Origin of the sequence: Halobacillus sp. B29 (assembly GCF_052246755.1) — a bacterium.
Taxonomy (GTDB): domain Bacteria; phylum Bacillota; class Bacilli; order Bacillales; family Halobacillaceae; genus Halobacillus; species Halobacillus halophilus.
Map to the genome: position 1 here is coordinate 57,672 of NZ_JBQQCM010000011.1, position 57,671 is coordinate 115,342.

Annotated in this window: 51 protein-coding genes (2 of these 51 cut by a window edge); 36 read left to right on the plus strand and 15 right to left on the minus strand. The window is 42.0% G+C overall.

Annotated features, from left to right (window positions below):
• The 6 genes from ACTWP7_RS14405 to ACTWP7_RS14430 form a co-directional block, all read left to right on the plus strand.
• Positions 1-887 carry the 3' portion of a spore germination protein gene (locus ACTWP7_RS14405; RefSeq protein WP_443123782.1) on the plus strand. Its footprint begins 649 nt before the window's first position, so only the last 887 of its 1,536 coding nucleotides appear in the window; the start codon falls outside the window, past its left edge; the stop codon is at positions 885-887.
• Entirely contained in the window at positions 862-1,968 is a 1,107-nt protein-coding gene (locus ACTWP7_RS14410) for a GerAB/ArcD/ProY family transporter (protein WP_443123783.1), read from the plus strand. Before ACTWP7_RS14405 ends, ACTWP7_RS14410 begins: the two co-directional genes overlap by 26 nt.
• Positions 1,965-3,083, plus strand: coding sequence for a Ger(x)C family spore germination protein (locus tag ACTWP7_RS14415; protein WP_443123784.1), 1,119 nt, complete (start codon positions 1,965-1,967; stop codon positions 3,081-3,083). The genes ACTWP7_RS14410 and ACTWP7_RS14415 overlap by 4 nt, the downstream gene beginning before the upstream one ends.
• A 194-nt stretch (positions 3,084-3,277) precedes the next feature.
• Positions 3,278-3,901, plus strand: coding sequence for a SafA/ExsA family spore coat assembly protein (gene safA, locus ACTWP7_RS14420; RefSeq protein WP_443123785.1), 624 nt, complete (start codon positions 3,278-3,280; stop codon positions 3,899-3,901).
• A 251-nt stretch (positions 3,902-4,152) separates the two neighbouring features.
• A complete protein-coding gene (locus ACTWP7_RS14425) occupies positions 4,153-5,340 on the plus strand; it encodes a NupC/NupG family nucleoside CNT transporter (protein WP_443123862.1) in 1,188 nt (395 codons plus the stop codon).
• Between the two features lie 195 nt (positions 5,341-5,535).
• Positions 5,536-6,966, plus strand: coding sequence for an aldehyde dehydrogenase family protein (locus tag ACTWP7_RS14430; protein WP_443123786.1), 1,431 nt, complete (start codon positions 5,536-5,538; stop codon positions 6,964-6,966).
• A gap of 927 nt (positions 6,967-7,893) precedes the next feature.
• Here the strand turns inward: ACTWP7_RS14430 and ACTWP7_RS14435 are convergent.
• A complete protein-coding gene (locus ACTWP7_RS14435) occupies positions 7,894-9,255 on the minus strand; it encodes an MATE family efflux transporter (protein ID WP_443123787.1) in 1,362 nt (453 codons plus the stop codon).
• Between the two features lie 220 nt (positions 9,256-9,475).
• Here ACTWP7_RS14435 and ACTWP7_RS14440 point away from each other — a divergent pair, with 220 nt between their 5' ends.
• From ACTWP7_RS14440 to ACTWP7_RS14460, 5 genes are all read left to right on the plus strand, one after another.
• Entirely contained in the window at positions 9,476-10,549 is a 1,074-nt protein-coding gene (locus ACTWP7_RS14440; RefSeq protein WP_443123788.1) for an undecaprenyldiphospho-muramoylpentapeptide beta-N-acetylglucosaminyltransferase, read from the plus strand.
• A 204-nt stretch (positions 10,550-10,753) separates the two neighbouring features.
• Positions 10,754-11,176: an ATP-binding protein gene (locus ACTWP7_RS14445; RefSeq protein WP_443123789.1), complete on the plus strand. Its 423-nt coding sequence runs from the start codon at positions 10,754-10,756 to the stop codon at positions 11,174-11,176.
• Between the two features lie 4 nt (positions 11,177-11,180).
• On the plus strand, positions 11,181-11,534 hold the full coding sequence (locus ACTWP7_RS14450) for a hypothetical protein (RefSeq protein WP_014642376.1): 354 nt from the start codon (positions 11,181-11,183) through the stop codon (positions 11,532-11,534).
• A 656-nt stretch (positions 11,535-12,190) separates the two neighbouring features.
• Positions 12,191-14,458 (plus strand): RNA polymerase recycling motor HelD, encoded by a 2,268-nt coding sequence (helD, locus tag ACTWP7_RS14455; RefSeq protein ID WP_443123790.1) that lies wholly within the window; start codon positions 12,191-12,193, stop codon positions 14,456-14,458.
• 60 nt (positions 14,459-14,518) lie between these two features.
• Complete coding sequence (locus ACTWP7_RS14460) at positions 14,519-15,349, plus strand: aldo/keto reductase (protein ID WP_443123791.1); 831 nt, start codon at positions 14,519-14,521, stop codon at positions 15,347-15,349.
• A 25-nt stretch (positions 15,350-15,374) separates the two neighbouring features.
• Here ACTWP7_RS14460 and ACTWP7_RS14465 read toward each other — a convergent pair whose 3' ends face one another.
• Genes ACTWP7_RS14465 through ACTWP7_RS14475 form a run of 3 tightly spaced genes read right to left on the minus strand, consistent with a single transcriptional unit; the run spans position 15,375 to position 19,098 of the window.
• The gene (locus tag ACTWP7_RS14465; RefSeq protein ID WP_443123792.1) at positions 15,375-16,514 is read right to left on the minus strand and encodes a Ger(x)C family spore germination protein; all 1,140 of its coding nucleotides are present in this window, start codon (positions 16,512-16,514) and stop codon (positions 15,375-15,377) included.
• Complete coding sequence (locus tag ACTWP7_RS14470; RefSeq protein ID WP_443123793.1) at positions 16,511-17,617, minus strand: GerAB/ArcD/ProY family transporter; 1,107 nt, start codon at positions 17,615-17,617, stop codon at positions 16,511-16,513. Before ACTWP7_RS14470 ends, ACTWP7_RS14465 begins: the two co-directional genes overlap by 4 nt.
• The gene (locus ACTWP7_RS14475) at positions 17,614-19,098 is read right to left on the minus strand and encodes a spore germination protein (RefSeq protein ID WP_443123794.1); all 1,485 of its coding nucleotides are present in this window, start codon (positions 19,096-19,098) and stop codon (positions 17,614-17,616) included. The genes ACTWP7_RS14470 and ACTWP7_RS14475 overlap by 4 nt, the downstream gene beginning before the upstream one ends.
• A gap of 94 nt (positions 19,099-19,192) precedes the next feature.
• On the opposite strand from ACTWP7_RS14475, the gene ACTWP7_RS14480 reads away from it, so the two are divergent.
• The 4 genes from ACTWP7_RS14480 to ACTWP7_RS14495 all read left to right on the plus strand — a co-directional run bounded on the left by ACTWP7_RS14480 (position 19,193) and on the right by ACTWP7_RS14495 (position 25,287).
• On the plus strand, positions 19,193-20,218 hold the full coding sequence (locus ACTWP7_RS14480) for a TIGR00341 family protein (RefSeq protein ID WP_443123795.1): 1,026 nt from the start codon (positions 19,193-19,195) through the stop codon (positions 20,216-20,218).
• 430 nt (positions 20,219-20,648) lie between these two features.
• Positions 20,649-22,394 carry an ABC transporter ATP-binding protein gene (locus tag ACTWP7_RS14485; protein WP_443123863.1) on the plus strand — a complete coding sequence of 582 codons (1,746 nt, stop codon included), beginning with the start codon at positions 20,649-20,651 and terminating at the stop codon, positions 22,392-22,394.
• The gene (locus ACTWP7_RS14490; protein ID WP_443123796.1) at positions 22,391-24,427 is read left to right on the plus strand and encodes an ABC transporter ATP-binding protein; all 2,037 of its coding nucleotides are present in this window, start codon (positions 22,391-22,393) and stop codon (positions 24,425-24,427) included. Before ACTWP7_RS14485 ends, ACTWP7_RS14490 begins: the two co-directional genes overlap by 4 nt.
• A gap of 32 nt (positions 24,428-24,459) precedes the next feature.
• Complete coding sequence (locus ACTWP7_RS14495; protein ID WP_443123797.1) at positions 24,460-25,287, plus strand: S1C family serine protease; 828 nt, start codon at positions 24,460-24,462, stop codon at positions 25,285-25,287.
• On the opposite strand, the gene ACTWP7_RS14500 is transcribed toward ACTWP7_RS14495, so the two are convergent.
• Positions 25,284-25,910: a flavodoxin family protein gene (locus ACTWP7_RS14500; RefSeq protein ID WP_443123798.1), complete on the minus strand. Its 627-nt coding sequence runs from the start codon at positions 25,908-25,910 to the stop codon at positions 25,284-25,286. The genes ACTWP7_RS14495 and ACTWP7_RS14500 overlap by 4 nt on opposite strands.
• 411 nt (positions 25,911-26,321) lie before the next feature.
• On the opposite strand from ACTWP7_RS14500, the gene sigI reads away from it, so the two are divergent.
• The 6 genes from sigI to ACTWP7_RS14530 all read left to right on the plus strand — a co-directional run bounded on the left by sigI (position 26,322) and on the right by ACTWP7_RS14530 (position 33,320).
• Positions 26,322-27,059 carry an RNA polymerase sigma-I factor gene (gene sigI / locus ACTWP7_RS14505; protein ID WP_443123799.1) on the plus strand — a complete coding sequence of 246 codons (738 nt, stop codon included), beginning with the start codon at positions 26,322-26,324 and terminating at the stop codon, positions 27,057-27,059.
• Positions 27,056-28,654 (plus strand): anti-sigma-I factor RsgI family protein, encoded by a 1,599-nt coding sequence (locus tag ACTWP7_RS14510; RefSeq protein WP_443123800.1) that lies wholly within the window; start codon positions 27,056-27,058, stop codon positions 28,652-28,654. Before sigI ends, ACTWP7_RS14510 begins: the two co-directional genes overlap by 4 nt.
• Positions 28,655-28,728: 74 nt before the next feature.
• Positions 28,729-29,130 (plus strand): DUF1499 domain-containing protein, encoded by a 402-nt coding sequence (locus tag ACTWP7_RS14515; RefSeq protein WP_443123801.1) that lies wholly within the window; start codon positions 28,729-28,731, stop codon positions 29,128-29,130.
• Positions 29,127-30,548, plus strand: a complete 1,422-nt coding sequence (locus ACTWP7_RS14520) for a dihydrolipoyl dehydrogenase family protein (RefSeq protein ID WP_443123802.1) — start codon at positions 29,127-29,129, stop codon at positions 30,546-30,548. The genes ACTWP7_RS14515 and ACTWP7_RS14520 overlap by 4 nt, the downstream gene beginning before the upstream one ends.
• A gap of 564 nt (positions 30,549-31,112) precedes the next feature.
• Positions 31,113-32,675 (plus strand): bifunctional GNAT family N-acetyltransferase/carbon-nitrogen hydrolase family protein, encoded by a 1,563-nt coding sequence (locus ACTWP7_RS14525; protein ID WP_014642392.1) that lies wholly within the window; start codon positions 31,113-31,115, stop codon positions 32,673-32,675.
• A 15-nt stretch (positions 32,676-32,690) separates the two neighbouring features.
• Positions 32,691-33,320, plus strand: a complete 630-nt coding sequence (locus ACTWP7_RS14530) for an SDR family oxidoreductase (protein WP_443123803.1) — start codon at positions 32,691-32,693, stop codon at positions 33,318-33,320.
• Positions 33,321-33,526: 206 nt separating this feature from the next.
• Here ACTWP7_RS14530 and ACTWP7_RS14535 read toward each other — a convergent pair whose 3' ends face one another.
• Positions 33,527-33,760: a YhdB family protein gene (locus tag ACTWP7_RS14535; RefSeq protein ID WP_443123804.1), complete on the minus strand. Its 234-nt coding sequence runs from the start codon at positions 33,758-33,760 to the stop codon at positions 33,527-33,529.
• 195 nt (positions 33,761-33,955) lie between these two features.
• Here ACTWP7_RS14535 and ACTWP7_RS14540 point away from each other — a divergent pair, with 195 nt between their 5' ends.
• The 8 genes from ACTWP7_RS14540 to ACTWP7_RS14575 all read left to right on the plus strand — a co-directional run bounded on the left by ACTWP7_RS14540 (position 33,956) and on the right by ACTWP7_RS14575 (position 40,969).
• The gene (locus ACTWP7_RS14540) at positions 33,956-34,423 is read left to right on the plus strand and encodes a hypothetical protein (RefSeq protein WP_443123805.1); all 468 of its coding nucleotides are present in this window, start codon (positions 33,956-33,958) and stop codon (positions 34,421-34,423) included.
• A 125-nt stretch (positions 34,424-34,548) separates the two neighbouring features.
• Positions 34,549-35,088 carry a YhcN/YlaJ family sporulation lipoprotein gene (locus ACTWP7_RS14545; protein WP_014642396.1) on the plus strand — a complete coding sequence of 180 codons (540 nt, stop codon included), beginning with the start codon at positions 34,549-34,551 and terminating at the stop codon, positions 35,086-35,088.
• A 733-nt stretch (positions 35,089-35,821) separates the two neighbouring features.
• On the plus strand, positions 35,822-36,319 hold the full coding sequence (locus ACTWP7_RS14550; protein WP_443123806.1) for a GNAT family N-acetyltransferase: 498 nt from the start codon (positions 35,822-35,824) through the stop codon (positions 36,317-36,319).
• A 92-nt stretch (positions 36,320-36,411) separates the two neighbouring features.
• On the plus strand, positions 36,412-37,824 hold the full coding sequence (locus ACTWP7_RS14555; protein ID WP_443123807.1) for a SpoVR family protein: 1,413 nt from the start codon (positions 36,412-36,414) through the stop codon (positions 37,822-37,824).
• 144 nt (positions 37,825-37,968) lie between these two features.
• Positions 37,969-38,502, plus strand: coding sequence for a hypothetical protein (locus tag ACTWP7_RS14560; RefSeq protein ID WP_443123808.1), 534 nt, complete (start codon positions 37,969-37,971; stop codon positions 38,500-38,502).
• A 187-nt stretch (positions 38,503-38,689) separates the two neighbouring features.
• Positions 38,690-39,430, plus strand: a complete 741-nt coding sequence (pyrH, locus tag ACTWP7_RS14565) for a UMP kinase (RefSeq protein WP_014642401.1) — start codon at positions 38,690-38,692, stop codon at positions 39,428-39,430.
• A gap of 94 nt (positions 39,431-39,524) precedes the next feature.
• Entirely contained in the window at positions 39,525-40,412 is an 888-nt protein-coding gene (gene dat, locus ACTWP7_RS14570) for a D-amino-acid transaminase (RefSeq protein WP_443123809.1), read from the plus strand.
• A gap of 116 nt (positions 40,413-40,528) precedes the next feature.
• A complete protein-coding gene (locus ACTWP7_RS14575) occupies positions 40,529-40,969 on the plus strand; it encodes a hypothetical protein (protein WP_443123810.1) in 441 nt (146 codons plus the stop codon).
• A 59-nt stretch (positions 40,970-41,028) separates the two neighbouring features.
• On the opposite strand, the gene ACTWP7_RS14580 is transcribed toward ACTWP7_RS14575, so the two are convergent.
• On the minus strand, positions 41,029-41,664 hold the full coding sequence (locus tag ACTWP7_RS14580) for a YczE/YyaS/YitT family protein (RefSeq protein WP_443123811.1): 636 nt from the start codon (positions 41,662-41,664) through the stop codon (positions 41,029-41,031).
• 150 nt (positions 41,665-41,814) lie between these two features.
• Between ACTWP7_RS14580 and ACTWP7_RS14585 the strand changes: the two genes are divergently transcribed.
• Positions 41,815-42,573, plus strand: a complete 759-nt coding sequence (locus ACTWP7_RS14585; RefSeq protein WP_443123812.1) for a (S)-benzoin forming benzil reductase — start codon at positions 41,815-41,817, stop codon at positions 42,571-42,573.
• A 54-nt stretch (positions 42,574-42,627) separates the two neighbouring features.
• Here the strand turns inward: ACTWP7_RS14585 and ACTWP7_RS14590 are convergent, their stop codons facing one another.
• Together ACTWP7_RS14590 and ACTWP7_RS14595 are read right to left on the minus strand one after the other, a co-directional pair.
• The gene (locus ACTWP7_RS14590) at positions 42,628-43,608 is read right to left on the minus strand and encodes a S66 family peptidase (protein WP_443123813.1); all 981 of its coding nucleotides are present in this window, start codon (positions 43,606-43,608) and stop codon (positions 42,628-42,630) included.
• A gap of 692 nt (positions 43,609-44,300) precedes the next feature.
• Complete coding sequence (locus tag ACTWP7_RS14595; RefSeq protein ID WP_443123814.1) at positions 44,301-44,822, minus strand: dihydrofolate reductase family protein; 522 nt, start codon at positions 44,820-44,822, stop codon at positions 44,301-44,303.
• Between the two features lie 269 nt (positions 44,823-45,091).
• Here ACTWP7_RS14595 and abc-f point away from each other — a divergent pair, with 269 nt between their 5' ends.
• Positions 45,092-46,678: a ribosomal protection-like ABC-F family protein gene (gene abc-f, locus ACTWP7_RS14600; RefSeq protein ID WP_443123815.1), complete on the plus strand. Its 1,587-nt coding sequence runs from the start codon at positions 45,092-45,094 to the stop codon at positions 46,676-46,678.
• 923 nt (positions 46,679-47,601) lie between these two features.
• On the opposite strand, the gene ACTWP7_RS14605 is transcribed toward abc-f, so the two are convergent.
• Both ACTWP7_RS14605 and ACTWP7_RS14610 read right to left on the minus strand, forming a co-directional pair.
• Positions 47,602-48,789, minus strand: coding sequence for a cation:proton antiporter (locus ACTWP7_RS14605; RefSeq protein ID WP_443123816.1), 1,188 nt, complete (start codon positions 48,787-48,789; stop codon positions 47,602-47,604).
• 253 nt (positions 48,790-49,042) lie between these two features.
• On the minus strand, positions 49,043-49,915 hold the full coding sequence (locus ACTWP7_RS14610) for a DMT family transporter (protein ID WP_443123817.1): 873 nt from the start codon (positions 49,913-49,915) through the stop codon (positions 49,043-49,045).
• A 186-nt stretch (positions 49,916-50,101) separates the two neighbouring features.
• Here ACTWP7_RS14610 and ACTWP7_RS14615 point away from each other — a divergent pair, with 186 nt between their 5' ends.
• Together ACTWP7_RS14615 and ACTWP7_RS14620 are read left to right on the plus strand one after the other, a co-directional pair.
• Positions 50,102-50,374 (plus strand): hypothetical protein, encoded by a 273-nt coding sequence (locus ACTWP7_RS14615; protein ID WP_014642413.1) that lies wholly within the window; start codon positions 50,102-50,104, stop codon positions 50,372-50,374.
• 41 nt (positions 50,375-50,415) lie between these two features.
• The gene (locus tag ACTWP7_RS14620) at positions 50,416-50,973 is read left to right on the plus strand and encodes a GNAT family N-acetyltransferase (RefSeq protein WP_443123818.1); all 558 of its coding nucleotides are present in this window, start codon (positions 50,416-50,418) and stop codon (positions 50,971-50,973) included.
• 36 nt (positions 50,974-51,009) lie between these two features.
• Here the strand turns inward: ACTWP7_RS14620 and ACTWP7_RS14625 are convergent, their stop codons facing one another.
• A complete protein-coding gene (locus ACTWP7_RS14625; RefSeq protein ID WP_443123819.1) occupies positions 51,010-52,482 on the minus strand; it encodes a SulP family inorganic anion transporter in 1,473 nt (490 codons plus the stop codon).
• A 1,034-nt stretch (positions 52,483-53,516) separates the two neighbouring features.
• Between ACTWP7_RS14625 and ACTWP7_RS14630 the strand changes: the two genes are divergently transcribed.
• Together ACTWP7_RS14630 and ACTWP7_RS14635 are read left to right on the plus strand one after the other, a co-directional pair.
• Complete coding sequence (locus ACTWP7_RS14630; protein ID WP_443123820.1) at positions 53,517-53,936, plus strand: universal stress protein; 420 nt, start codon at positions 53,517-53,519, stop codon at positions 53,934-53,936.
• 85 nt (positions 53,937-54,021) lie between these two features.
• Entirely contained in the window at positions 54,022-54,228 is a 207-nt protein-coding gene (locus tag ACTWP7_RS14635; RefSeq protein WP_443123821.1) for a zinc ribbon domain-containing protein, read from the plus strand.
• Between the two features lie 60 nt (positions 54,229-54,288).
• Here ACTWP7_RS14635 and ACTWP7_RS14640 read toward each other — a convergent pair whose 3' ends face one another.
• The 3 genes from ACTWP7_RS14640 to ACTWP7_RS14650 form a co-directional block, all read right to left on the minus strand.
• On the minus strand, positions 54,289-55,932 hold the full coding sequence (locus ACTWP7_RS14640) for a putative ABC transporter permease subunit (protein ID WP_443123822.1): 1,644 nt from the start codon (positions 55,930-55,932) through the stop codon (positions 54,289-54,291).
• Positions 55,925-56,647: an ABC transporter ATP-binding protein gene (locus tag ACTWP7_RS14645; protein ID WP_443123823.1), complete on the minus strand. Its 723-nt coding sequence runs from the start codon at positions 56,645-56,647 to the stop codon at positions 55,925-55,927. The genes ACTWP7_RS14640 and ACTWP7_RS14645 overlap by 8 nt, the downstream gene beginning before the upstream one ends.
• A 64-nt stretch (positions 56,648-56,711) precedes the next feature.
• Positions 56,712-57,215: a GNAT family N-acetyltransferase gene (locus ACTWP7_RS14650; protein ID WP_443123824.1), complete on the minus strand. Its 504-nt coding sequence runs from the start codon at positions 57,213-57,215 to the stop codon at positions 56,712-56,714.
• A gap of 90 nt (positions 57,216-57,305) precedes the next feature.
• Between ACTWP7_RS14650 and ACTWP7_RS14655 the strand changes: the two genes are divergently transcribed.
• Positions 57,306-57,671, plus strand: partial view of a sugar O-acetyltransferase gene (locus tag ACTWP7_RS14655; protein ID WP_443123825.1) — the 5' portion only. It continues 189 nt past the right edge of the window; the window shows 366 of its 555 coding nt (coding positions 1-366); it begins with the start codon at positions 57,306-57,308; its stop codon lies off the right edge, out of view.

The following is a 57,671-nucleotide window of genomic DNA, read 5'->3' on the forward strand; positions in this document are numbered from 1 at the left end:
TGATTCAGAGTCCTGGGTATATTGAAGAATTCATTGAGGATAACCCTTATTCTCCATTTCCACAGATGCTGAATACGGAACGTCCTGATCGGGTAACGGCAAATATTCTGGAAGGCCGCATCGCTCTAATGGCTGAAGGCAGCCCGACGGCATTAATTGCGCCTTCGACTTTTTTTATGTTTTATCAGGCTTCGGATGATTATAATGCCAGATGGTACACAGGTACATTTGTACGGCTTGTCAGGCTTGCAAGTTTTATAATAGCCATTGGATTACCGGCCTTTTATATTGCTGTTATCAGCTTTCATTATGAAGTGCTCCCAGATGAGCTGCTGCTGCCTGTGAAAAGTTCTATAAATGAAATAGCTTATCCTCCTTTGCTGGAGGCATTAATAATGGTCGTCATTATAGAATTAATACGAGAATCAGGGATCCGGCTTCCATCACCGGTAGGACAGACCATAGGAATTGTGGGAGGTCTTGTAATCGGGGATGCTGTTGTGCGGGCAGGTCTTGTGTCGAACTTAATGGTTATCGTGGTTGCTCTGACGGCGATTGCCTCGTATGTTGTTCCTTCGAATGAATTAAGTACAACCCTCAGATTGATGACCTTTCCGTTGATTTTCCTGGCCGGGACGTTTGGTTTTATAGGAATTGTTTTTGGTTTCCTTTTTTTAGTAGTTCATTTAATAAGACTGGAGTCTTTTGGAGTACCCTACTTTGCTCCAGTAGCACCGCTTAATATTAGCGACTTGAAAGACACGTTTGTCAGGCTTCCCCTGTTTATGATGAAGAAGCGGCCGAAAGATGCCAATCCGTTACAAGAAAAAGCTATGGGGGAGTCAAGAGAGTGGGTGCAGCATGAACAAGACGACAATAAAAACTAAATTGTCCCGCCGCCAATATTTCTTTATAATCGTTCAAACAGAAATTGGCGTCGGAATTCTGTCCCTGCCCTATGACCTCCATTCCCAGGCTAAGCAGGATGGCTGGATTTCTTTATTAATCGGTGGTGTTTTTCTGCAAATCGTGCTGTTGGTTATTTGGCTCATTGCCAAGCGCTACCCGGATAAAGACTTCTTTCAGATCAATGAGGCCGTGTTTTCCAAATGGATTGGAAAAGGGATTTCTTTGTTGTATGTCGCGTACTTTTCCATGGTTGCCATGGTTATTCTTTTGCTGTTTGTCCGCCTCATTAGTCTCTGGGTTCTTCCTCAGACTCCGTTCTGGATCCTGGCACTTACGATGATCCTAGTCTGTTTATATCTAGCATCCGGGGGGCTCAACGCGATGGCCAGGTTTTATACGTTTGTCTCGATTTTCCTACTCATTCTTATAGCATTGGTCCTTTACGCCTTAAAAGACTCCCAGTTTGTGTTTCTATTTCCGATCCTGAATGCTGGTTGGATGCCTGTGATTAAAGGAGCAAATGAAGCCGTTCTATCTTTTTTCGGGTTTATCATCAGCCTGGTTATTTATTCGAAGGTAGAAGGCAGCCCTGCTCAGAGACTGCGCACCATTTTCTATGCTCACTGGTTCGTCATTTTGTTTTATCTATTCACAGTACTTGTAAGTTTTACATTCTTTAGTACTAAGGAAATGAGTTTCATACAGGAACCTCTGCTATATATGCTGAAATCATTTGATCTTGTAATCGTTGCAAGACTTGATCTTTTCTTCTTATCGATATGGGTGGTGAATGTAGCCACTACTTTAACCACGTATGTTTATATGACCGGACTTGGACTGATTGATGTGTTCGAAACTAAAAAAACCACACTGTTTTACATCATTGCAGCACTCCTTATTTTGGTTCCGCCTATGTTTATTGGATACAACATGGAAACGGTAGATCAATTTAATAACTTTGTCGTGTTGCTTGGCTATATCTTTTCCGTAGCTTTCCTGTTTATTATCTATTTTATCAGCCTGATCAGGGGGAGTTTACAGAAAGGAGAATCACCATGAAGAGGAAATCGATATGCATCTTAACATGTCTTGTGTTATTAACCGGCTGTTGGGATACGCGACAATTTAAAGATGTAAAACTGGTACTCTCGATTGGGTACGATCAAAATGGAGACGGAACTCTTACAGAGACCGTTTCCATTCCAACCGTAAAAAGAAGTACAGAAGGTCCAACCAGTGAAACGGTTCAAATTCTTACGACGGAAGGTAAAACTCCCAGGGAGGCTAGGGACCATACGGACCAGATGATAGCTAACACGTTTGATCCTTCCAAAGCCAAAGTAATATTAATGGGAGAAGAATTAGCTAAAAATTCGATTCAGCCGATTTTTGACCAGTTTTATCGTAATCCTAACAACAATTTAAACGCTTATATAGCCGTGGTGGAAGGAAAAGCAGAGGACGCGATTCGGATGACTCCTATCAATGAATCCAGTGTAAGTAAGTATATTAGTGGTCTCCTGGAAGGACAGGTCGCGGCAACTCACTCTACTGGGGAGAATATCGAAGTTCTGCATGGGGAACTGCTCGAGCCGGGAATCGATTTCGCGGTGCCTCTGTTAAGTGTAGACACAGACCAGAATCTATTGAACTTTCAAGGTCTGGCTTTGTTTCATAAGGATGCTTATACTGGTAAATTTATCCCGAATCATCAAACAACTCTGCTTATGTTATTGGAGGGAATAAGAGGTAAGGTCGCTAGCTTTACCTTAAAGGTAACCGACGAAGAGGAAAATGCGATAAGAAACTACCTTACCTTCCGGGTGATGAGGAACAAGCAGGATATGAAAGTAAAGGTAGAAAACGGTCAAGTTACGGCTGATATTACTATGAAACTTAAGGTAAGAGTTGTTGAATATCCAAGAGACCACTTAACCTCTAAGAAAACAATTAAAGAGCTGAATAAGAAATTATCAGAGCTGCTGACCGAACAGGCTGAGGGAATAATAGCCACTGTGCAAGAGGCTAACAGTGATGTTTTCCAAATCGGTCGCAACGTACATTCGTACCATCCTGATTATTGGGAAAAAGTTAAGTGGGAAGAAGAGTTTCCTAATATTACGATCACTCCAAAAGTGGAAGTGGATATTGTTCAATATGGCGTAATTAGTTAACTTGAGCTTAAACGAAGCTTTGAACTTAGGGGGATTAACTAAGTGGAAGTTTGCTTTCTGAAATATTACCTCCACTAAATTAGCTTTCAAGCGCCTGCTGACTATGCCGTTAGCAGGTGTTTCTTCATCCTGTACATATTTTTAGAGGTTTGAGCCAAACTACTCCTGATTAGAACAAAAAGGAGCGAATGTACATGAAAACATGGTTATGGATAGGTGTCCTTTTATTATCAGCTGTTATGTTTATACAGAGCCCTCAGCCTACTCAGGCTGCCACAGACACTTATGTGGTTAAGAGTGGCGATACATTATGGAAAATATCCAAGCGTTATCAAATTGGTCTTTCAGAGATTATAAACGCCAACTCTCAGTTTAATAATCCAGATTTAATCTACCCTGGAGACCGAGTAACGATTCCGTTAAAAAGACAAGTGAAGTCAACGGAGCAGCAGGTCATTGATTTAACGAATCAGGAGCGCGCTCAACAAGGATTGCCTGCCTTAAAAGAAAATTGGCAGCTTTCCCGTGTGGCTCGTTATAAGTCCAGAGATATGGCGAATAAGGGGTATTTTTCACATAACTCCCCGACATACGGCTCTCCCTTTGACATGATGAGAGACTTTAATGTATCGTATCGCAGAGCAGCGGAAAACATTGCTGCCGGTCAGAGTACGCCAGAACAAGTTGTAAACGGTTGGATGAATAGCCCTGGGCACAGAAAAAATATTCTCGATCCGAATCTTAAGCAGATCGGTGTGGGATATGCTAACGGCGGAAGCTATGGCCATTACTGGACCCAAATGTTTATTACTCAATAGAAAAAAACAGTTTTATCCTCTGGTGGAAAAAGCACCGGAGGTTTTATCTTTTTAAAGCATGATTTGTCACGTACACTAGGGTTTGTGAAGAAAATGAAGGCGAATTAAGTGAAAATTTCGTATATGGATGACAGCTTGCATGACGTCTGACAACCTGTTAAAATCCAAGGTAGAATATGTTTATGAAAGCATTTTCATTTTTCGTTTTTATTTTCATTATATTAGGGGAGGAACCAACAGTGAATAATGTTATAGGGGTATTATTAGGGATTGCAGCTGTTGCCGTTATCTTAGGCATTGCGTTTCTTATGTCCAATGACCGTAAGAATATCAATTATAAGGGTGTAGGAATCATGCTGGCCGTTCAGCTAGTTCTTACAGCATTTATGTTCAATACTACGGTCGGACAGCAAATTATTAAAGGAATATCATGGGTTTTCAACCGTTTAATTGAGTACGGAACAGAAGGGGTCAACTTCGTTCTTGGCGGTGTAGAAGTAGGAGAGAACGGAGTGTTCTTCTTTAATGTACTGTTGCTTATTATATTCTTCGCAACGATTCTTTCCGTATTAACGTATTTGAAGATTCTTCCTTTCATCATTAAATATTTGGGCTGGGGCTTATCAAAAATTACAGGCCTTCCAAAAGTAGAATCCTTCAACGCTGTAAATAGTATTTTCTTTGGACAATCAGAAGCACTTATTGCGATTAAATCACAGTTCCATAATTTAAATGACAACCGTCTTTACATTGTAAGTGCATCAGCCATGGGATCCGTTTCTGCTTCAATTGTTGGAGCCTATCTGGGCATACTCCCAGATGAGTATATCCTGGTCGCTCTTCCGTTAAACATGTTTAGTGCACTAATTGTGTCTTCTATTATTGCACCGGTTAATGTTCCTAAAGAAGAGGATGAAGTAGATATCCAGGACGTTTCTAATGCGAAAAGCTTTTTCGAAGCGATGGGGAATGGAGCGCTTGACGGCGGTAAAATTGCTCTAATTGTTGCTTCCATGCTAATTGCTTTTATTGCTTCTCTTGAACTTGCTAATGCCGTCTTTGGTGCCATCTTTGGTGGCTTTACACTTCAGCAGCTGCTTGGTTATATTATTGCTCCAATCGGCTTGCTTATGGGTATTCCAGCGGCAGAAGTTGTCGATGCAGGTGCCATTATGGGTACGAAGATTGTAACGAATGAATTCGTAGCGATGCTTGAATTCCAGGGAATGCTTGAAAATGTATCCGAAAAAACAGTCGGAATCGTAACTGTATTCCTGACCAGTTTCGCTAACTTCTCAAGTATCGGAATCATCGCAGGTACTGTTCAGGGAATTGACGCTGAAAAAGGTGGCCGAGTATCCGGTTTCGGTCTGAAACTCCTAATCGGTGCTACCCTTGGTTCTATGCTTTCTGCAACAATTGCCGGTATCTTCTTATAAGTTGAAAAGTCTGGGCGGGTTTTCCGCTCAGACTTTTTTTATGTGTGAAATAGGATGAAACTTTCATTCATTACGTGTGGAGAAATAGGGTGTTGGTGGTTTGGTTTTCGTAGCCCTGCACGATGCAGGGCTACGTTTATAGTTCACATATAAAGGAAATATAGTAATAGATTCCATATGAAGGAGAGATCATTAATGGTAAAAAGCTATAAACTTTATATTAATGGAGAATGGATCGATACGGATGATAAATTAGAAGTACTTAATAAATATACTCAGGAAAAGTATGCAGAAGTTGCCAAAGCTTCTGAAAAAGAAGTGAACCAGGCGGTTGAGGCAGCTCAGAAGGCGTTTAAAAACAATCAGATGAGCCCCTATAAACGTTACGAAATCTTAAAGCGGGTTAGTGAACTGCTCCTCGAAAATAAAGAAGAACTAGCTCAGAATATGACTATGGAAGCCGGAAAGCCGTTGAAACAGACACGCACCGAAATTGACCGAGCTTCTCAAACGGTCGAGCTATCAGCAGAAGAAGCAAAACGTGTACACGGGGAAGGCGTTCCGGTGGAAGCAGCTCCAGGTTCAGAGAATCGCATGGCATTTACCATTAAAGTGCCTGTCGGTGTAGTTGGAGCAATTAGCCCGTTCAACTTTCCAATTAATCTGGTGGCTCACAAAATAGCACCAGCTATTGCTGCCGGAAATGCGGTCGTCTTAAAACCAACGAGTAAGACTCCGATTTCTGCTCTAAAACTGGCAGAGTTATTTGAAGAGGCTGGACTTCCCAAAGGTTTCTTGAATGTAGTGGTCGGATCCGGCTCTACTGTAGGAAATCAAATGATGGAAGATTCAAGAATCAATATGTACACCTTTACCGGAAGTGCTAAAGTCGGTCTGAAGCTGAAGCAGAATACTGGTTTAAATAAATTGATTTTAGAACTTGGAAACAACTCGCCTGTTATCGTGGATAAAGAAGCAGATGTGGATGCAGCAGCTGCTAATATTGCTGCTAAGAGCTTTGCTTTTGCTGGGCAGGTTTGTATTTCTGTACAGCGTATCTACGTCCATGAAGAAGTAAAAGAAGAGTTCCAAAATAAATTAGTAGATGCGATTAAAGATCTTAATGTGGGAGATCCGAACGATCCGGAAACAGACGTTGGACCAATGATTAGTGAGGAAGAAGCCAAAAGGGCTGAAAGCTGGATCAAAGAAGCAAAAGATGCAGGCGCTGAAGTCTTTTATGGCGGTGAAAGAGAAGGGGCTTTACTAAAACCAACGGTCATGACCAATGTGACAAACGATATGAAAGTTGTGTGTGAGGAGATATTTGCACCTGTCGTATCCATCATTCCTTTTTCCAACATGGAAGAATGCATTAACGAAGTGAATCAGTCTCAATATGGACTGCAGGGCGGTATATTCACTCAAAACCTTGATACAGCTTTCTATGCCGCTAAAAACGTTGAGGTTGGCGGACTCATGATTAATGATTCTTCTCAATATCGTGTTGACCTCATGCCTTATGGCGGCGTGAAATCAAGCGGATGGGGCAAAGAAGGTCCGAAATACAGCATCGATGAAATGACAGAAGAACGATTAGTCGTAATGAACCTAGCTCAAAAGTAAGGGCTCTGTAAAACCTTGTCCGTGATTTCATAAGCCCATTATTAAACAAAAGGGCCGGATTGTTGAAGACTCAGTTTCGAGATATTGTCTGGTGAAAGGGGCTCCAGTGAACGGCTCGCTTTCCGCGGACATGTGCTGAGCTTCCTCGGGCTTAACAGCCCTGCGGGATCTCACCGATCATGTTCATCCCGTTCTTACTCTTTTTTTAGTCTTAATCAAATATCAGAACATAAACGATATGGAGAGCTATCCAGCTCCAGCCCCTAGCGTCTAGTGAGACTTCCCTCACTACTGTACGATAAGGCAACATCGAATCGCTCCGCTCTTCGTGTTTTCTTTATCTCCGCCAGCTCAGTCCAGTCCATACGACGCTGACCAAGGTGCTTCCGCTTTTAACCTAGGAGTCTTCATCATCCCCCTCCGGCCTTTGCCAAATCAGAAGCTCGAAACCACTTTAACTGGTATGGAATTAGAGCAGGTGGTTCTGTACCTATTTCCAGGGTGAAACGATGCACAATAGCCTGTCATAAAAGCATTTAATACAGATTAAGGAGGAGAACTATTCTCTTCTGGCAGGGTCCGTTCGCAGAATTATAGTGGGGTTGGTGGGGAAATGATGAGACTCCCGTGGGAGAAGGATCTAGGGGAGACCCCACAGGGAGTGAAACGACTGAGGAGGCTCCTGGTAAAAAGGAGGATCGACTAAAATCGCCACTTCGTGTGGCAACGTCGATCGACCCTACATCGTGTAGGGCCACAGGAAAGCGAGTTATTTCCCCACCAACCCTTATCCATCTAACGTAACGGACCCATTCATCTCGAAATCAAGTCTTCAACAAACAGGAGCTTTACTTTAATTGAATATGGTAATTTATCAAAGCCAAGTTAAAAGGAAAAGAGTCCTTCCAAATAGTGGAGGGACTCTTTTTATGCTGGCTGTTTCTTGACGATGTTCTTACGCTGCAGGGAGAGCATGCGGAACAAGAGAGCAATGGCTCCGACCGTCAGGCCGATAATCAAACTCATCCAATATCCGTAGGGGCCGAGACTCGTATAGTTCGCTAATAGATACCCGCTTGGAAGCCCGATTACCCAATAGGATATGAACGCCATGACCAGCGTTATGTTTACATCTTTATAACCGCGGAGAACTCCCTGGATGGGGGCTCCAAAAGCATCGGACAGTTGAAAGAAGATCGCAAAGAAAATAAAGTTTTTCGTCAATTCGATCACCGTTTCATTAGAACTGTAAAGTCTGGCTACTGAATCGTCCATGAGGTATAGGACAAGTCCGGCCACCACGGACATGGCGACAGCTGTGCCTATACCTAGATAGGAATAGCTTCTTGCATCTGTAAACCGCCCTGCTCCTGCTTCAAAACCGACCGCAATTGTAAGAGTAAACGCAATACTTAAAGGCATCATGTATAAAAAGGAAGCGAAATTAATCGCTGCCTGGTGAGCGGCGATAGTATTGGTATCATAAGCGGTCATGAAAAAAGTAACAGCCGCAAATATACTGGTTTCAAAAAAGATCGCAAACCCGATCGGAACGCCAATCTTCAGCTGAGCCCACCATTCTTTCAATGAAGGAACTATCCATCCTCTGAAGATATGATAATGCCTTAATGGATGGAGCTTGTGGATGGTAAGTACAATTAAAATAAAAGATACAAGGTAGGTAAGAGCAGAGGCAATTCCTGCCCCGACGCCTCCAAGCTCAGGCGCACCCCATTTACCGAAAATAAATACGTAATTAAATAAAATATTTGTTGGGAGTGTAAGCAGGATAATGCCCATTGAAATACGAGTAAGTCCAAGTGCATCCACAAAAGAGCGAAGGATATTGAAAATGAATAATGGAATGATTCCGATTCCTAATGTGATTAAATAATATTTGGCTACGTATCGGACAGAAGGTTCAATGTTCATGAGTGAGAGAATGGGATCCAATAGAAAGAATCCAATGGAACCAATAAGAACAGCTAAGAGTACCGCGAGATAAACCCCTTGTTTAACGGAAAAAGGGATTTCCTTTTCTCTGCGGGCTCCTTTTAATTGAGCTACAATTGGGGAAATAGCCATGAGTATGCCGTTTAGTCCTGTAAAAACGGGCATCCATATGCTGGATCCAATCGCCACCCCTGCTAATTCATCCGGGCCAGCCTGACCGGCCATCACCGTATCAAAGAAATTCATCGCATACATGCCAATTTGGGTGATTAGAATAGGGAGCAATATTGTGGAGAATAATTTTATTTTTTCTTTAAGGGTATAGGTTTGATACATCGTGACCGTCCTTTTCTGTTACAATTCCTTTAGAGGAATGGCTGAGTAAGTAATGATGTTTTTTGTATTGTTAAGGCAAAATATTCCCCTGCTCTGCATCGTAAAACTCCCTAAATAGGGCATGACCAGAGTTGATAGAGCTAAAAGGAATACGAGGATTATAGCATAGATAAGGAAGGCATACCTAGCATGAACAGGATAGAAAGGACGTTGGAAGAGTATGAGTGAAAAACGAATTTTATTTACAGGTGGAGGCACCGCTGGCCACGTAATTGTAAACTTGGCATTGATTCCTGAGTTTCAGAAGCGAGGATATACAGTTGATTATATTGGTTCTTATGAAGGAATTGAACGACAACTGATCGAATCAATTGATGGAGTCACGTATCACGGCATATCCACTGGGAAACTTAGACGTTATGTATCTAAAGAAAATATGAAAGATCCGTTTAAAGTAATGAAAGGGCTGCTCCAGGCTTTCTCAATTATCGGCAAGCGGAAGCCTGGAGTGATCTTTTCTAAAGGTGGTTTTGTTTCGGTACCCGTCGTTGCTGCTGCAAAACTGAAGAGGGTTCCTACCATTATTCATGAATCAGATTATACACCGGGACTTGCGAATAAATTGTCTTTTCCTTTTGCTAAAAAAGTGCTCGCCACTTTTCCGGAAACGATGAACTATCTTCCAAAAGAAAAAGCAGAATTTATTGGTGCAGTCGTAAGGGAAGAATTGTTTCAAGGTAAGCGCTCAAAAGGGTTGTCTTACTGTAATTTCCATAAACAGAAACCAGTGATGATGGTTATGGGAGGAAGCACCGGCTCGAAACGGCTGAATGATGCAATTCGCAATAATTTAGATGCTTTATTAAAAAATGTGCAGATCATTCATATTTGTGGAAAAGATCATAAGGATGCTTCGATTAACCGGGCTGGTTATGCTCAGTTTGAGTATGTAAATGAAGAACTAAAGGACCTGTTTGCGGCTTCTGATTACATTGTCTCTCGAGCGGGCTCGAATGCCATATTTGAATTTCTGGCACTTCATAAACCGATGCTTCTGATACCTTTATCTAGAAAAGTGAGCCGCGGTGATCAAATTTTAAATGCTGACTCATTTGTGAAACAAGGTTTTGCACACAAACTTGAAGAAGAAGAACTGACAGATGATCGATTTTTAGAGGAAATCCACCGTTTAATGGATAACAAACAGGCTTTAATCGATAAAATGGAGCATTATCAAAGCGGTCAGACTAAAGAAAAAGTTATTGAAGTTATCCAAAATTTTGAAAAAAGTTAGTTGTGACAAGGCAGTATATCGGCTGCCTTGTCCTTTTTATTTTATTTTATAGGCTTAATACCTTTTTAATTTCATGTTTTTGGGGAATACGGTTCATAAGACACTAAGTTTTTTCCATTCAGCAAGGCGCATATCCGTTATAGAGAAAGCAAGGTTTATGAAAAAGCTAAGCGGGGATCAACTTTGCAGAGGAGAGGTTGGAGGATGAAAACATCTTATGAAGTCAACATCAACCACCCCAAAGAGTTGTGTGAAATAAGAAGAGAAGTTTATCCACACTTAACGTCTGTCTTTGGCAAGGATCAACTATTAGTGGATGCTTCGATTTCAGAAGCTGTCACCAATGCCTGGAAGCACGGGCATGAGGAGAGTAGTGAAAAACCTATCAAACTTAAGATATTATTTTTGAATAGGACGATGCTTGTCAGAGTCCAGGATCTCGGGGATGGTTTTGATTGGAGACCTTACCAGGTTTCGAGTGATGTTAAGCACTGGTTTCCGGAAGTAGAAGATTTGGATGAAAATGGGCGTGGGATTACATTAATGCTTAGAGTTATGGATAAATTACGTTATAATGAAAAGGGAAATGAATGTGTGTTAATGAAAAAATACCTTTTTCAGGAGTAGATCAATGAACACGAACATCTGTCGTTACTGTTACAAAGAGATCAGAGATCGAGATGAACTTATCACGGCTTCGAACTGGTTCAGGGTACGCCCTTATCATTATCGCTGCTTTGAATTGCTCGAGCAGGATACGAAGACTATTGCCGGTGCATGGACTCCGGTTAACGGGCTGACTGGAATGGTTACTACGGTTTTAATGATTATCTTGTCTGTCCTTATGTTTACTACCAATATTCTTGGATTTATCGGAGATATTTTAGGACTCGTCGCTTTATATCCTATCTTCCTGCGCGTATTTTCCTTCGCAGTGTTTGAAAGTCGTCTGCCAAAGTATGTAGAAAATAAAAAACGTCAGTAATAAACTAGATAGAGCTGCCCGACTTTAGTGGGGCAGCTTTTTTTATTGATTCGTGATTGCGCTTCCATATATTATATGGTAATGTAATAATCCTCTTAAATAAACAATCTGCTAAACGTGGTTAGTTTTTTAAAAAATTTATTACGCTAAAGGGCCGGTTACTTGAAGACTCAGTTTCGAGATATCTTAGGTCCGTTGCTGATATAGAGAGGGGCTGGCTATGTGAGAATAACGGACCCTTTTCAAGAGAGAATGTTCTCCTCCTAAATAGGTTCTAAAATGCTTCCATAACAAGCTTTTTCACATCGTCCTAACATGAAAATAACCTCATCACCCCATGCTTATAGAGTGTTAGGTGGTTTCGAGTATCAGATTCGGCCAGGTCCGGAGGGGAACGGGGAGACTCCTGTGGGATCAACATGATCGGTGAGACCCCGGAAAGCGTTAGCTTGAGGAGGCTCAGCACATGCCCACGGAAAGCGAGTCGTTCCCCGCAGGACCTAACTCTCTCACGAGATATCTCGAAACTGAGTCTTCAACAAACGGGAGCTTATCTATAAGAATTAGTACGGAGGTTTAGCAGAACCTAAATAAATAAAATCATGACGATCGAGACTTCTCTAAGCCAGTCCTATATAAGGGAAGGAGAATGACAAATGGCCGCTCAACACCCCGATTATCCTCAGGAATTAGAACGTTTATCTTTTACAAAAGCATATATGGATCAACTGATCGCCGCTCAGGAAACGGACCAGGAGGCGTTAAAAAGACGTCAGGAGGATACGTTAGCTAGGCTGGACTTTAAGGACAGCAGTCTGAGGTATCAGGAGATGCTGTCTCACGCGAATTTTATGAAAATGTCTGCCGATCAGTTGGAAAGTCTTCATCGTTTGCGTAAGAAACCTTACTTTGCCCGCATTGATTTTCACCGTAAAGAAAAACCCGAGAGAGAAGTGTTTTATATCGGGAAGATGTCCTTGTTTGATCGTGAAACACAGCTTCCGATTATTCTGGACTGGCGGTCTCCTCTTGCGAATGTTTACTATGAAGGGCGAATTGGAGAAGTCAGTTATGAAGCGGAAGGAGAACGCTATGAAGGTCGTGTTTCCCTCAAGCGGCAGTATCAGATCGAGGAAGGAGAACTGGAGAATTTCCGCGATATTGACATCACGACGAAAGATGACCTTCTCCAGGACTCTCTTTCTCAAAATGCAGAAAACCGGCTGACTGAAATCGTAGCAACGATTCAGGAAGAACAAAATGAGGTCATTCGGGCGGACTTGCGTAAGCCGATTATTGTCCAGGGGGCAGCTGGGAGCGGTAAGACGACGATTGCCCTGCACCGAATTTCATACTTTCTCTACTCCATGAGAGATATCTTCAAGCCAGAAGAAATGCTGATTTTAGCACCTAACCAGCTTTTTATTCAGTACATATCGGAAGTACTGCCTGAGCTAGGGGTTCACAAAGCCCGACAAACCACCTTTATTGACTTTGTTCAGGCAGTGACGGATATAAGCTGGCCGGTCACCACTCAGCATATGAACTTAATGAATACGGTGGAAGCCGGGAATTCCGGACATTCGACCGAGCTTTGGTCAGCGGGCTATAAAGGTTCCGATTCTTTTAAGGAAGTAATGGAACAGTATAGTAAGTACATTGAATCAAGTTATACCGTCCGTGAAGACTTCCGGTTGGCGGGGTTCAAATTAAAGAGTGCGAAAGCCATTAATCAATTATTTTATAAACACTATCATTATTTTCCTTATGAAGTAAGAGTTCAAAAGATTAAAGCCGTTCTTCGCAGTGAATTAAACAGGAAAAAGAAGCAGATTCTCTCCACTCTGGCCAAGAAATATGACGATCAATTGGACAGGGCGCTTTTTGGAATGAAAGATCCTGAAAAAAGGAAAAAGCGCGTCAGTTTCTTAATCACAAGGAAAGAAGAGGCGCTGGACGAAATTAAAAAGGAAGCTAAAACGGTTCTTCAGACCTTTATGAAAAACTATCCTAAATGGAAGCTGCTCGATGCCTATGTTCATTTATATGAAGAACGAATATTTCGTTCGTTCATTGACCAGGATACAGAAGAGCTGAAACAAATGAGGGCGTGGACACGGAACTATTTGCGTAAACAGAAGCTCCAGTCGGAAGATTTAGCGGCCCTCCTTTATCTGAAATCTTGGATTGCCGGTATAGCAAAAGAGGATCAGGCCAAGAAGGTAGTCATTGATGAAGCGCAGGATTATAGTTTTTTTGAATTGTACAGTTTGAGGCACGCGTTCCAAACAGACTTGTTTACAATCGTAGGCGATTTGGCACAAGGCATTTATCGCTACAGAGGTTTGAAAGAGTGGGAGAGCTTGATGGGCAGTGTGTTTCAAAACGTTAATTATCTTAAATTGCAAAAAACGTATCGAACCACGATTGAGATTATGAATCTGGCTAACGAATTACTGGAGCTGATGCCTGAAAACCTTCCAAAAGCAGAACCTGTGGTTCGGCATGGAGAAAAACCACAGTTTATCAATCGCAATCAAGGGTGGCTGGAGATTTTTAAAGATAAGCTGAGTGATCTTAAAGCGAGTGGGATGAAGAGTTTTGCCGTAGTAACGAAAACGCAAAAAGAAGCCGCACTCGCCGCTGAGCAATTGGAGGATATTGGCGCGGGATTTACGATGTTTGACGAGACACAGAGTCAAATGACTGATCGAATGGTATTACCGGTTTATTTAGCGAAAGGATTAGAGTTTGATGTCGTCTTTCTTTATAGTGAAGGTCATTCTTATCAAGACACAACGCTCGATGTGAAGCTTCTATATGTTGCCATGACTAGACCTCTGCACCGTTTATTTTTAATAGGAGAATATCCGGAAGACTTTTTACTGAATCACGCTCATCCTTCGTCTTTTGGTTATGTTTGAACGGATTGCCATCAAGGGTAATTTATCAAGGTAAAGTAATGCAAAGGAGTGAGGAATTCAGTGAGTTTAACGGAAACGGTAACATTGAACAATGGGGTGCCCATGCCGAAGCTTGGCCTGGGCGTATATAAAATGGAAGAAGAGCAGGAAGTGGTACGGGCAGTTCAATCAGCCCTGGATCTAGGGTACAGACATCTGGACACTGCTTCTTTTTATGGAAATGAATCCGGCTTGGGAAGAGGAATCCGTGAGAGCGGTGTACCAAGAGAAGAATTATTCATCACTACAAAAGTATGGAATGATGAACAAGGCTATGAGGAGACACTGGATGCTTTTGACCGCAGTTTAGACCGTCTCGGCCTTGAGTACTTAGATCTCTACTTAATTCATTGGCCGGTTCCAGGGAAATTTACAGAGACATGGAAAGCAATGGAGAAACTGTATCGTGAAGGACGCGTGAAGGCGATCGGTGTTTGTAACTTCATGGAGCATCACTTAGAGGAGCTTATGGACGAAGCTCAAGTGAAGCCCGTAGTGGACCAAGTTGAGTTCCACCCTCGTCTCTATCAGGAAAATCTGTTGAGATACTGTCAGGACCGTGACATCCATGTGGAAGCATGGTCTCCGCTGGCACGTGGAAATTATTTTGATGAACCCGTGCTTCAGGAGCTTGCTGCACGTTACGATAAAACGGCAGCTCAGATTATTCTGCGCTGGCACTGGCAGCTAGGGATCATTATTATCCCTAAGTCTTCCAACAAGGATCGGCAAAAACAAAATGCTGACTTGTTTGACTTTTCTTTAACGAATGATGATATGGAAAAGATTAGTGCGCTTCACACGGGCGAACGAATTGGAAAACACCCGGATGAATTTGATTACTTCGGTTAAACCTGGACATTTTGTCCAGGTTTTTTTATTCAACTGTACCGTGGCGGAGAAGCTTCATTTTTACATTGAATGATACATTAAGATTGGGGATTTGCTGTCGCCAGTTTTCATTCGTTACGCGGTTTTCACGATTTTGTGCATTGTAGACTTTGCCAAACCCCACAGGATCAACTTGATTCTCTTTTAATACATTCATGAATTGTTCAAGATCTGATTTCACTTTTTTCTCTATTTCCTTCTCTAATTTGTGGATTGCCTTTTCATTCTTTAGATCCACATCTTTTGTAATTTCCAATAACCGCGCTTCCATGGTGATTTTTACATTCTGCTCTGTTGGGTTTCCTTGTTTAGGCTGAATGTTCAATCCACTGTCAATCTCATGGAGAGAAACGTGAAGCGGACCTTCCTCAGAGGGGCCAGGCGTATCTTTATGGAACTCTTTTAATGCTTCGTCAGGAAGCTGCAATTGAAATTGCCCGTCTTTATATTCGTCTTTTAATAGCAGCAGATAGAAAGTTTCCTGTGGTGAAAGTTTGGCTGTTAATCGATCGTCCTGAAAGAGTGCCAGGCCGCTGATCATTGCTTTTTCATCTTTAGTAGACAGCATCGGGAGGGTGGGATCGATCCCAGCATCGCGATAGTCATGCATAAAGGTTCGGATCGTTGCATCCGGCAGTACATCATTATCTACGCTTTTTTCAATCATTTTCTTAATATATTCTCCTGAATTCGAACTTTCTTTGGAGTCATTCAGCTTCAACAAATCAGCCGTTGGTACCTCGCTCACCCCTAACAGACCCATATCGGATACTTTGGCGTCTCTTTCCAATGTATCCATATATCTGGTCATTCCCTTGGCTGCCAACTGATCCTGAAAAAGTTCCAGCCTGACTTGACCAGATACTAATCGATGGCTTGTCATTCTGTTCGCTTCAAACCGGATCCCTTTCGAGGTAGTTGCTTCACTGGTTACGACCTGTGAAGCACTCGTAGTAGATGGATCGAATTGATACATAACCATCGTCCCTCTTAAAGAGTCCTCTCCTGCCAAGTCATATCCTACAGCGGTAATAATACCTAACTGCTCAATATAACTTTTTGGGATACAGCCGCTGCATATAAAAGCGAGAATCACGATCAGCGTTATTCTCTTCCCAATCATCATATTGAATTTTCCTTCCTGAATCTTTTTCTAATGAGCACGAGTGGATAGAGAATCACCGGATAAACAAATACCAGCCAGAAACCAAGGGTGGATGTCCAGTCGGTTAACTGATCAATGTGTACGCGGTATTCAACCAGAATGGAAGCCCCAAACAATAAAAGAGCCACGCCATATAAACTTGGTTTCTCAGGCAATTGAAACAGACGTTTTAACGATTGGATCAAAGCCCAGCAGAACAATACTATATTAGGGATAATCACCATCATCCATAAAGCAATGGCGATAAAATCGAACCGCTCTACGATCGGGTAACTGATAATCTTAAATAAGGAAAGGGTGGCCCAGACGGTTTCTTTAAGCTGTTCAGGGCTGAAGTAACCGATGGACACAACGGTTACAAGCAATATTAAAAAGGTGGTTAACGCTAAACCGACATGAACCGGCAGCGCAATGTTCTGTTTATTTTTAATATAAGGATAAACAAAAAATAAAATCTCCAGTCCCAGTACAGAATAGGCTGTTTTGTATGCCCCTTTCATAAGGTCATATGCACCTGTCTGAAGAATCGGGGTAAAATGGTCCCAATCCATATAACTAATGGGTTGTGCGAGAGTAAACACCATCCATATAGTTAACAGGAAAAAGATAAAGCACGTCCCAACAACTACTCGGAATCCGCCTAGAACAGCATAAATCATAAGAGAAAGTAAGAATCCGCTCATAAGCCATAAAGGAATCTCCGGAAAAATAAACACTTGAACGACCTCTATATAATTCTTAATGACGGTTAAAAGGATAAAAAAAAGATAGATAACGTACACGATTCCTAATGTTCTCCCCAGCCATCTGCCAAATACATCGCACTGAATCCCAATAATGTCCGCATTGTCATACTTTCTTAAAATTAAGATCATAATCCAGGCTACAAAATGGAGGTAAATACCAGCTAATAGGATAGCAATCCATGAATCAGCTTCCGATTCTGTAAATATTACACGTGGGATTCCCATAAGCCCTGCGCCAATTTGTAGCGTATGCACGATGAAAAAAAGATAGAAGGCTTCCACCGTTTTATCGGACTTAATGATTAAATTGGTATTCATGAAGGATCCACATCTTTTTTCTCAGCTGCCCTGTGGTGGTCAAAGCGTTCCGTATCTTTAGGCATGACATTCAGGGGGCGGGCATTATTTTTTTGAAAAGGAAGCCTTATAAGAGAATCATTAATGTCCTTCCATTGGTACGGATATATAGGAGCAAGATAAGGTCTCCCAAGCGACTTTTGTTTTAATAAGTGGATGAGGATAAAGCTTAGAGCAAACGTGATGCCTATCAATCCCCAGGCACCAGCAAGAATAATCATGGGAAAACGAATGATCCGTATCGCTGTTCCCATTAAATAACTTGGAGCTGTAAAAGAAGCAAGTGCGCTGAGCGCAATGATAATGATCAGAATGTTACTGGTAAATCCGGCTTTAACTGCCGCCTGCCCTAAAACAATCCCCCCCACAATACCCATGGTCTGACCGACTTTTGTCGGGAGACGGGCTCCGGCTTCGCGTAACAGCTCAATCAGCATCTCCAGCAGAAGAGCCTCGAGAACAGGTGGAAACGGTACCATGGCGCGCGACTGCCCGAGTGACACAAGCAGAGAAGAGGGAATGATTTCATAATGATAGGTGAGGGCAGCTACATACATAGGTGTAAGAATGATGGAAAGAGCCATAGCGATAAATCGTAAGAGCCTTATGAAGGTGCCCATATTCCAGCGCATATATAAATCTTCGGTAGATTCAAAAAAACTAAACAGCGTCATTGGACCAATAAGAGCAGTTGGACTTTTATCCACAAGCACACCCACGCGGCCCTTGGAGATTGAGTTGCAGAAGCGATCGGGAAGCTCGGTATTAATAAGCTGTGGAAAGATAGAGCTTGAGGAATCTTCAATTAACTGCCCAAGTACACTAGTATCTTCTACTTCTGCTACCTTTAAGTCTGTAATTCTTTGACGCATGGTATCCACATTTTCTTCATTGGCGAGTGATTTAAGATAAACAACTCTTACTTCACTTTTAATCCGATCCCCCACAATAAGTTTTTCAACAACTAAATCATCCGTGTCCAGACGCCAGCGAATGACATTTAAGTTGGTAACAAGAGACTCTGTAAACGCGAGTTGCGGGCCGAACACCAGAGATTCATTTTCCGCACGATCAAGCGCGCGCGTTTGCTGCTGAGGAAGCAGAAAAGCTACGGCTTCTTTACCGCCTGGAAGATAGACGACAACATTTCCATGAATAATATGCTCCGCAATCTTTTCAATTGAGGAAATGGTCTGGGAAGAAGCAAGAGGAATGTTATTTTGAAGATCATGAACCGACCAAGGCTTTTCAGACTTCGTCAGGGAATCGAGCAGTTCTCTTTCCAGGCGGTCTTTCTTAATTTGATAGGAAATAAAATGAATCACGACTTCCTGCCCTTTTATATGGAAAACTTTTTGAACAAGGTCAGGGCTCTCATTAAATCGCTGTTTTAAAGTCTCCAGGTAGTTATCCAACTGTAACGGAAGTGTCGAATGCTCCATTGTCATCCCTCCTTTAGTAACGTGTAATTAGTATGCGGAAAAAGGGGCACATTATTAACAAATTGTAGTTTGCGGGATGGAAGGGAGGCAGCGTATGAATCTCCAATTAATAGAAGTTTATATACCGGACCATCATTTTGATTCTATACACGATAAGCTTAAGGAATACGACCATCAATCGTTTTGGGTTTCCAGTGAGTCCGAGGATCGGACTCTTGTCCGGATTCTCGTTAAAACGAGCGGAGTAGAAGAAATTCTTGATTATCTGGAAGAGGTATCGAACGTAGTAGAAGGTTTTGAGACTATGCTTATCCCGGTTCAAACATATTTATCGAAAGACACCCTCCATAAAGAATCGAAAGAAGCAAAGGAAGATGAGGAGTCTGAGAAAGAACAGGCACTTCTATTAAGAGCCAGTCGTCATGAACTGTTGAATTATGTTGAAAAAAACAGTCAGATTAATATGAATTACTCCCTTATGATCATCCTGTCCGCTATTGTAGCGACGGTTGGATTTCTGAAGGACAGCGAGGCAGTCGTTATTGGGGCGATGGTGATCGCTCCTATGATCGGTCCCGTCATCGCTATTGCGTTTTCATCTATATTGGGAGATTATAAGCTGCTTTGGAAATCCGTGGTGACCTCTATCTATGGGGTAGCGATTGTATTGATCGTCTCGGTGCTTTTTGGGTATTTCACGGATATGGGCATGGGCACGGATCAGTACTTGGATCGGACTAAAGTTACAATCGTGGATATTTTTCTCGGGGTGGCATCCGGAGCTGCAGGAGCGCTTGCCTTTCTGAACCGCCTCTCAGGAAATCTTGTCGGGGTGATGGTAGCTGTTGCTTTGCTGCCGCCCAGTGTTGCTCTTGGCATGTCTTTCGGAAATGGATCTTATATGAATGCGTATGGAGCTTTTTTGCTTGTTGTGGTAAATATAATGTCGATTTTACTTGCGGCAGTTACCATTTTTTCGATCAGCGGCATACGCCCTGTCCGCTGGGAAGCCGTAAAAAGGGCAAACGTATCACGTCCTTTGTCTATTGTATTTGTCTTTGTCATTGTGGCAGCTCTTGCGCTGGTTCTGCTTTTAGGAAAGGATGTTAATCTCCGGTGACAGCGCGATTTAGAATGTTTTTACAAAACTTTTCAAATAGACCATTGAATTAATTTTTTGAAAATTATATAATTAATAATCATTTACACTAAAGGAGGTTGCGACGATGGGAAACGTATATGCACAGCAAATTACAAATTTCATACTTGTCGTGGCCGACAGGGACGTTTGTTGAACGTCGCTTTTTTCGCAAAATGATCAATTAATAGGCTGCGCAAATGCGTGCCCTATTCAGTATGTGTATGTTAAGCATACGTCGTAGCCGGCGTATGCTTTTTTGTTGTTGTACAGGTGAACAGCGCCTGTTTAACATAAATAAAAGAATTCAAGGAGGTACTTATGAAATGGAGACCACTGTGCTCAGAAAAGAATGGAACGAAGATTGGAAAGAAAGTGGCTAGCTAGGAAAGAATGAAAGGACGTGTCAGATATGTTTAGTGTACTCGTAAAATTGCGATGGTTTTTTAAAACCTATTGGAAACGATATACGTTTGCTATTTTAGCGCTGATCGTTGTTAGTGCGATTGATCTTATTCCTCCAAAGCTGGTAGGAATGGCGATTGATGAAATTCAATTCAACACACTTACCCCGGAACGGTTAGGAGAAATTATCCTGTTCTATGGCGGGATCATTGTTGCCAGTTACTTATTATCCTATTTATGGGACTATACGCTCTTCAGCGGGGCGATGATTATGGAAAGAACCATGCGCTCAAGGCTGATGAATCACTTTTTGAGAATGACTCCAGCTTTTTTCGGTAAAAACCGGACCGGAGACTTGATGGCAAGAGCCACAAACGATTTAAAAGCGCTCACGATGACAGCCGGTTTCGGGATTTTGACCTTAATTGATTCTACCGTCTTTATGTTTATGATCATTGCTATGATGGGATTTACTATTAGCTGGAAGCTTACATTGGCTGCGCTTCTTCCATTGCCAATTATGGCTGTCGCGATGAACAAATATGGAAAAGTCATTCATGAACGGTTTACGGAAGCTCAGACGGCTTTTGGAGAGATGAATAACAATGTGCTGGAATCGGTGCGGGGCGTCCGGGTGATCCGGGCTTTTGTTCAAGAACGAAATGAAGACCACCGTTTTCAGCAGATGACAGAAGAAGTGTATGACAAAAATGTGGAAGTGGCAAAAATTGAGGCTCTGTTTGAACCTACTATACAAATCCTTGTAGGCCTTTCCTATACGATCGGACTTGGGTATGGAGCTGCGCTTGTGTTTCAAAATGTTATGACGCTTGGAGAACTGGTTTCCTTCAACGTCTATCTCGGGATGTTAATCTGGCCCATGTTTGCGGTCGGAGAGTTAATTAATGTCCTGCAGCGAGGAAATGCTTCCCTGGACCGTGTCAATGAGACGCTTGATTATCAACCGGAAATAATGAATCCTTCCAACCCTAGGAACGTGAACAGGCCGGAGCAAATTGTATTTAAAGAGGTAAGCTTTCAGTACCCTCAATCGGAAGCTGAAAGATTAAAAAACGTGAGTGTAGCGATCGAACGAGGTCAGACAATCGGTATTGTAGGCAAAACAGGAGCGGGAAAGACCACCTTTTTCCGTCAGCTGCTTAGAGAATATCCAGGACTTGAAGGAGAGCTTTTGATTAACGGAACAGATATCCACTTACTTGATCTTGGTACTACACGCTCCTGGATTGGCTATGTGCCCCAGGATCAGGTTCTGTTTTCGAAAACGGTTCGAGAAAACATTCAATTCGGTAAGGCAGGGGCGACGGATGAGGAGATCTACCGGGTATTAAAGCTGGCATACTTTCTGGAGGATATCAAGAATCTTCCAGCTGGACTGGATACAAAGGTCGGAGAAAGCGGCGTCACTCTTTCCGGTGGTCAGAAGCAGAGAGTCTCCATTGCCCGCGCATTCATCATGAATCCCGAGATTTTAATTCTTGATGATGCCATGTCTGCAGTAGATGGAAAAACCGAGGCTAATATTATCGAGCATTTACGGAAGGAAAGACATGGTAAAACTACGCTGATTGCTGCTCATCGTTTGTCTGCCGTAACCCACGCAGACCATATTATTGTTCTAGAGGAAGGGCGCATCGCAGAAGAAGGAACACATGAACAGCTTATTAAACAGGGCGGCTGGTACCAAACTCAATATGAGCGCCAGCAGCTAGAAGGGGAGGTGGAGGAATGAAAGGAAAACATTCCACGACCGAACGAAAATTGTTCCGATATGCGTTACATTTCAAAAAGAACATTCTCATTGGTCTGATATGTCTGGTTATAGCTGTAGCTCTTGAACTCACGGGCCCATTCATAGCTAAACGTTTGATTGACGAACATATCGTGGGGATAGAAGATCAGTGGCATCAGGTGGAGTCAGCTGATGATTATACGGTTCGTTACGAAGAGCGCCTTTACAAGCGCGATGACCGTCTGGAAGAGGGAGAGGAAATCAGTGGAACGTCAACGATTTTACAAGTAGGACGCTCGTACTACTTCATTCCAGAGGAAGTCCCGGCTAGCGGCAATCGATCCATTGAGGATAATAGGATACGAATAGAGACGGCGAATGAAACATACACGGCTGATGCACAGTCATTATCGCTGCACCAGCTCTACAGCTTCTTTAGACCGGAAATTCCGTCTATTTATTGGCTGCTGGGCATTTATGTTGGATTGCTATTTATTGCGGCCTTTTTCCAGTTCACTCATACCTTTCTTCTCCAACGATCGTCCAATCGGATTATTCGTAAGATGAGGGATGATTTATTTACGCATATTCAGAAGCTTCCCGTACGGTATTTTATCAACCAGCCGGCTGGTAAAATTGTAGCCAGGGTGACGAATGATACCGAGTCGATTCGAGAGCTGTATGTAAAAGTACTGGCTACTTTTGTTACCAGCTTTTTCTATATGCTGGGGATTTATGTAGCCCTGTTTTTATTAGATGTCAAGTTAGCTCTTATGTGTCTGCTGCTGGTTCCAATTATTTATGGCTGGATGAGGATGTATAAGTACTTTGGCGGTAAGTACAATACAGTCGTGCGATCTACGGTAAGCGACATGAATGGCAATATTAATGAAGCAATTCAAGGGATGTCCATTATCCAAGCATTCAGGCAGGAAAAGCAGACTTCGGATGAGTTTGAGAGTTTAAATGAACGTCACTTCAGTTATCAGAGGAAACTTGTTCGATTAAGTGCGCTCACTTCATTTAATCTTGTAAATGTTCTGCGTAATATCGCTTTCGTAGGGTTTCTGTGGTATTTTGGCTCCCAGTCTTTTGGAGCTGAGGGAATCGTTACTGTGGGAGTGCTATATGCTTTTGTTGACTATCTAAACCGGCTTTTCCAGCCTGTGACGGACCTGGTAAACCAGCTTCCTCAATTGGAAGAGGCCCGTGTAGCCGCCGGTAGGGTATTTGAGTTGCTGGAAGAGGAAGGGGAAGAAAGAAACAGTAGTGAAGCAGCACGATATCGCGGCCAAATAGCTTTTAATCACGTGTCGTTTGCCTATGAAGATGATAATTTCATATTAAAGGATATTAATTTTCAAGTAGAGCCAGGTCAGACGGCTGCTTTCGTCGGCCATACAGGGTCTGGTAAGAGTTCTATTATGAACTTGCTGTTTAGGTTCTATGATCCTCAAATAGGTCAAGTGACAATTGATGGTCACCCAACGACAGAATGGTCACGTCAACAAGTCCGAAGTCATATGGGAATAGTTCTGCAGGATCCTTTCATCTTTACAGGGACTATTTTGTCGAATGTAACGATGAACGATGACCGTATTTCCCGGGAAATGGCTATAGAATCGTTAAAAGCGGTTGGAGCGGATCGTTTTATTGAGAAGCTTCCCGAGCAATATGATGCTCAGGTAAAGGAAAAGGGCGATTCCCTTTCTATGGGGGAAAGACAACTGATTTCCTTTGCCAGAGCATTGGCTTTTGACCCTGCAATTCTAATCCTGGATGAGGCTACGGCGAATATTGACACAGAAACCGAGCAGATGATCCAGAAAGCTTTAGAAGTCTTGAAGGAAGGGCGAACCACACTGGTTATCGCGCATCGTCTATCGACAATTCAGCAGGCAGATCAAATATTTGTATTAAATCATGGTACAATGGTGGAGCAGGGAACGCATGAAGAACTGGTCGCTCTTGGAGGACAGTACTTCCAAATGTACCGTATGCAGCAAGGGTCATCAAAAGTCAGTGCCATGTAGTTTCAATTCTCCTGTCTTAAGGGGGACCGCTCGTGAATGATCGCGAAGACGATAAGCATGATATTATAGATGAAGATTTGTACGAAGAAATAGACGATGAAGAGTTATATGAACTGGTTCAGGAAGAAAGACAAAAGGCGTACGAAAGAGAACGTTTGAAAAAAGAAGAATTAAAAAGCCGGCGTCCTTTTCCAAAGTGGATCTTCTGGTTGATTGCGATCATGATGGTCACAAATATTGTAGCTGTACTGCCCAATACGTTTTCCATCCCGGCCGTAGATTTTCTAATGACCTCTGCCAAGCTTTCATCTGATGAACAGGTGAAGGAATACAAGCAATCGGTTGTGGTAGTGGAAGCAGGGCAAAGCAAAGGTACAGGTTTTGCCATTAAGGAAGACGGGACCATTCTTACAAACCATCATGTAATTGAGGATGAGAAACGTATTTCCGTTGCTTTTCCTGAACAGGGATTGTTTCAAGCAGAGGTGGTGGAGCAGTACCCTGAAGTGGATTTAGCTGTCCTGAAGGCAGATGGCGAAGATTTTCCTCACTTGGAGCTGGCTGAGCAAACGGCTTTCGAAGAAAATGACCATGTTTATTTCATTGGTAATCCTCTCCGGTTTACTGGAATTGCAAACCAGGGCACAGTTCTAGGATACAAGAATCTCAGTGATTGGAATGATTCTGTACTTATGCTCGATGCCCCGATTTACAAAGGGAATTCAGGAAGTCCGGTTATTAATGAAGCAGGAGAAGTCATTGCGGTGGTTTTTGCTACATTACATGACGACGTAGAAGGAAGAGTAGGGCTTGCTGTTCCGATTGATTATTATTATGAAAAAAGTGCTGCCAAAGATTAAACTTTTGGCGGCACTTTTTTGTCATCTACTTTATTTCCGATAACAGGAATTGGATTGAAATGAAGCAGTTCAGCAAAGTGGATAACGTTATAAGTCATTCTTACGACTTCTTCTTCAATGCAATCCCAATCACTTTGAGCGGGGTCTTCCAGCTTTTCATTACAAATTGCGCTGGCATGAGGGGGTAAAGTGTAGCCGAGCATGGATAAGCGGTAGTGGATCGATTGAGCTGCTAATCTTGCTCCTCCGTCTCCGCCATCTGCGACAATAGCTCCTCCAACTTTATTATAAAAAATTCCTTGCCCCTTTCGATTTTTCAGTTGATGGTATCCCTGAAGTCTCTCTAAGATTAAAGAGGCCAGACTGCTTTTGTCCCCCATAGCAATCGGGGTAGCCAAAAGTAGAATATCTGCTCCCAGTATCTTCTCGAATACAAAAGGCCAATCATCTTCATTATCTAACTGGTCTGTAATTCCGAAGTTAATATGGAAATCCCTTAAGTGGATTCGTTCCACATCGATTTCTTCCCGTTGAAATATTTGAGCGGATTCATGGAGGAGTTTTTCGGTATCAGTTTCTTTTGTGCCTTTTTCTAAACTGCAATTTAATAATACGGCTTTCATTTGTTGGATCCTCCTTTTTATTTGCGCTCTACACAACAGGTTTAACCTACTGCAGCTATATGTAAACCTGACTAATTGTGTTTTTTATCATAGGAATTTAGACACATTGGTATACATTTTAATTCATTTTCTATTGAAGACAACTATATGTATAGTCCATTCGTTATATTTTTTGAAATGTAGATTTAATAAAATGTAAACCTGATGTGGTAGACCCATGCCCCTATATTCAGTACAATAGTCATGGTTAATAACATATCTTTAAAATACAGGTTTGGATGGCGTACAAATAAACGGCTTTTGGCAATATTGGTTAATCCTGTTTTGTAACACAATTGAAATATTTTTAAATAAAACACCCAAAAACTCTGTTTTGAATTCGAAACTATTAATGGCTGGAGGTGGTGAAGGTTGATCAAACGTCTATTGCGCAAAAAAGACACCTCCCTTGATGCACAGATTGAATCCGTTAAACAGGGGGATGAGGAAGCTAGAAACGAAATCCTCAAACAATATCAACCTTTTATTGCCAAAAGTGTTTCTGAAGTATGTAAAAGATATATAGATCCCGGCAAAGACGATGAATTCAGCATTGGTTTATCGGCGTTTAATGAAGCCATCCAAGCGTATTCCTGTGATAAAGGAAGTTCCTTTCTTTCTTTTGCCCGTCTCGTAATCAAACGGAAAGTAATTGATCATATCCGTAATGAAAGAAAATATCCCCTGGCTGTTTCTCTCGACGAACTCAATCACGAGGAAGAGCAAATGGAGAATCCTTCTGAGGTTGCAGCAGCGAGAGAACGCCATCAAATGGAAAAAGAGGCATGGTATAGACGTGAAGAAATTTACGAATTCAAAGAGCAGTTAAAGAAATATAACTTGTCTCTTGAAGATTTAGTGGATGCTTCACCCAAGCATAAGGATGCACGAGATTCAGCTGTTCAAACAGCACGAATCGTTTATCACCATGAGGAGCTTAGAGAGCAAGTCCTTTATAAAGGACGCCTTCCTATGAAAGATCTGGTACGTGAAGTGGATGTGAGTAAGAAAACGCTTGAACGAAACCGAAAATTCATTATTGCCTTAGTTCTCATCTTTGACGGAGATTATATATATCTCAACGACTACCTGAAAGGGGTGGGGGTGTGAGAAAAGGCATTGTCATGGAGCAAAAAAAAGGATATACCATTGTGATGACACATGATGGAAACTTTCACCGTGCGCTTCGGCTCCATGAAGCCGAAGTCGGTATGGAAGTCCATTTTCAGGCGATCTCAAACAACAAACACCTTCGCCCGTTAGGATGGTTATCCAGCATAGTTCCATGGAAAATAGGCATCATAGCTTTGGTACTGGTTATCGCCTGCCTGCCATTTTATATAAAAGATGGCAGCAGACAAGCTTATGCCTATGTAAATATAGATATTAATCCAAGTCTGGAATTAAAATTAAACGAACAACTGCAAGTCATACAGATTACCCCTCGTAATGAGGACGCTGAAAAATTAATAGATATGCTCACAAATTGGAAGAAAAAAAGTGTTTCAGAAGTAGCGTTTGAAATGATTAATATCAGCCGCGAAAATGGTTGGATGAATCAACAAAAACAAGTGCTGATTGGTATTAGTTATTTAAAAACGGATCCAACAGCAAGTTTGGCCGAACGGATGGAACATGAACTGTCGGATCGGGCAAAGGATTTATCAGTAGCAGCGTATAATCTTCCGGCATCCCTTCGTGAACAAGCGCTTGACGCGAACCAATCCGTCAATGAGTGGGTAGCCAAGCAATTGAGCAAAAAACAGTCAAATACAAAAGGTGAAAATTCCATAGATATAATGTCCGAAGAAAAAGAAATAATTCGATCTTTTTTTGAAGAATCACCAAAACGTGAATCCAGTGAGAACAACAGTTCTTCAAGTTTAAAAAACATCGAAGCTCATGGAGAAGAACCATCTACACCTACCGATAAAAAATCGGTTAACTCCAAAGAGAACAAGAATGTTAATCATTCTTCTGATTCTCCACAGAGTTCTTCGGGAGATCAACGCGGATCAACTGAAAAAAAGAATAGGGATACCGACACCCCTCCTTCTTCAAACTTGAAAAAGGATAAGCCTGAGAAGGTGGATCATAAGGTTAACTCAGAAGATGAGTCTTCTGAAGAAAAGAAAAAAGACGAGCCACAATCAAATTCTGGTCAATCGAAGGAAAAGCCTGATAAGCAGTCCTCAAAAGAAAAGAAAAAAGACGAGCCACAATCAAATTCTGGTCAATTGAAGGAAAAGCCAGATAAAGCGTCTTCGGAAGAAAAGAAGAAAGACAAGCCGAAATCAAGTCCTGGTCAATTGAAGGAAAAGCCAGATAAAGCGTCTTCGGAAGAAAAGAAGAAAGACAAGCCGAAATCAAGTCCTGGTCAATCGAAGGAAAAGCCAGATAAAGCGTCTTCGGAAGAAAAGAAGAAAGACAAGCCGAAATCAAGTCCTGGTCAATCGAAGGATAAGCCGGACAAAGCGTCTTCGGAAGAAAAGAAGAAAGACAAGCCAAAATCAAATCCAGGCCAATCGAAAGAGAAGCCGGATAAAGCGTCTTCGGCAGAAAAGAAGAAGGACAAGCCGAAATTCAATTCAGGTCAATCGAAGGATAAATCGGATAAAAAAGAAAAAAGAGAGAAGAAATCGTTGGAATATCAGAAAGAGCAAAAGACTAAAGAACATAAAAACGAAGGTGAAAAAGCATCCTAGAGAGTCTAGGGTGTTTTTTTATTGGATTAAACGTGAATATAGAGGTAGTGTAAAGAAAAGGAGTGGTTTATAGCATGGGAAAACAATATCTTGGAGTGAAGGACGGCCGATTAGCTGAATGTCCTAATTCTCCGAACTGCGTTTCAACTCAAACTGATCAATCAGATAAACAGATGGAACCTTTACCGTTTCATGGAGATTTGAATTCAACGAAAGAAACACTGAAGAAAGTCTTGCAGGAAATGGAGAGAACCAAAGTAGAAATTGAGGAAGAACATTACATTCACGCTCTTGTGGTTACAAAGCTTTTACGATTCAAGGATGATGTAGAGTTTTACTTAGATGACTCAAATCAGCAGGTGCATTTCCGGTCAGCTTCTCGCACGGGTTATTCTGATATGGGAGTAAACCGAAAACGTATGAAAGCTTTCGCTGATGCTTATTATGGATATGTGGAGAAGGAGGACCGCTCATGAGTTATGATTATCAAATCGCCGTTATAGGCGGAGGTTCAGGCGGTCTGACTGTAGCTGCTGGGGCAGCAAGTTTTGGGGCGTCCGTTGCTCTTATTGAAAGAAAGAGTGAACTTGGAGGGGACTGTCTGCATTATGGCTGCATGCCTTCAAAGGCCATGATAGAAGCAGCCAGAGAAGTCCATCAGGCTGGACAGTATTCCGACTTCTCTGAATCGGACTATGACCGCTTGTTTACAGGTGCGATGGAACGAGTAGCGGAAGCAGTGAAAGATGTACAGAACCACGACTCCAAAGATCGCTTCATCAAGCTTGGAATTGATATTTATGAAGCAGAGGCCCAATTCATAGACGAGCATACTTTGCGAGTTGGAGAAGAAACCATTTCAGCGAAACGTTTTGTTATTGCTACAGGTTCGTCACCTGTGGTACCCCCGATTGAAGGCATAGACAGTATTGATTACGTCACAAACGAATCTATTTTTTCTTTACGGAAAAGACCGGCCTCGCTTGGTGTGATCGGAGGGGGCATCATCGGTTCAGAACTCGCTCAGGCGATGTCCCGTTTAGGTGTAGATGTTACGGTCGTTGAAGGTGGGGAACAAATTTTAGCCAAAGAAGATAAGGAAATTGCTGATCTGGCTGAAGGGTTGTTATCCGAGGAAATGCATGTCATAACCGGTGCAAAGGTTGACCGTCTTGAATCTACGAATGAAGGCGTGAAAATTCACTATACGAAGGACGGCTCCACAAATTCGCTAAACGTTGAAAAGTTATTAGTAGCTACGGGACGAAAAGCGAATGTAGATGAGCTCGGTTTAGAACAGGCTGGTGTTGAAACTTCCAACGGTTCGATTGCTGTGGATTCTGCCATGCGAACGACTCAGCGTCATATCTACGCGGTGGGAGACTGTAATGGATCCATGCCGTTCACTCATGTTGCGGGTATGGAAGGAAAAATTGCTGTTTCCAATGCTGTATTTGGCTTATCCAGAAAAGCATCTTATGAAAAAGTGCCCTGGGTAGTATATACAGGCCCGGAGATTTATCATCTCGGGCTTACTGAAGAGGAAGCAAAAGAGCAGTACGGTGAAAAACTCTTGACCTTTAAGACAAAACTTGCCGATAATGATCGCTTTATGGCTGAGCGTCATACCGACGGGCTGGTTAAAGTATTAACTACAAACCGGGGCCGGATTGTCGGAGCTCATGCTATAGGCGAAGGAGCTGGGGAATGGATGCAGGAAATTGGGACGGTTCAAGCATTGAATAAGAAATTCCAGTCAGTTTCTAATATTATCCATCCATATCCGGCCAAAAATAATGTAGTGTCTCAGACCGCCGATTTATACTGGCGGGAGAAATTATTCGACAGTTCATTAAATGAAGCATTGAAATGGTATGTTCGTAAATTTAGATAAAATAAAGAGCTGTCCTGCTTCCGGGTCAGCTCTTTTTCGTTATATAGAGCCTGTGGAAAATATAAAACTAATCGTAATTGCGCTGTTTAGAATAATGAGGCATCTTTTTGCCAAAATAATCATAAAACATGTCTTTCCAAAATAGGGCCGTTATATGAAAGACTCTATTTTGAGATGTTTGTTAGGAAAACAGGTCCTCTCATGAACGACTCGCGACGCCTTCCGGGATATCAGCTGTCATGTCCTGCAGGAGTCTCGCTGTTCCTCTCGGGACCTTGCGATATAAGGTGGTACGGAATTATCTAATTGAAATCTTAATAATAGAAGCGGAAAATCGCTTAATTACCTACCATAGAACTTTTTCTAGATTGTTACTTCAAGGTCATGCTAAAAGACTTTTAGTTCCTCCAGCCATCCCCTCATTTTTCTACACAAAATAAACGAAACCGTTGTTACGCAATCGTGAGCTTTTCTGAAAAAATAGGCAGGAAGATTCTAGACTCGGATTTTTTGGGTTAAGTACGATAGAATTGAGGGAAGAAAGATAATAAGGAGAGGGATTACGTGTCTAAAATAGACTTAACTCAATACGAAAAGAAAATGATCGTACGACATATGCAGGAAAAAGATATAGAGCAGATTTTTGAATTACAGCAAGTTTGCTTTCCGAATATGGAGCCATGGAAGCGAGACCATCTGGAAAGCCATCTGAAAATATTCCCGGAAGGGCAGTTTGTCGTGGAATTTGATGGACAAATTATTGGAAGCTGCTCCAGTCTTGTCGTTAATTTTGATGAATATGATGATCGGCATACGTGGGATGATATAACAGATAAAGGATACATTACCAATCATGACCCTGATGGATACAATCTTTACGGGATCGAAGTTATGGTTCATCCAGGGTATCGCGGTATGAAGATTGGCCGGCGTTTGTATGAAGCACGTAAAGATTTGGCCAGGGAATTGAACTTGAAGAGCATTATCATAGGAGGAAGGATCCCGAATTACCATAAATATGAGGACGAGATGACCCCAAGGGAATATGTAGAAGAGGTCAGAAGTCAAAGTATTTATGATCCGGTACTCACCTTTCAAATTATGAACGGGTTCACGGTCATGCGTATCAACCCAAACTATTTACCGGACGACGATCTTTCCTCTAAATATGCAACGCTGATGGAATGGAATAATATTGACTACCGCGCACGCACGAAGCGGCATTTTAAAACAAGTAATCCCGTTCGGATAATGGTTATTCAATACATGATGAAAAACATCGACTCTTTTGAAGAATTCAAAAAGCAGTGTGAATATTATGTTGATGTGGCTGCCGATTATGGCAGTGATTTTGCGGTCTTTCCTGAAATCTTCACGACCCAGCTTATGTCATTTTTAGAAGAAAAAGTACCATCGAAAGCCGTAAGAAGATTATCGGATTATACAGAGGACTATATTGAAATGTTCACCCATCTGGCTGTGAAGTATAATGTGAATATAATCGGAGGCTCTCACTTTGTAGAGGAAGATGAAAAAATTTATAATATATCTTATTTATTCCGACGAGATGGGACGATTGAGAAACAATATAAGATTCATGTCACCCCAAATGAGCGTACGTGGTGGGGAATTCAACCTGGGGATGCCGTGAAAGTGTTTGATACGGACTGTGGAAAAATCGCCATTCAAATTTGTTATGATATACAGTTTCCTGAATTGGCCCGGTACGCTGTGGATCAGGGAGCGAATATTATATTCGTCCCGTTTTGTACGGATGACCGTCAAGGTTACCTGCGTGTTCGTTACTGCGCTCAAGCACGTGCTGTGGAGAACCAGGTTTACACGGTCATATCGGGTACTGTAGGGAACATGACGCAGGTAGAGAATATGGACATCCAGTATGCTCAGTCCGGTATTTTTACGCCGTCTGATTTTGAATTTGCTCGCGATGGAATTATAGGAGAGTGCAACCCGAACGTAGAAACTGTCGTTGTTGGAGATGTGGACCTGGAGATTTTAAGACGTCAGCGCAAGTCAGGTACTGTAAGACAATTGCAGGATCGCCGGCACGATCTTTTTCAGCTGGACTATAAACTGAAAACAGAAATTAAGCCGGAAAGGACGTAAAGGAGGAAGGTTCCCTTGTTAAGAGACCAAGTAGCTATAGTAACGGGAGCTTTACGGGGGATAGGCCGTGAGCTTGCCTTCCAATTAGCGGCCAAAGAAGTTAAACTTTCGATTCTTGGCAGTTCTGAAGATATTCATAAGACGCGAGAGGATTTGAAGGCTTATGGATATGCAGGTGTACTTTCATTTACAGCGGATGTGAGTAATGAGAACGACGTGGATCATGTAGTTCAGGCAACGAGGAATGCCTATGGCAAAATCGACATTTTAGTAAACAATGCAGGGATTGGGGAAAGCAAACCTGTAGAATCTGTAACCGTTGAAGAATGGAAGAAGACGTTTGATATTAATGTACAAGGGGTGTTTCTCGCTTCAAAATCCGTGCTTCCGTTTATGAGAAAACAAAAATCAGGTACGATATTGACGGTCGCTTCTGATGTGTCGAGATATACGATTCCTGAGAATGGTTCTCTATACACAGCTACAAAATACGCAGTACAAGGCTTCATGGGATCACTGGCGCAGGAAGTGCGCAGCGATGGCATACGTGCGGGTACCATTAATCCTGGTAAAGTGGACACGTACTTTGCAAACACTAAGCAAGGAGAACACAGAAAGTCAGATTGGCTTAAAGTAGAAGTATAGCTCAAGCAATTATTTATATGCTTGAAGCGCCTAAGCATATGGTAATCGATGAGATGCATCTTCATTCGATCCATCAGGATTATCCAAGAATGTAAAAGAAGCAGAATTTGTTCTGCTCTTTTTTACATTAATAACCACCTCAGGTCATCCATATAATGGATGACCTGAGGTGGTGTTTTTTTACATTTCAAATTCTGTATTTTGATTTAATTGAACGCCGGATAGGCAAGTGTTGTTTGTGCATGGTCAATATAATTTAACAAAGCTTCATGGGACTCAAGCATCTGGCTTTCATGTCCTGGGTAGTAACTGGCATGCAGAAACGTCTCAATTTTTTTGGATAAAAACTGGTCTCGCGTGCGTACCATAAGGACAAGTAAATCATCCCACTGACCCCAGATCATAAAATGCAGTGCTTTGTCATAATCCTGATAATTCACTGGGTCACATCCTTCTCAAAAGGATTGTTTTTATTGTCTCCTATTCGGGTAATTATCAGTCAGAAAGTTCGTCACAATTTTGGAAAAAACGAGTGGTTTTGAGCTATTTTTCCCACACGCCATGTTGAGGTTTGTTATGATGGTATAGTAACTTTTAAATAATGTTATTAAGGTATATGAAGGGAGATTACAGTGGTGACCAAGAAACAATGGGAATATGCAAATTTTGGCGGGGTCATCGCCTTCGGGTTATTTCTGCTTTTAAGCTTCGTAACAGCTGAAGCAGATACAGCACACCGTGTGATGGTTTTGTTTTGTGAAGTTATTGGTGCAGCAGTAGTAGTAAACGCATACCTTTCCTTACACCATTTGAATGGGGAAAGAAGGTTTATACCCTTCTCCATTATGATTTTTTTAGGTGCGTGGCTGGTTTATGCGATCGGATACGAAATAGGTGTGGAAGCTTCTACGAACTACAAGTGGATTTGGTTCTTGTTCTTATACATAGTACTAATTGGTGGTTTTATTTTATTAAGGAAAATGTATATTGGACTGACGGGTCCGTTTAAGCTGCTGCCGATATTTTTGTTATTTGTTAATGCTATTTTATTCGTATTTATATTATTTTTTAATATTTGGTGGAGTTTACCATTTTCAGGTTGAAGAGGTCTTTCTTAGAAAGGCCTTTTTATTATGTTATTTGGAGGTTTATTCCGGCAGATGCTTCATCGCATATTTGCTTTTGAACTTCACATACTATGTGTAAGCTGCCTAAGGAGGAATAAACCATGAAAATAAGAGCATTTGCTATTGGTCTTTTAGCTGCATCCTCTCTGGTTGCGTGTCAAGCAGAACAGGAAACAGGTACAGGCCAGGATAACTATGAAGGCGTGCAAAATACGCGTTTTCAGCGTATGGCTGATAATATGTATGAAGAAGGTAACAGGACAAACCGTTATGATAACGACCGGGGTATGGTTCATAATACGAATTATCACGTCGCTAAAGATGCGGCAGTTAATGTTGAAAAAAATGTTAAAGGCGTCGACGAGGCTTACGTTTTAAAAACGCGTGATAATGCGTATGTGGCAGCAGTTATGGACAATAACAGCGGTGAAGAGAATATGACGGACAAGGTGGAAGAGGATATTACCAAGGCTGTAAAAAATACAGATCAGGATATAAACAATGTTTATGTTTCCACCAATCCCGACTTCATTGATTTAACAAATAATTATGTAAATGATGTGGAAAATGGAGAGCCTGTACGTGGCTTTTTCCAGGAGTTCGGTCAAATGGTTGATCGAGTTTTTCCAGAAGCAAACTAGTATAGATAAACCAGGTGCCTCGTAAGAGGACCTGGTTTTTTGCTTGCAGAGAAGCCCTTCATTTCACTCAATTTGATATAATAGAGCCACTCATTTAAAAGATAGGGACTTTTGAACGTTTGTGTTCATTTTCACTAAAGTCTTATTAAGCTAAAGGGTCGGTTAGTTGAAGACTCAGTTTCGAGATGTTTTTATGAGAAGAAAGGTCCTGCGGGGGATGATTCGCTTTCCGCGGGCATGTGCTGAGCCTCCTCGAGCTATGCTCTCCGGGGTCTCACCGATCATGTTCATCCCGCAGGAGTCTTCATCATCCCCCTCCGGACCTTGCCAAATTAGAAGCTCGAAACCACTTTAACCATCACCTGCATAATGAAGTATTATCCAATGTAGTTAGGATGTAACGACACACATCGCCCGTCATGAAAGCATTTCATACAGATTACGGAGGAGAACCAATCTCTTCTGGAAGGGTCCGTTCGCAACATTATAGTTGGGGTGGTGGGGAAATGGCGAGACTCCCATGGGAGAAGGAACTAGGTGAGATCCCGCAGGGAGTGAAACGAGCGAGGAAGCTCACCGTTCCCCCATAGGAAAGCGAGTTATTTCCCCACCAGCCCTCCACATAGAGTAACGGACCCATTTATCTCGAAACTGAGTCTTACAGAAAAGGGAGCTTATCTGTAAAATCAACATGTAGGTTGATCTGAGCTAATACATAAAGGAGGCGCTTGTCATGAGAATCATTACACTTACGCCAATAATGGCTGAAGCTTACGTAAAGTTAGGAGAACAGCTGGAAGCGGAAACAGACTTTCTTTTATATGGGGCTGGGGAACGCCAAATGGGTGTGGAGCAGGCAGAATATATGCTCGAAAGCGTCCAGGAGCAGGAGAATGCAGTTATACTGGCTGCTGAGAACGCCGGGGAACTGATTGGGCATATCATGTGTATTGGCGGGCGTGCAGAGCGAAACCGGCACACCGTTCAGATTGTTACGGGTGTCCTGAAGACGTATCAGGGACAAGGGATCGCTTCTCAATTATTCAGTAAAGTGGAAGAATGGGCGCGGAAGAATCAAGTTCACCGTATGGAGTTGACTGTAATGGTACATAATGAGCCGGCTATCCAGCTGTATAAGAAAGCTGGTTTTATAAAAGAAGGGGTCAAACGTGATTCGTTATATGTTAACCATCAATGGGTAGATGAGTATGCTATGGCTAAAATCCTCTAGTCCCCAATGAAAGATTAGAAGCATCAATCTTTCATGTTCTCTCGCTCCTTCTCATATAGTAAGATAAGTGAAATCAAAGGAGGAGGGGCCCTTTGAAACCAGAGGACCAGAAACAACTGCACAATGCGATCAAGGAAATTACGGAGATTGCCAAGGGATTCGGTCTTGACTTTTATCCGATGCGTTATGAGGTTTGTCCTGATGATATCATTTATACTTTTGGAGCTTATGGAATGCCTACGCGCTTTTCTCACTGGAGCTTTGGAAAACAGTATTACAAAATGAAGATACAGTATGATCTCGGTTTAAGTAAAATTTATGAATTGGTTATAAATTCAAATCCTTGTTACGCCTTTTTACTGAACTCCAATAGTTTGATTCAAAATAAACTGATTGTAGCTCACGTACTTGCCCATTGTGACTTTTTCAAAAATAATGCGCGCTTCCAGAATACAAAGCGGGATATGGTAGAAAGCATGGCGGCGACGGCTGAACGAATTGCCTCTTATGATAAATTATACGGCAAAGCAGAGGTGGAATCTTTTTTAGACGCTGTACTTGCGATACAGGAGCATATCGATCCATCGATTGTACGGCCCAAATTGGCCTGGACGATGGATGAAGATGAAGAAAGTGTGGAGAAATCCATATCCACTCCATACGATGATATTTGGAAGATTGATGAGTCCTCTTCGGAAGATCAATCCATGTACCGTAAGAAAAAGAAATTCCCGCCAAGACCTGAAAAGGACTTGCTCTTGTTTATTGAACAATACAGCCGCGAACTTGAGGACTGGCAGCGCGACATCTTAACGATGATGAGAGAAGAGATGCTTTACTTCTGGCCGCAGCTGGAAACAAAAATCATGAACGAAGGCTGGGCTTCTTATTGGCATGCCAGAATTTTGAGAGAGATGGATTTGACCAGTGATGAAGTGATCGACTTTGCTAAGCTGAATGCGAGTGTTGTGCAGCCTTCAAAAACTCAGCTCAATCCTTATTACTTAGGATTGAAAATATTTGAAGATATTGAGTACAGGTACGATAATCCAACGGAAGAAATGAAAAAGCATGGAATTCAGGAGAATTCCGGCAGAGAAAAGATGTTTGAAGTTCGTGAAATCGAATCGGACCAAAGCTTCATTCGGAACTATTTGACCAAGGAACTTGTGCGCCAGGAAGATTTATACTTATTTCAAAAGCAAGGCCAGAAATATAAAATTACGGATAAGGACCATGAGGCGGTAAGAGATCAGCTGGTCACAATGAGAGTCAATGGAGGTTTCCCTTACATTACGGTTCAGGATGGAGATTATATAAAGAGTGGAGAGCTATATTTAAAGCATCATTACGAAGAGGTTGAACTGGATGTCAGTTATTTAGAGAAAACGATCCCTTACGTGTATCAATTGTGGGGGCGCCCGGTCCATTTAGAAACTAGAATAGAACATAGAGATGTAGTGTTCAGCTACAGCGGTAAAAAAATACAGAAGAAATACTTATAATAGCGAAGACTGTCGATGCAGGGACTTACTAAAGCCCGCGGAGACAGTCTTTTTTACTATCTTGGAATTGTTAGGCGGACGTCTGTAAAAAATCTGGTATAATATTCTAAAGATTCATTATATCGGATGCGAGAGGTGGAAGCGATGAAAGCACTCCGTTGGACATTGTATGGTTTTCTGGCTGTTCTGCTGATCGTTATTATTTTTTTTCAGATCAACAAAGACTTCAACCAGCTTGCGCAGGGGCAGGCATATCCCATGACAACTTCCCCTGAAAGACGTCCTGTTTCTCTGACTTCGTCGCCTCTCGAAATTGAAGGTTCAGGTGTCCAGGTTACTCCGTTGTATCACGGTCTGGATACGGGGAAACTTTACCTGGGAATTTCATATGGAAAGTTAGATCTGTCACAAAAGAAGAATTATAAGTGGAAGAAAGAAGATGGTGCTGTTCAGTTTTTGGTCAAGGTTGTAGATACGAATGGGACAAACTTTAGTGGAAAGACGACAGGAACGGTAAAGGGGACATTTTCTACTTTTCAATATGTACAGGTGGAAGATTTTGATGTACACGAAAAGACGGAGGCTCTCACCCTGTTATTCTACCCACTTATGGATAAAAAAGGGAAAGATGTTCCAAGCGAACAACCAAGCTTTCAAGTAAATGTCCCTATACAGTGAAGAAACGTTACTTCCCTGACAGCATATGATACAATGATGAATAGCTAATAACATGAGAGGAGCGGGAACTATGAAGGCTTTTACACAACGTTTAGTTAACCAATGGCCGAATGGTTATTTCCGCTCCAGAAGTAGAGAGCATAGACTTTTGTCTATGCTCTTTTTTTAAACCGGGGAGGACATGTTGATGAGGTATAAACGAGTACTGTTGAAAATCAGCGGAGGAGCACTCAGTGGGGAGAGCCAGGAAAATTTTGATCATACCAGCCTGGAACATATAGCGAATGAAATTCTCAATCTGACGGAAGCCGGTGTCGAGGTTGCCCTGGTAGTAGGCGGAGGTAACATCTTCAGGGGAAAAACAGCAGAAGTGTGGGGGATCGATCGAGTAGAGGCTGATAATATAGGAACTATAGGCACTGTGATTAACAGTTTGATGCTTCGCGGGGTTTTAAAAAATAAAACTGAGAAAGAAGTTCGAGTGATGACCTCGATCCCGATTACTTCCGTAGCTGAACCCTATATACGCTTAAAAGCCATGTATCATCTTGATAAAGGGTATATCATTATACTGGCGGGTGGAAACGGCCAGCCTTTTGTGACGACCGATTATCCTGCCGTCCAGCGTGCCATTGAACTGGAGTGCGATTCCATTCTTGTAGCCAAGCAGGGAGTTAACGGAGTATATACAGCGGATCCTGTAACGAATCAGGATGCTAAATTATATGGAAATCTAAATTATAATGATGTTTTGCTGCAGGATATTCAGGTAATGGATCAATCAGCCTTATTGTTAGCGCGGGACCATCAAATACCTGTACACATCTTTAATTTTAATCAGTCGGGAGTCATGATGGACTTGTGCAAAGGGAAAAACTTCGGTACCCTTATTTCCAATCATCCTTCCACATTTCAAGAAGAACTGTAGGGAAAATGAAGGATCATGAGTAAAAACGTGTTTGAAGACAGCGTTTTTTGATAAACTAGGCGTTAATGAATGAATTTGTAAGGAGGACGATCTCATGACCATTTATGATCGCATATTAACAGAAGATGACTTTATTCATCAGGACGAACTCCGCTATCCGTTTGAGGAACGGGGATTGCAGTTCGGCGATGGCATTTACGAAGTTATCCGCGTCTATAACGGCAAATTTTATCTATTAAAAGAGCATGTAGAGCGTTTATATAGATCAGCAGCCGCTGTAAAAATAAATGTGCCTTATACACAGGAAGAAATGTATGATCATTTAAAACGTTTATTGGAACTCAACAAGGTAGAAAGCGACGCGAAAGTGTACTTACAAATCACCCGTGGTTCGGCGCCGAGGAATCATGCGTTTCCTAAGGACACAGCAGCTAATCTTTACGCTTATGTGAAAGACTTGCCGCGTCCAACGGATTTAATAGCTGGCGGTGTCCATACCATTACACATGAAGATGTGCGCTGGGACTGGTGCTACATTAAAAGCCTGAATCTGCTTCCAAATGTTATGGCCAAACAAGCAGCTGAAGAACAGAATTGTTACGAAGCGGTGCTTCATAAAGACGGAGAAGTTACCGAATGCAGTTCTTCCAATGTGTATATGGTGAAGAATGGGAAGGTTTATACGCACCCAGCTAAGAAAAACATTTTGCACGGATGTGTAAGAATGCGTGTAGAAGCTTTCTGCGACTCCCAGAATATTGATTTTGTAGAAGAATCGTTTGAAGTTGAAGATCTTCAATACGCAGATGAATTGTTTTTATCCAGCAGTACATCAGAGATTATGCCGATCTTAAAAGTGGATCATCTGCAGATTGGAGATGGAAATCCAGGAGCTGTCACGCGTCTTCTTCAGCAGCGGTACGAAGAGGAAGCCGGTATATCTCCGGAGTCCTCAATTTTCAGCAATCAAAAAGCTCAATAAATAAAATAAAGGTATGCTTGGCCTTTGGCTGGCATACCGCTTTTTTGTTCTTTGGAGTTATAGAAAGGAATTATGATATAATTCCAACGAACCATTGATGAAATGGAGGAATAAGAATGGGAAAAGTCAATCTTGAGCTATCTCAGAAACAGTATGAAAAATTAGTAGAGACCGTATATTTGGGCACTTGGATGGTTAATTCCACTCGCATGGAACTGGATGACGAGTTTGAGGATGTACGAGAGCTTGTACTGGCCAAGTATAAAGAAGCGGGGCTTGAGGATCGAGTTGTTCATCAGGAGGAAATGGGCGTTTATGATTTGGATGTTGATTATGAATCTAAGCTGCTCGATACGTACGTAGAGGAATACGATGAGTTCAGTTTCTGGGATAAGCTAGTCGAAAAACTCGCTGATAAAGAAATGGCCGAGCGTTATGGTTCGAATCAGGATAAGATGACCGATGAAATGATGGAAGAACGTGTGCAAATAGAAGAGAAAATTGGTCAGAAGTTAGAAGAAACCGGAGTGACGAAGCTTAATTTCACCGATGAATAAGAAGTATATAAGAAGTATAAAAAGCGTGAAACGGTTATGTTTCACGCTTTCTTTGTTATTCAGTCCGACGCACTGGAAGAACGGGCGGAATCTGACCACAGCCTGGCAATTGGCCGCGCCCAGAAGTAAGACCATTGGATAAAGGGTCCTAACAATAATGCAACGATCAGTGTTCCTATGCCCACTGGCGCGCCTAAAAGATAACCAACAAAAGCCATCGCTGATTCTGCTATAATCCGAATAAAGCCTTTGGATTGTTTGGTTTTTTCATTCATAATCATCATAAAGTGGTCAAGCGGGATCCGCGGGAAGGGAGTGCGTAAATAAACAGCAACGCCCATAGCCGTAGCAAGCAATCCGAGGGAAAAGGTTCCCCACTGAGTCCACCATACTTCATATTTTGCGTTCTCAAGCATCCCGTATAAAAACAAATCTACGGTCCGTCCCCTAATAATAATAGGGATGAGAGACTCATATTGCGGGCGTTTTTTTTCAAGCCACGCATTGAGCAGCAGTAAAATGACAAAAGCTGCAATCATAACGGAGCCTACCGTAACTGGAAAGCGCATAGATAAACCTACAGCTATACTATCGGCAGGTCCTACTCCCAAACCAGATTTAATAATCAGGGCAAGACCCAGACTGGAGATTACGAGCCCGCCTGCATAAATGATAAATAAGTAGAGATACTTCATGTCAGACTCCTTCTTCTATCAGTCAAACTCGTGCTTTATTTATCATATACGCTGCTATTTGAGATGTAAAGCAGTCCGCGGGCGCGGTTAGGTTTTCTATTCAGGAAGACGGGAATAATGAGAAATAGCAGATAAAAGGAGGATTTTCACATGCAGTATGCTATTGTTACCGGAACATCACGTGGACTTGGTGAGTCCATTGCGAAACAGTTTATAGAAAAAAATGTTCACTTAATCTCTGTATCAAGAAACGAAAATAAGTCTTTACAGAAGCTGGCTGATGAAAGAAAGGTGAGCTATACTCACATTTCCTGTGACTTGAGTGACCCTGGCCAATTGGAGGAAGGTATTGAGAAGGTTGTTAACGAAGCGTTTCACGAAGATACCCACTATGTATATCTGGTAAATAATGCTGGAGTGATTGAGCCAATTAACCCGGTGGGTCAATTAGAGCCTGCTTCTGTTCAGAAGCATTTTCAGGTAAATGTGACAGCTCCTGTTCTTTTGATTAATCGTTGTCTGGCAGAAGCGAATAAAAAAGAGATCGGGACCTCGATTATTAATATCACTTCCGGTGCAGCTGAACGTCCGGTTCACGGGTGGAGTACATATAGCAGTGCAAAAGCGGCTATTAATCGGTTTACTTCCACCCTTGCGTTAGAGCAGGAAGGGAACAAGCATGTAATATTGGCTTTCAGCCCAGGAGTCATGGACACGGATATGCAAGGAGAAATACGTGCCTCTTCTAAAGAGGAGTTCAAAGACGTAGATAAATTTAAACAGATGAAGGAAGAAGATCAGCTGCGATCTCCTCATGAAGTAGCATCTATTCTTATGGATCTGATCAATGAACCTAAAGAGATCGAGAATGGAAAAGTGTATAAAGTATACGATTTGGTTAATGAATAAACCAGCAGAAAGGACGGCTCAGCCCGTCCTTTTGTTTGGTGTATGAAGCTGCAGTTAATACTCTATCATCTGAATGGAAGCTTTTTGACCTGAAGCCTGAATGGCAGCTTTCCCACCGATAGGAAAAGTGAACTGCGGTGTAGTATGGCCGAAGCTCGCCTGAGCAATGACCGGGATGTTTGAGAGTTCCTGCTTCGATTTAATGATCGCGTGGATGTGATCCAGTCTAACGTTCGATTCTTTTTGGAATCGGCCAATGACAAGTCCCTTCACTTGATCAAACCCAGGCTGATGAATGAGGGATTGCAGATCACGGTCAAAGGTTTGTGGAATGGTCATTTCATCATCCTCAAGAAAAAGAATCGTGTTCTCAAGTGCAGGCATAAATTCGGTCCCCTGAAGAAGATTTAATGTACATAAATTCCCTCCAAGCGTTCTTCCTGTGGCCGATCCTTCATTGATCACAGCATAGCCTTCATTTGTATAAAATTGACGGTTATCCTGATTGAGGAACCAGCGGTCATCACTCCAATGATCCGCTTGCTCTATAAAGTAAGGTGTTGTTTGAGTAAACATCTGGCGAAAGTGATCCCACGTATATTCGATTCCTTTTTTCATGCCGAATGTAGAAAAATGGGGGCCGTTATAGGTGACGAGTCCAGTTTTTTGGTAAATGGCATTTGAAAGAATCGTAATATCTGAAAAGCCGCAGAAGATTTTTGGGTTTTGGCGTATCAAGTCATAATCCAGATAACGCAGCAGCTGATTGCTGTCAAAACCTCCAATCGTCGTAAGGACCATGGTAACTTGCTCGTCGTTGAAAGCTTCGTGAAGATCAGCGATTCTTTTTTCAATGGATTGAGAGAGCGCAGAATCATCGTTTATCTCTGCATATGTACTATAACTAACACGGACACCAAGCTGTTCCAAGCGCTGAATCGCAAGCTTGCGCTGATCTTCAGCAATAATAGATAAGCTCTCAGCAGGGGATACAACCCGTATTTCGTCCCCTTTTTTTAATTTGTCTGGAAACATAAAATTCCTCCTTTTCCTGAATGCGGTTTATTTCTGTTGATTTTTTATAAGAAGCTTATTACATAATAGGGCCGCTTACTGTAAGACCCAGTTTCGAGATATCTTGGGTCCGTTACGATATGAGCAGCGGGCTGGTGGGGAAATAACTCGCTTTCCTATGGGGGAACGGTGAGCTTCCTCGCTCGTTTTCACTCCCTGCGGGATCTCACCTAGTTCCTTCTCCCATGGGAGTCTCGCCATTTCCCCACCAACCCAGCCACAGGAGAATAACGAACCCTTTCAGAAGAGAGAATGCTCTTCTTCTAAATAGGTCCTAAATGCTTCGATGATAAGCTATTTCACATCGTTTTAGCATGAAATACACTCTTCATCCCATCCTTTTTTCTCGTCAAGCAACCAGTGTATTTAGTGGTTTCGAATGTCTGATTCGGCCAGGTCCGGAGGGGGACGATGCAGACTCCTGCGGGATGAACATGATCGGTAAGATCCCGGAAGGCGAAGCCTGAGGAAGCTTACCACATGCCCGCGGAAAGCGAAATCGTCCCCCGAAGGACCTTCCTCATAACCAATATCTCGAAATTAAGTCATACAGAAAAGGGAGCTTAACTTTATAATCAACAAGGAAGTTTAACGAGCTATTAATAAAAGTGCGAAGGGGGCATTAGCTAATAGTAGGTCTTAGTGTACTTTACCTATTTAAGCTGATAGGTAAGTACGATCATCCCATCATCGAACTTTTCTGTCTTTAATAAATCGAGCTGCTGCTCTTTTTGATGCGGCTTGAACAGAGAAATCCCGCTGCCGATTAAGGTGGGCTGGATCGCCAGATGGTATTCATCAATAAGCCCCATGCTTACAAAATGGTCAATCAACTGTGCTCCGCCAACTAGCCAGATATTTTTATCTGCTTTTAGTACATTCAACAGCGGAAGAATTTGTTCGGGCTGAATGAAGGTGGCATAGGAATCGTGACCTTCTTTCGTACGGCTTACTACATAGACATCTTTGGATTGGTAAGGAAACTCGCTCGTTAATTCAAAGATTTGTTCGTAGGTTTTTCTCCCCAGGATCACGGTGTCCATTTGATTGAAAAACGTTTCAAATCCATAATCTGTTCCACTCTCCTGCCCATCCCACAGCCAGTCAATCGAACCGTCTTCTCTGGAAATGTAACCATCCAGACTTTGCGCAATGTATAACACGACCTTCCCCATGATGAACCATCCTTTTTGAATTTTCTTGCAAAACTGTTCCCGTTCATCATATAATAATTGAAGATGAAATAGAAGGGACTGACGTTTAAAGCGATGAAGTACTAATCCTGTCACTATACGAGTATGTAAATAAGAAATTTTACTCGTTCCAGATACAGGATTAGTCTGTCTTTCTTTAAACGTACGGCTTATGGGCACCTCTATGGTTTTTCGAGGATGGCCGAAGCAGCAGACTAAGACTTCTCTGGAGCGTACAGGGAGGTCTATTTATGTTATTGATGAATGCTAGAAATATTCATTATTCAATCGGTGAACGAACATTGCTGGATATAAAGGAATTAGCTATTCACGAAGGGGAAAAGATCGGTTTAGTCGGAAGGAACGGTCAGGGGAAGACGATGCTCCTCCGCTACTTAACCGGAGAACTGGATATTCTTCCTCAAGTGAAGTGGTACACAGCGTATGACCGATTAGAACAAATTGATAAGGAAATAAAGGAAGATCGTCAAAGCGGTGGTGAACGTACGCTTGCCAAGCTTGACGCTATCTTTCAGGATGCGGCCCGGCTGTTATTTTTAGATGAACCGACGAACGATTTAGACTGGTCTCGGGTGGAAGTGTTAGAGGAGCTGCTGCAGAAGCATCCTGGCGCATGTGTGATCGTCTCTCATGATCGGACGCTCCTCGATCGCACGTGCCATAAAATTTGGGAGCTTGAGAACGGAAAGCTCAGAGAGTTTAATGGTAACTATACCTTTTATCTTCAACAGAAAGACCAGGAACGAGAGCAACAGATGGAAAAGCATATAGAGTACCTTCAGGAAAAGAAACGAATTGAAAGTCGGATTGAGCAAAAACGTACCCAATCCAAAGGGATGAGGAAGCCTCCAAAGCGTATGGGGAATTCTGAATGGCAGCTTGGTAAAAATAAAGCAGCGGCCAGACAAAAGAAAGTGGAGCGAACAGGGAAAATTCTTGAACGCCGCCTGGATCGTTTAGAGCGTGCTGACAAACCGTTTGAATGGGATCAAGTGAAGCTGGAAATAGACCACCTGTCTAAAATCCACAGTAAATATATCTGTCAGTTAAGAGAGGTAAATATCCAGGCTGGAGACAGATTTCTTTTTCACATAGACGATATTTTACTGAAAACAGGTTCAAAAACTGCATTTATAGGCGCAAACGGAGCGGGTAAATCTACTTTTCTAAAGCATTTGCTTGATCATCATAAAGAATTATTTCCAAAAGGAGTTAACACAGAATATTTTCATCAGAATATGGGAGCACTTCCAGAGGAGGAGACGGTTTTAGGTTATGTATCGAAAACGAGTCGTTTAGAAGAGTCCATGATTCGGATTATTCTCGCGAGACTCAGATTTTATGAGCAGGATATCCATAAAAAAATTCATGTATTAAGCGGTGGAGAGCGAGTGAAGCTTGTTCTAGCCAGGATGCTTGTCAGTGAAGCACAGTTGCTTATATTGGATGAACCGACCAATCACTTAGATATAGAAGCAATTGAAGCTTTGGAAAAATTAGTGCAGGATTATCCGGGAACGATTCTGTACGTCATCCATGACCGGACGTTTGTAGAGAAAACAGCGGATCAGTTATGGATCATCGAACAGGAAAAACTGAACTATTTTGATGGAACGTGGCAAGAATGGCAGGAAGCCTTGAATAAACCACAGAAAGCAGATGAAGACGTGTACAATTTGATGACTCTCGAAACTAAACTGTCCGAACTGATTAGTCGATTAAGTATGCCCGGAATGAATGAAGACCGAAAACTCCTCGAAAAGGAATATGAAAACACTTTAGAGCTTTTAAAGAAATTAAAACAAGACACTAGATGAAACTTTTTCATACTTAATAAGCCCTTCTGTTCATGGACAGAAGGGCTTATTATATCTCACACTCATGGTTCACTTCTTATTGTTATTCCTTTTTAGAAGAACAAGTATGAACACGAGAAACATTGCTGCTACACTTATAGCCATAATAATGATTGAAATAAATAAAGAATTCATTCTTCGACCTCCTTATTATTCTTCTTTTAACTTTTTTCCTTTGGAGACTTATTCACTTTTTCTATGGAAGTCCAGAAGAGCTGGATATTCCCCGCCCAGCTTTCAATTTAGAACACATTTTTTGACCCTCTTAAACCTGCCATATTGATTTTAAAGTAAAGCTCCCTTTTCTGTAATACTCAGTTTCGAGATAGTTTGGGTCCGTTACTCTATGTGGAAGAGGGTTGGTGGGTAAATAACTCGCTTTCCTATGGGGGAACGGTGAGCTTCCTCGTTCGTTTCACTCTCTGCGGGATCTCACCTAGTCCCTTCTCCCATGGGAGTCTCGCCATTTCCCCACCAACCCAACTATAATTTTGTGAACGGACCCTTCTTTAGAAGGGTAGGTGTTGGACTTAATCCTTTCTAAATCCAGTGGTATCAGACCATTTCTATCAAAATTTAGAGAAAACAGGAACTCATGGCATGATTTTATCTTTCCTATCCAAGTGATTTATGCCAATGTTTCGAGCCTCTCATTTCAGCAAGGTCCGGAGGGGTATGATGAAGACTCCTGCGGGATAAACATGATCGGTGAGACCCCAGAAGTCGAAGACTGAGGAGGCTCAGCACATGCCCGCGGAAAGCGAATCATCCCCCGCAGGACCTTTCTTCTCATAAAGATATCTCGAAACTGAGTCTTCAAATAATCGGCCCTTTGTTGAGTAAGTCTTGATGAGAAATTATCATTACTTGTCACTAGAGCTCTGTTATTTTAGCAGCCTCTTTGATAATGGGTAAATACCGATGCTTTGGATAATAAGGGAGAGCAGCACGGCTGCAAATGTTAATGAAAGTAAGACATCCGTTCTCTCTCCTCCCTGAGTGGAAAGGCTTAAAATAAGAAAAACAGACATGGTTCCTTTTAAACCCGACCAGCTAAGAAGAAAAGACTTCCGCCAGCCGATTTTCTGCCGCCATTTCGGAAAGACTTGCGTCGTTCCAGCTATGATGATAAAGCGCACAATAATGGAGGCAAGGAAAATCAAAATAGCCAGCCACCAGTAATTAAAGGACAGATGGTCAGCAGATACAATACCAATCAGTAAAAATAATAAAGAAAGAATAGAGATTTCTACAATGCCCCAGAAATTATCGAGCGATTCACGGAAGTGATCTTCCTTAATAGTCCGGCCAAACTCAAAGGAAAGCATAATCCCAGCGAATACCGTAGCTAATACTCCGGATAAATCCAAGAATTCAGCAAGGTTGAAAATGCCATAAGCTACTACAATGCTGAGCATTACCTGATATTCTTTATGATGGGTAAAATGAATAGCTTTACTGAACAGCCAGCCGAATAGTAATCCAACGAAAATGCCACCAAGCGAGACAAGCAGGAACTCTCCTAAAAAGGAGCTGAAAGAAAAGGGCTCATCATTTAGGAAAATTCCTGATACCACAGAGAAGATGACAATGCTGGTGCCGTCATTGATTAAGGATTCTCCTTCAACCACGTCTGCCATCATTTCATCTCCGGAGGACTGCTTTAAAATGGAGGCCACGGATACCGGGTCTGTAGGTGTCAGCATGGCGGCAATTAAGATCGCCCCTGCAAACGACATGGATATAAACGGTGTGCTCATGATAAAAATGATGGAACCTAGCAGAATAACTGTAAGTATAAGGCCAATCGTTGCAAAGAAACCGATAATCCCTCCATTCTCTTTAAGAGCAGAGGGAGGAAAACGATAAGCAGAAATGAACAAAAGACCAGGCAAAAATATGTGGTAAATTAAGTTTTCGGTAACCTCTATAGAGGAAAAGTAGGGAATAAAGAAAAGGCCAATCCCTATCAAAGTCAGAATAGGGGGTACGGGTAGATCTTCTTTCTTCTTATCTATTGTGAAAATGAGGTAGCCAATGAACAATAATACGATATACGGTGTGGTATGCATATAGGGATCCCTCCAAACTACTGCTGCTTAACCTTTGAATAGACCAGAGATGTAATTATTCAAAGTGAAATTTCGCCTTCTCATAAAGAATATTGAACGATCCTGACTTGTTCAAATCTGTATGGATAGCCATTAGTAAAAAATACCACGATAATGGCTTCATTAATCCTTATTTATACAAGTATTGGCGCTGTGGTTAACAAACACTATATAAAAAGACCTTCCTCTTCTGTATAAAAGGAAGGTCTTGCGTTTACGCTTTGGAATGCTGCGCTTTAGCATTTTGATTATTTTTAAGGAACATATAAAAGGATGCTCCGAAGATCGTTACATAGCCGAGAATACTGAGCCAATCAGGCACCTGTCCAAATAGGAAGATACTGATCAGGGCGGAATAAACCACTGTAGAATAGAAAAAGATTGAAATTTCTCTTGCAGGAGCAAATTTGTAAGCTATAGTTAAGCCAAACTGACCTAAAGTAGCGAATCCGCCTGCAGAAAGCAGATAAATCCATTGTTTTACTGACATAGGTTCGTAAAAGGCTATGGTAAAAGGGAGAAGAGATACCGTCGTAAAAAATGAGAAGTAAAAGACAATGGTATAAAATTTCTCTTTATCCCCGAGTACACGCAGCAATGTGTAGGCACCTGCTGCAAAAACGGCTGAGAACACGCCGGCAAGATAGGGAATAAACTCTACAGAAAAGGCTGGCTTAATAATGAAAAGAGTACCGATAAAAGCAATAATAATAGATACGATTTGATACAGCCGTGCTCTTTCCTTCAAAAAGATAGCCGAAAATATAATGAGCAGAAATGGGCTCAGTTTATTCAGCATATCTGCATCGGAAAGGACCAGGTTATCTATTGCGTAAAAAAATAGGACCATTCCAATGGTACCCAAGGCCGAACGGGAAAGAAGAAGCTTTTGGTTTTCTTTTTTTCCGAACAAACGCTCTTTATTATACATCACAAATCCAAAAGCGATGACGGCTGAGACGAGATTCCGAAACAGTGTCTTTTGTACGGTTGGCACATCTCCTGATAATTTCACTAACGCGGCCATCATAGAAAACCCGAAGGCAGATATAAGCAGTAATAGAATTCCTTTATTGCGATCACTCATAATGGTTCCTCCAATTAGGATTAGGTTGTGCAAAATCACCTTTACCATCCTAATATAAAAGATTGTATAAGGAAAGCCATTCACACTCTTCATTCTCCATTAATCGACAAGAATAGACAAGATGATACGAATACACAAGAATCGGGTATAATGAAATAAGAATGGATTTAAGAAAGGAAGATTATTTTGTTTTATTCGCAGCCGATCGTGTGGCAAACCCGGGTCATTAAGGACAATCAACAAGTGTACACAGAGGAACAATCAACATTAGATCTTTATGAATCTGAAGTGATTACTCCGACAGAAACGTATCGGCTGAAAGATATTTTTGATGTCTCTTATAAACCATTTTCGGACAGTTATGGACTGTTGTACTTACACACCATTAAGGGAGTGAAAACGTATATGGTAAAAGAATCTCCTGAAGCGTGGATGGAGGCTTATCATCAATGGAAGTGAAAATTCATACCACATCTTTCATATAATGGAGTGTGAGTCGAATGGAGATTCTTGAAAAAGGAGATCGATTGCACCTAAGAGAAATTGTTCCGGAAGATTGGGAAGCTTTGCACTCATACGCTTCGAATAAAGAGGCATGTAAATTCCAGCCTTGGGGACCAAATAGCGAGCAGGATTCTATTTTTTTCGTTCAACAGGCGATTCGTGATCGGGAGGTTCGCCATCGCAGCCGCTTTGTATTTGCCATTGTAATGAATGAAACTGGAAGCATAGTTGGAAACATTGAAATGAATATTATTGACTGGGATGGTGTGGGTGAGATCGGTTTTATTATACACCCGGAACATTGGGGTAAAGGTTACGCGACAGAAGCTTCTCTTCTCATATTGAAGCATAGCTTTGAAGCCTGTGACCTTCACCGTGTATCAGCCATTTGCAATCCGAACAATGTGGCTTCTCTTTATGTCCTGGAGAAAATAGGAATGGTCAGAGAAGGAGTTTTGCGACAGGATCTTCTTGTAAAAGGAAGCTGGCGGGATTCATGTGTTTACAGCATACTTAAAGATGAATGGGCCGCAAAACATGGCTCTTGTTCATAAAAAAAGTGATTCCCTCAGATGGGAATCACTTTTTTATTAATGGTTGGACACAGAAGCATTCGGTTTATTGTGAACGGCAAGCCGTTTGACTAACTGTGAACTGTCTTTATTCAAGCCAACAATGTGGACATCTTTGTCGTTTTCCCTGAACTTCAGGACCAGTTTATCAATAGCAGCTACGGCTGAATCGTCCCAAATATGAGAATCTGAGAAGTCAATAACCACTTCTTTAGCGTCCGCATTAAAGTCAAAGTGCTTCATAAGATTGTCAATGGAAGCGAAGAAAACTTGTCCACTTACTTGATAGACGAGCCTCTTCGTGCTCTCTTCATAGGCTTCTTCTACGTGTATTTTAGATATCTTAGCTACAAAGAAGATGGCGCTTAAAATAACACCTGCCAGCACACCTTTAGACAAGTCGTGTGTTTTAACCACAGTACCTACGGTGATCACCATAACTACTGTATCTGTAATGGGCACCTTGTGGAATCGAGTAAGAGAGCTCCAGTCAAAGGTTCCAATAGAAACCATGATCATGACACCTACCAGCACCGCCATCGGAATCTGAACCAGTAAATCATTGAAGACGATAATTAAGAGCATCATGAATACTCCTGCGACAAGTGTGGACAAACGTCCACGTCCTCCAGAAGAAACGTTTATGACCGATTGGCCAATCATAGCACATCCAGCCATACCTCCAAACAATCCGGCTACAACATTAGCTGTACCCTGACCGCGTGCTTCTTTGTTTTTGTCACTAACGGTATCGGTCATATCATCTACGATTTGAGCAGTTAATAATGACTCAAGCAAGCCGACAAAAGCTAAAGCAAGGGAGATTGGGAAAATAATTTCCAATGTTTCAAAAGTCAACGGAATGTCAGGCAGCAGGAAGATTGGCAGAGTACTAGATAACTCGCCCATATCTCCGACTGTCTTCAACCCGGTTCCTGTAGTAATAGCAATTACGGTCATGACGATAATGGCCACAAGTGGTGAGGGTACAGACTTTGTAAACTTCGGAAGAATATAAATGATGGCTAACGAACCAGCTACCATCGCGTACATAGCCCAGTTGGCCCCCTCAAAGTGTGTCAGCTGAGAGGTGAAGATCAAAATAGCAAGGGCGTTAACGAAACCAATCATGACAGAGCGTGGTATGAACTTCATAAACTGTCCAACTCTTAAGGCTCCTAAGACAAACTGTAGAATTCCGGTCAAAATAGTAGCTGCAAGCAGATACTCAAGACCATGATCTCTGACGAGGGTAACCATGAGCAAAGCCATGGCCCCTGTGGCCGCTGAAATCATTCCAGGACGGCCGCCCATAAAGGCAATAACGACGGCGATACAGAAGGAAGCGTACAATCCTACCATGGGGTCGACTCCAGCGATGATAGAGAAAGCGATCGCTTCAGGGATGAGTGCCATTGCAACAACCATGCCTGAAAGCGTATCGTTTTTTACGTTTCCAAACCATTGTTCTTTAATTGTTTGTGTGTTCAATTGCGCACCTCTTTCTGTTTATTTTAGAAGCGCACTGTCCGTAACAGTGCTTATATCCGGCAAGAACGAACAGAGTATATCATCTATTAAATGAATTTCATAACTCCATGTAAGCGCATAAATTCGACACATACGTTTATATCCTCTTACATACTCTTATATAGACACCGAAATCATAAAGCGTAAATTTATTACAAAATCTCCTCAGACTATACTACATAGATGTTTTATCATAAAAGGTCCCGTTTGTTGAAGACTTGATTTCGAGATATTTGTTTTGCGGAAGGTCCTCCGGGGGATGATATAGAATTCCGGCCCTGCACGACGCAGGGTCGTTTTTCGTGTTTTCTTTATCTCCGCCAGCCCCAGCTCGTTAGGAAGAACGTTCCCTTCCAGATGAGGAAGGTTCTCCTCCTTAATCCGTATGAAATGCTTTCATGACGGAATATTGCAGGAGGTTACATCTTGAAAACAGGCACAAATCCGCCTGGTGTAATTCCTCATTACGCAGAGTGGTTTCGAGCTTCTGATTAGGCAAGGTGCGGAGGGGGATGATGAAGACTCCTAGGTTAAAAGCGGAAGCACCTTGGTCAGCGTCGTATGGACTGGACTGAGCTGGCGGAGATAAAGAAAACACGAAGAGCGGAGCGATTCGATGTTGCCTTATCGTACAGAAGTGAGGGAAGTCTCACTAGACGCTAGGGGCTGGAGCTGGATAGCTCTCCATATCGTTTATGTTCTGATATTTGATTAAGACTAAAAAAAGAGTAAGAACGGGATAAACATGATCGCTGAGACCCCGGAAGTCGAAGACTTAGGAGGCTCAGCACATGCCCACGGAAAGCGAAATCACCCCCGGAGGACCTTTCCTCTCATAAAATATCTCGAAACTGAGCCTTATAGTAACCGAGCTTTTAGTGAAATAAAACGCTAATTAAGATAGCATATAAATATGAAACATTTCTGTTTGATTTACATGGAATTCGTCATACATGTTAAAATAGCCGCAGATGTTATGAAAACAGGGGGATTCTATGTATAAGAAAATACTATTAGCTGCAGATGGATCAGGACATTCCGTCCGAACAGCTGAACGTGCAGCCGAACTAGCCCGTCTGCAAGGAGATGGTGAAATTACAATCATCTATGTGGTAGACGGTGAACAATCAAAATCCGATGTACTATCAGAAGGCGACAAAGGAATGATCGAACGTCGCCGTCACGAGCGGCTAAATCCAATTGAGCAGATCTTGGAAAGTAAAGGGCTGTCCTATCAGGTAGCTTTAAAACATGGGGAACCAGGCCCTGAGATTGTTAAATTTGCAAACGATGAAGCTTTTGATATTGTGGTAATTGGTAGTCGTGGTTTAAACACTCTACAGGAAATGGTTCTCGGGAGTGTTAGTCACAAAGTGGCGAAGCGAGCCAAATGTCCGGTTATGATTGTCAAATAACAAGGTAATTTCTATGTTAAATAAAACCTCATATCCGCATATATGAATAAATAGAGGAAATATTATTAAAAACAGGAGTGTGTCTATGAGCGAACGAGGTTGTATTAAATGTGGCAGTACAGATGCCGAACAAAATCATGTATCCATGACAGGCTCAGGTCTGTCCAATATATTAGATGTGCAAAATCATCAATTTACGTTGGTCTATTGTAAAAATTGCGGTTACTCTGAATTTTACAATAAAGAGGCCTCTGAAGAAGGCGACGTTTTTGATTACTTCTTTGGCAACTAACCTTTTGGATATTAAAAAGACTTCGACTTGATTTACAGGTCGAAGTCTTTTTTAGATCGTTCAATGGATAGAATAATATCGCTTATCGCTAAGTCGTTTCAAACCCGCATGGCAGGCGGCAATTAGAATAATCAGAAAGGTAAGCAGAACACCCGAAGTTACCCAGATTCCACTGATCGCACTCACATTCCAAAGGATTAAAATAAGGGTACCGAATACCGTTGCTTCGATTGCCAGCATGGCGAGCCCAATAAAACGTCCTTTAAAGACTTCGCGCTCATCGGTCCAGTCAAGCTTAGGACTGTAAAGATCAATGATGAGCCCTCCTATACTGGTAACCCAATTGGTAACTAGCGCAAGAAGCAGCCAAATGATCCAGATCTTAAAGGAAACCTGAACTAGAAATAAAGCCGCGAAGCTGAGAATAGCAATGGTGAGAAGGTTTAACGTAAAAGCTGTTACAATTTTACTTCTAAGAACGGTTTGCGGCGCTATTGGCAGATGAAGATGATTGAACCAGCTTTTTCCATCTCTTGAAATCGAGGAGAACGAGGCGGGGGTCATCCCGACAGCCAGCAAAGTAAAACCAAACAACCCGAGCACAAGTTTCTTTCCATCTAATTGGGTAAGTAAAGAACCAAGGCTTGCTACGGAAGTATTCGATTCCATAAATAAGATGACAAGCAGAAAGACGGGGAAAAAGAGACTCTGCACCACGATTTGCGTAAAGAAGGCAGGGGTGCGGAAAATGATTCTCATCTCTTTCAGCCATAGACTGTATATAATCGGTTTTTGCTTAATCGTCTTATGTATCTTTTTCTCATTAAAATGGCCTCGTGTTCCTCCCGATAATCCAAGCACGCCTTTGAAATAAACCTTCTGGCCGACAGTTAGAAATAAAATGGCAAAACCTATCGATAATCCCAGCATCAGCAGCAGATAAAGAACTCCTGTTAGAGAACCTGGCTGAGTCAGGGCAATCGAACTAAAATAAGCGGTTGGAAAGAAACCGGTAACCAGTTCAAGCAATCCATTCTGTTCCCTGATTAAATCGGCGGTTCCACTACCGTCTCCTCCACTGTCTAACCGGATCACGACATTAATTCCAATGGCAAATATAAAGCCGAACATACCGACAATGATTTTTGTACGGTCTTTATTTTTGGAAATGTTGGCAAAACGCATGAGAAACATAAGCACAATCGAAAGCAGTACAAATGGAATCACTGGTGTAACCGCCCATAGCAAAATAGCGAACAAATAATAAAGCAGCCCAGCACTACTGTGTAATCCGTAAAACAACAGAACCGGCAGTAAAATTAAAGCATTCAACCCGTACAGAGACAAAAAAGGTACGGCAGATTTCCCAAGTACAATCTGATAAGGATGAAAGGGGAGAGCAATAAATGATTCTACGTCCTCCGCAAAGTAAAAGGAGCTTAAAACCGTTCCAATGCTGGTCACAAGAAAAATAACAAACATAAGAATAAAAAATAAAGCGAGAATGACACTTTCGTTTCCAGTTGGGGACAGGGCATTGTAAAGGTTTCCAATTAAACTGTTCAAGGAGAATAAGATTAAGGCACCAAAGGGAATAAGCGCAAGGGCCATAATCACATAGCCGACTTTTTCTGAACTGCTTTTACCCGCCCAGGAGAGCTGCATTTTTACCATGATTTTCATTAATTTCCATGCGTTACTCATTTTCTGTTAGCTCCAGGAATAGTCGTTCCAAATTATCATCATCTTGAAACTGCTGCTTCATCTCTGTCATATTTCCTTGAAATTGTACGTGTCCATGGTTAATAATTGCTACTTCATCACATAATTGCTCGACTACCTCCAGCACGTGTGTGGAGAAAAAGACGATTTTACCTCTTTCGGCGTGTTCTCTCATCATTTCTTTTAAAGTATGAGAAGACTTAGGGTCCAGGCCGGACAAGGGCTCATCTAAAATCCATACATCGGGGTCATGGAGAAGTACGCCACTTACCACAATTTTTTGCCGCATTCCATGGGAGTACGTCTGGATATGATCATCCAGCGCTTCGTAAATACCAAAGCTCCTGGTTAGATATTCGATTTTTTCTTTCCGCTCTTCTTTTGACACTTGAAATACGTCTGCAATGAAATTTAAGTATTCAATCCCTTTCAGACGAAGGAATATATCTGAGCGGTCAGGTACGTACCCGAAAAGATGCTTGGCCTCCATGGGATAATCGGTAATATCCACACCATTGATCGTAATAGAGCCCTCATCAATAGGCAGAATTCCTGTCATCATTTTAATGGTAGTCGATTTCCCTGCACCATTTGGGCCAAGGAAGCCGAAGATTTTCCCGTCAGGTATCGTTAAATTCAGATTTTTCACAGCCTGCTTGCCGTTGAAGCTTTTCGAAATGCTATTTAATTCAATCATACGGTCCACCCTTTACTAAATAATCTGCTTTTTTAAGTACGATATGGATGGATGATAAGTTTCATTACGTTAAGAATAGTTCCATAAGTTCTTCGTCCAGGTAACGATCGGCTATTTTAATAGCCTTGCGTTCTACTCCGTAGGATTGAAATCCAACTTTCTCATAAAGCTTCTTCGCAGGAGTATTGTCCGTAACTACATTTAGGTGAAGCACTTCTAACTGAATGGCTCGGGAAAAATTAATAACTTCCTGTATGATGAGGACAGCTCCGCCTTTCCGTCGGCAGCCTGGACTTACATACATAGCTACAATACTCCCTTTGTGAGAAAACTTAGGATGGCTTTCTTTAACCAGGGTAGCCGTCCCGCAAAGGGTTCCGTCTTCAAATAATCCAAAAGTACGTGAAGAAGGACTGTCCAGCCTCTCCGCTGTTTTAACAAGAGGATCGGGTCTTTGCTTTTCCTGTTCATATGTAGTAATAAAAGCATCAGGGTTTGTTAATAATGCTTCTAACCGCAGTTCATAATAGTCTTCTGCATCTTTTCCATTTAGTTCTCTCACCTGCATGGCAGATCCCTCCTTCGGTTGTTCCAAGTCTAGTTAAAAATTGTGGTAAAGTAAAGGAAGTTGTTCAACATATAATAAGAAGGTGAGTGTATGACAGAAAAGGAAAAAATGCTGGCCGGCGAACTTTATAAATCCTGGGATGAGGAATTGGTTCACGAAAGGGCAAGAGCCAGGCAGATTGTTTATTCTCTCAATCAAACGAAAGATGCAGAAATGCATTACCGAAAGCAATTGATAGAAGACCTATTTGGTACTCTGGAAGGAGAATATGGGATCGAGCCTCCTTTCTTTTGCGATTACGGATACAATATTCACGTAGGGGAAGGGTTTTTCGCCAATTTCAATTGCGTTTTTTTGGATGTCTGTCCTATTCGAATCGGAAAAAGAGTGCTCATTGGTCCGAGTGTGCAGCTTTATACCGCTACTCATCCAATGGACCGTGAATCAAGAGCGAGC

Coding starts and splice junctions, on each gene's coding strand:
- ACTWP7_RS14410 (WP_443123783.1), top strand. CDS start 862: ATGAACAAGACGACAATAAAAACTAAATTGTCCCGCCGCCAATATTTC.
- ACTWP7_RS14415 (WP_443123784.1), top strand. CDS start 1,965: ATGAAGAGGAAATCGATATGCATCTTAACATGTCTTGTGTTATTAACC.
- safA (WP_443123785.1), top strand. CDS start 3,278: ATGAAAACATGGTTATGGATAGGTGTCCTTTTATTATCAGCTGTTATG.
- ACTWP7_RS14430 (WP_443123786.1), top strand. CDS start 5,536: ATGGTAAAAAGCTATAAACTTTATATTAATGGAGAATGGATCGATACG.
- ACTWP7_RS14435 (WP_443123787.1), bottom strand. CDS start 9,255: ATGTATCAAACCTATACCCTTAAAGAAAAAATAAAATTATTCTCCACA.
- ACTWP7_RS14440 (WP_443123788.1), top strand. CDS start 9,476: ATGAGTGAAAAACGAATTTTATTTACAGGTGGAGGCACCGCTGGCCAC.
- ACTWP7_RS14445 (WP_443123789.1), top strand. CDS start 10,754: ATGAAAACATCTTATGAAGTCAACATCAACCACCCCAAAGAGTTGTGT.
- ACTWP7_RS14450 (WP_014642376.1), top strand. CDS start 11,181: ATGAACACGAACATCTGTCGTTACTGTTACAAAGAGATCAGAGATCGA.
- helD (WP_443123790.1), top strand. CDS start 12,191: ATGGCCGCTCAACACCCCGATTATCCTCAGGAATTAGAACGTTTATCT.
- ACTWP7_RS14465 (WP_443123792.1), bottom strand. CDS start 16,514: ATGATGATTGGGAAGAGAATAACGCTGATCGTGATTCTCGCTTTTATA.
- ACTWP7_RS14470 (WP_443123793.1), bottom strand. CDS start 17,617: ATGAATACCAATTTAATCATTAAGTCCGATAAAACGGTGGAAGCCTTC.
- ACTWP7_RS14475 (WP_443123794.1), bottom strand. CDS start 19,098: ATGGAGCATTCGACACTTCCGTTACAGTTGGATAACTACCTGGAGACT.
- ACTWP7_RS14480 (WP_443123795.1), top strand. CDS start 19,193: ATGAATCTCCAATTAATAGAAGTTTATATACCGGACCATCATTTTGAT.
- ACTWP7_RS14485 (WP_443123863.1), top strand. CDS start 20,649: ATGTTTAGTGTACTCGTAAAATTGCGATGGTTTTTTAAAACCTATTGG.
- ACTWP7_RS14490 (WP_443123796.1), top strand. CDS start 22,391: ATGAAAGGAAAACATTCCACGACCGAACGAAAATTGTTCCGATATGCG.
- ACTWP7_RS14500 (WP_443123798.1), bottom strand. CDS start 25,910: ATGAAAGCCGTATTATTAAATTGCAGTTTAGAAAAAGGCACAAAAGAA.
- ACTWP7_RS14515 (WP_443123801.1), top strand. CDS start 28,729: ATGGGAAAACAATATCTTGGAGTGAAGGACGGCCGATTAGCTGAATGT.
- ACTWP7_RS14520 (WP_443123802.1), top strand. CDS start 29,127: ATGAGTTATGATTATCAAATCGCCGTTATAGGCGGAGGTTCAGGCGGT.
- ACTWP7_RS14545 (WP_014642396.1), top strand. CDS start 34,549: ATGAAAATAAGAGCATTTGCTATTGGTCTTTTAGCTGCATCCTCTCTG.
- ACTWP7_RS14550 (WP_443123806.1), top strand. CDS start 35,822: ATGAGAATCATTACACTTACGCCAATAATGGCTGAAGCTTACGTAAAG.
- ACTWP7_RS14560 (WP_443123808.1), top strand. CDS start 37,969: ATGAAAGCACTCCGTTGGACATTGTATGGTTTTCTGGCTGTTCTGCTG.
- pyrH (WP_014642401.1), top strand. CDS start 38,690: ATGAGGTATAAACGAGTACTGTTGAAAATCAGCGGAGGAGCACTCAGT.
- dat (WP_443123809.1), top strand. CDS start 39,525: ATGACCATTTATGATCGCATATTAACAGAAGATGACTTTATTCATCAG.
- ACTWP7_RS14575 (WP_443123810.1), top strand. CDS start 40,529: ATGGGAAAAGTCAATCTTGAGCTATCTCAGAAACAGTATGAAAAATTA.
- ACTWP7_RS14580 (WP_443123811.1), bottom strand. CDS start 41,664: ATGAAGTATCTCTACTTATTTATCATTTATGCAGGCGGGCTCGTAATC.
- ACTWP7_RS14585 (WP_443123812.1), top strand. CDS start 41,815: ATGCAGTATGCTATTGTTACCGGAACATCACGTGGACTTGGTGAGTCC.
- ACTWP7_RS14590 (WP_443123813.1), bottom strand. CDS start 43,608: ATGTTTCCAGACAAATTAAAAAAAGGGGACGAAATACGGGTTGTATCC.
- ACTWP7_RS14595 (WP_443123814.1), bottom strand. CDS start 44,822: ATGGGGAAGGTCGTGTTATACATTGCGCAAAGTCTGGATGGTTACATT.
- abc-f (WP_443123815.1), top strand. CDS start 45,092: ATGTTATTGATGAATGCTAGAAATATTCATTATTCAATCGGTGAACGA.
- ACTWP7_RS14605 (WP_443123816.1), bottom strand. CDS start 48,789: ATGCATACCACACCGTATATCGTATTATTGTTCATTGGCTACCTCATT.
- ACTWP7_RS14610 (WP_443123817.1), bottom strand. CDS start 49,915: ATGAGTGATCGCAATAAAGGAATTCTATTACTGCTTATATCTGCCTTC.
- ACTWP7_RS14620 (WP_443123818.1), top strand. CDS start 50,416: ATGGAGATTCTTGAAAAAGGAGATCGATTGCACCTAAGAGAAATTGTT.
- ACTWP7_RS14630 (WP_443123820.1), top strand. CDS start 53,517: ATGTATAAGAAAATACTATTAGCTGCAGATGGATCAGGACATTCCGTC.
- ACTWP7_RS14635 (WP_443123821.1), top strand. CDS start 54,022: ATGAGCGAACGAGGTTGTATTAAATGTGGCAGTACAGATGCCGAACAA.
- ACTWP7_RS14640 (WP_443123822.1), bottom strand. CDS start 55,932: ATGAGTAACGCATGGAAATTAATGAAAATCATGGTAAAAATGCAGCTC.
- ACTWP7_RS14645 (WP_443123823.1), bottom strand. CDS start 56,647: ATGATTGAATTAAATAGCATTTCGAAAAGCTTCAACGGCAAGCAGGCT.
- ACTWP7_RS14650 (WP_443123824.1), bottom strand. CDS start 57,215: ATGCAGGTGAGAGAACTAAATGGAAAAGATGCAGAAGACTATTATGAA.